The sequence below is a fragment of the uncultured Paraglaciecola sp. genome (assembly GCF_943787955.1).
In the GTDB taxonomy this organism is placed as follows: Bacteria; Pseudomonadota; Gammaproteobacteria; order Enterobacterales; family Alteromonadaceae; genus Paraglaciecola.
This window is the reverse complement of sequence record NZ_CALSOK010000015.1, coordinates 115,344-173,014: the sequence shown is the minus strand read 5'-3', so window position 1 is coordinate 173,014 and position 57,671 is coordinate 115,344. Positions and strand designations below refer to the sequence as shown.

Genomic DNA, 57,671 nt, shown 5'->3' with positions numbered 1-57,671 from the left:
ATCCATACCGGCAAGGCAAATATAGCGCTAATAAAGATATTAAATACACTATTTAAACCAAGATAATTTATGACAAAGTCAAACGTAACGACAAAAATAGCAAGACAAATGGTGATACTTACCCATTTGAAAAAAAGTCCTTTTAGCGACCGTAACGGTATATCAAAGTCATCGCGCGTTATCGGGGCAACAAATGCAATCCGAAAAAAGGGTACGATCATTAGCGCCCCAAAATTGAATACATTTCGTATTCCTTTCAAGCCAGGTAACCAGGGCGTTTCAGGTTGTCGAAAAACGTTGGACACGACAATGGTCGTAATACAACCCATCAAAGAACCAAAGGCCGGGCTAAGATAACTTGAACCGTAGTAGGCAAACACAACCACTGACATACTGCCTACTACTGCACTAAATACATCGATAATGGCAACTTGCTTAAACATCAACTTACGTTTCAACATCGACAGGTTTAGCGTACCAAACGGAATAAATACCAAGTTGAGTGCAAGTATTTTGAATACTCCTGCAACTTCTTCACGGCCATAAAAATCAGCTACAATATCGGAGAATACATAAGTGAGCGTCGCCAATAGCCAGCAAATTGTGATGGACATGGCAAATGCAGCACGAATGTATTCAGGCTTCAAATTTTTGTGTTGAATAATGTATTGGCCAATACCGAAGTCGCGAAAAATTTGCAGGAAGCCAAAGCCTGCAAGTGCAATTGAAAATAGCCCAATTTCTTCAGGTGTCAGCAGCCTCGCTACCCAAACCACAGAGACAAAACGCACGAACACCGTGAGATAATTCGATGCGAAAGACCAGCTCAGGGCTTTTTTCACAGACATCATTTACGCTGATCCAGTATGTTTGGTAATCGAAATATTCGCGACAGTTTGGTTGAAAATTAGTAAAGTGCCCGCAATCAATTTCGGTACTAGCGTTAATAGTGTTTGAAAATCATGAGTCATCACCAGGGCAAAGTCTCAAAATTAATGAGCGCTTTTAGCAGTTGAATCGGTTGTTTATTAAAACTTGATAACCACAGTTTATCGATTTCGAATATTGCTTCAGGTTTCTGTGTCATTTCATTCGTCGCTTTGTTTAACAATTATTTTTACTCCACCTTTTTCGCCCAGCATTATGTTTAGCTTATCCCACTTGCCTTTATCATAAGCGGGTAGAACAGGAGAGATGAAAAGTAATTTTTGTTTCATCGGACACCTATAGAATACAGAATCATGAAATTTACCTTAGTTAAAAACGATATCGCCAAATGCTATTTTAATCCTAGTATTTTTAATACTCGATAGATTTTACGTTTTAGCTTAAAAACTATACCGGTATTTTGTGTTGGCCAGAATTTGTGTCGTGCTTTCCACGCCACATCATATTGGTCAATGGCAAACCACAGATCACTGGTGGATTGTGGATCATAACGTAATGGAAATTGTGCTTTGGGATCAGCGATAACTTGCTGATAAATAACTACAAATTGCTGGGCTCTTTCTTTTGGTTGCCAATAGGTTTGCATCCAATCATAAGTGGCTTGTTTTATATGGGAAATCAATGCTCTGTTTTTAGCAAGGTGAAACAAAACATTTTGTAGCTCTTCCAACTTGGTATTAATGATTGGCGGGAACTGCCCCTGTGTTAGTTTCATTGTTTCAGCAATGACGCGGTTATCGGCAAAGGTCAGTACTATCGTTCCACTGGCGAGCCCTTCCAGCGCGCTCATGTGATAAGAGCCTGTGACCAGATCGTCGATGACAATATCACACGCAGCCTTACGTTTAAGGCATTCATCAAAGGCGACTCTTTCCATTATGTCCAATTCAACGTTAAGACCCTGGCGATTGGCTTTGTGCATAAAATTAATTAATAACCTTTTTGTTTCATGGTATCCCTTTGTATCCCAACGTTTCTCCCTGGCAGTTCTGAAGTTTGAGGGGGAGTAACCAATTCGAATAGTGTCAGAAGGTTCACTTGTGCTTCGGGTAAAGTTGGTAACCACATTCGGTATGGTTTTGGCCGTCGGGTAATACCGTTCTTGAAATTGGCAAAGTACAAGTTTTGGAATGGGGCAATCATCTAACTGCTGTCGTGTTATTTTAAGATAACTACAAATAGAGTCAGGATTAGAATGAAAATGCCTGACCATGGGCATGTCTTTATCCCACAGTGCCTGAAAATCTATCGGCGTAAATTTATCACAATCTAAACCTACAAAGTTGTGCAAATGTAGTAGGTCAGCTTTTTCTAATAAAGCCAATATTTCAGCTTTATGCTCAGACCAAATAAGATCTGAAGGAAAACTTAGTTTTGAATAGCCTTGTGCATCTAATACTATCGACCTTGCCGTCACTCCTTCTAGCATATTTAATGCCTCACATATCCGATAGGGGGCTGCAGCAAGAGGGGTTAAACAAAAATGTAGTATTAACATGTTCCAATTCTCATATTTTAAAACGAATGATGGGATTAACTAATATTTAACTTTGAGAGGTAAAATTCACTTACCTGCTTATGGGAATCTTCACAAAATACTGCTAGTTTGGCGGATAATTGCTTGTCTTTTGCACACTCAACGATATGTTCAAATAATAAAGTATCATTGTCTTCAAGACTAATAGCCCTTTCAAGTTGCAAATATTCACAATAACCAATCACTTTATGTCGGGTTTTTATGGGTAAAATATTAGCGCCATGCAGCATACCCACGAGTAGTGCATGTAAACGATCGGAAATCACCAAATCCAATGATCTACTTAATTCAATGAATTCGCTGCTGGTATTGGGGAAAGTAAAACTAAGCCTGGGCGTATTGCGGTATTTATCAACCAGATGTTTGAATAATTGGTAGTCTTCATAGGTGTGAGTAGGGTAGATAATCAATTCGCTTTCTAAGGCCTTACTGGCAGAAATGGCTTGATCGACAATACGACACGCATGGTCAAACTTACCCGCCCAACTGGTATGCAAACATAAACCTATACGTTTTCTATTCAGTCTGTTGGCAGACGGCCCTCGCCAGCTAAGAAAAGCACAATCGGGCACTAACTGGGTATTATTGAAGCCATTGCTGACCAAATATTGCTGAGTTTTTGGATCCCTAATGCCAATCTTCTCCATACCTGAAAAGAGCTTTTTAAGAAATGGCACATAGTTGATATCTGGTTTGAGTGAAATAGGACCGTAAGCAAAAGGTTTTTTACCATCTTTCGCCAGATTTTTGGTGTAATCATGAATATCGAAAAATGAATAAGGCGTATGCATTTCGCCGCCAACTGACACAATGGCATCGAAAAGTTTGGGATTTAACGGTTTTGACTTAGCTCTGAAAATTTTACCTAAAAAAGTGAAATAGGTTTGTGCAACAAATTTCTCCAGATACGGGTACTTACGACACCAATGATCCAGCAAAGCAAATAGGGCGAATCTGTGTGGCAAAATACTAACATTGGTTCCCAGGTTAATTTGTTCGGCACAAACCACACGTCGGTTGTAACGAATAGGGTAGGGAAATACATCTAGTTGAGCGGCAGGTAGCTGCTCGGTAATAAAGTCCGTAACTGCCCGCAATATGTAAAGGTCACCTATATTGCCTGAAAAATTTGATGCCAATACGGCAATTCTCATACTTAATCCTTACTAACAGTCCTGCGAAGTTGTTTAATTTATCAAGAGAAACTAATTTAAATATAATTATATAAGCCAAATAGTGACTAAAAAATACAATAGTCACTATTTAATGTGCTAAATAGTTTATCCCGGTGTTCGTGTTATTTATTAATCTTTTAAAAATTTTGCCAACCGCCAAATTACCGGTTGGGATTCTAACCATACCTTCAGCTTTTTGTCGGCTTTATGTATAACTTCGAATAAGGCATTGTCTTTAATAGCAAAAAGGTCGGCGGTAAAGTTAATATGCCGCCTTGCGACAGGCGTTGCGGTTCTGGGGGACACAGCATGGATCGATTTTTCACTGTTTATGAATAACACTAAGGTATTGGCTTCATAGACAGCCGTTTCGACTACCTCAACTTTATTTGCCTCTATTTCCATAGGTAAGTGATCAACTTTAATCTGCTTATTCTTTGGGTAGAGTGTACTGGGGTCTTTTGCCGTGCACACATCCAGATTACTGCCACTTGAGTCATCCTTTTCATCACGGAAGTATAATAATGCTGCGTATAATTCAGTGGGTCTGTCTATATGCGGTCCTCTTACTGTTCGGGCCTTTTCCGTATAGTTAACGTAAAACTGGCATTCAAGAGACACATCTGCCTGATGGTTTACTGGGTTTTTCGCTGCACCCATTTGCCTTACTGAAGTGGTAAATTTGTTCAGCGGTTTATTGTAGTGTTTGCTTAATTTAGGGTGGGTCTGTGCTATTACATCGCCAAATAAATTGACTATATCCTGATAAAACGCCTGCGAGGTGTGGTAAGCCATAAACTCCTTCCACAGAGGTGTAATAGCGTCGTTTTTTGTTGCTAAACAGGCTGGGTAATCATACCAAGTATCTTTTTTCTCACGACCATTAAGTACCAGAGCCGGGTTGGGATATTCATCAGCCAATTGTTTGAATATTTCCGGATCAAGGGCATTTTTGATGACCAGATGGGGGTAAGGCTCGGTTTTCACATCCAATGTACTGGTATTGGACAGGATACTTAGCTTGTTCTTGTTCATGAGATACTCCCTATCTTATGTTTTTAGTTTTTTTACTAGGTTAATACCCCTGCGCACAAGGGCATTCTTATACCAGGTGACATGTTGTAATTCACGGGTAGTGGAATCAAGGCGTGTGTGCCACTCCATTACTCTGCCATAAAATTCAATATTACTGATTTCACTGCAGCGCTGAGCATAATATTTAAGCATTTCTATTTTTAATTGCAAGGCAGGTGATTGCTTACTGAATGCTTCATTGTAGGTGGTTTTAAGAATGATGAGGTTTCCATTTTGACTGACACACAAATCAACTGCCACAATTTTCTCGTTGATTAGGTAGTACCAACAACAAGCCTGATTTTTTGCGGCCAATCGGCTTAGCATATTGGTGTAGTAACGCCCTTGGTCATTATCAGGAGCAACTGCTGTACCGTGTTGTGCTTTCCACCCTTGACTCTCAATTTCACCGTATATACGCACCGCCTCTGCTATGTCAGTAGGCTCTGACATGCACTTTATGCCTAAAGTATCACCTGCCTTGGCGGCACGATTAATCACTTTATTGTAATTTTGCCGTAGATTTTTGCCCAGGGATTTGAAATAGTCATCAAAGTCAGGGGGAACTGGGCGATTACCGGTGGTGATGTATGCACTGAGCTCGAAATCGCCTGCAGGCGATAAAAGCATATCCCGCGTGTCGACTTGCAGAAAATCAATGCTTATGACCAATCCGGGTAAGCAGCTGGCCAAAGCCTTTATAGCAGGGGGATTAAATTTGTGTTGCTCGCTTAGCCATAACGCAACCGGGGCTTGGGAAGGCATGACCGTCGCCCATTGAAATGCCCCCGTCTTACGAAAAAAACCCGCCATTTGCAATTTGCCGTCAGTCTCACCTAATGCCAGTAACTCATCACCGTCGAAGAATTCTTCTATTAAGGGCTCTACAAAATCTGCATTAAGGATGGCCAAATTTTGGCTTTGTCCATTGAGTTCATCCCATGCCTGTTTATGTTGAGCAAAAGTGTTAGCCGGATGTAATGTCCACTGCATAACTTTATATTTCCCCCAATTCTGTTATTGATTGAATGAGGCCATTCATTTCCGCCTTTGACATCTGGTGATGGCAAGGCAGCTGCACCAGCCGTTCTTTATAATCTGCGCTAACGCTGCAACTCGACTCTGCTATTTCTTCCCAGCGCAATACCTGTATCCCTTTCATTCTTAAAGCTTTGAAATACTCTACATCATCAAGTAAAAATGGCAGTACATATGGGACTTCATTCGTCTTTAATTCAGTATAAAGTGACTTACCTGCCTTGCAGTTTTTTAGTTCACTGATGAGGTATGCGAAATTATCTCTTCTACGCTGCTTAATTTTATTTAAACGGCTGTATTTTGCCAACCACTTTGTATGTCTGTAACTGGCTGCATGTTTTTCATCGGGCATAAAATAACGAAACTTTGTTGCATCGACGGAAGAGGCTTTAGAACGTGTTGAATTAGTATTAGGTTTCTTAAACTTTAACAGGCGCTGGCTAATGCCTAGAGTGTGTAGTATCCCTTTTATTTCACTAAGCCAACTGCGTGGATACAGCGTTGGCAAGCTATGTTTTGGTATGTATAAACCACCGCCATCAATACTGGGTAGCAATTTATTGATGCTGCATATCTGAGCGTCTGCTGCTGATCCTTCAGTGAGGATGTTGTTGTGAAAAGCAAAAAACGCATGAGCACAGTCTTCAATGATGCTTATATTATGCTGTTTGAGCATGAGCTCCACTTCGTTGATGTTTTGCTCAAAGCCAAAATAACGAATAACAACACAATGGGTAACACGTTCTTCGATTAAAAGTGCGTTTAAGACACCCAGATCAGTCGATAAATCGGGCAGTACCGGATAAAATATTACTGTGTAGTTTAGCCAGATGAAAGGCTCCACTAATGCAGGACAATGGTATGCGGGAATTAGAATGATATTTTCACCATCTCGCTTAAGCGCTTCACCCGCTATTGCGATGGCGCCTCGGCCATTTTTGGTAAATATACAATGCTCGGTGTATGCACTAAGCTGGTTTTTTAAGGTCAGGAAACGGAGTCGGGACTTAGGACTGGCAAGTATCGTTGGAGTAGGAAAACTTGTTGCGCTTTCAAGTGCTACTGGAAACTTGACTGACATTTCACATCCTTATGAAATTTCTGGGAATTCATTTACTCTCTACACCATATTAGCAACAATAATATTGATTACCAAGCATTTGTATGTAGATATAATTTTTGTCGCTTTTAGGTAAACAATTTATCGACTATATTGTGCTAAGCTAATAATTTTCGTGAATTTAAATGGATTAGATTATGCGCCCTTTCATCTTTCTATTGTTTATACTTATCAGCAATGGCCTGAGTGCCAGCAGTGCACCACCCCCTGGTGTAATATGGCTAGACGGTACAGCGGTAGAGTCATTGCAAGTTGCGTTTAACAAGGCGAAAGATAATAGTGTAGTTTGGCTAGGGGTCGGCGAATATGAACAAGCTGCAGTATTGAAAAAAAACAAGGTTACCATTTTTGGTCAAAATGGAAGTCGCATTCATACAAAAACAGTGCACGGAAAAGCAGCAATAGTGGTAAAAGGAAATGACACCATAATGAAAAATATTGAATGTTATAACATTAACGTTAAGCATAAAAACGGCGCATGTGTGCGGATGGAGGGACATAACTTGACCCTTGATAATGTATATTTTCATGACAGTCAGCAAGGTTTACTGACCAATAATAAACCCGGTGATGTTTATATTCTTAACAGCCGCTTTGAGCGTTTAGGAAAATCCGGCAGAGCACATGGTATCTATGTCGGTGGAGGCCGATTATTTATAAAAAACTCTAGTTTTCTCTCTTCTAAAGATCAAGGCCATGAAATAAAATCCAGGGCATCGGAAACACGTATTGAAAACAGTGTGGTTGCATCCCTAGAAGGCAATGATAGTCGCTTAGTAGACATTCCTAACGGTGGGGTGTTAATGATCACTGATAGTGTGCTTGAACAAGGGCCTAAAAGTCTAAATTGGAATTTAATTGGCTATGGTCATGAGAAATATAAGTACCCTAAAAACTCAATAACCTTAACAGGCAATATTTTTCTGTTAGAAAGGGAAAAGGGCAATAAGGTTTTGGATGTGAAAAAGAGTAAGGCCACTTTATCAGTCAGCCAAAACGCGTTTATAGGTAGAATGGGTAAAGATGATTTTGATGACAGTAATTTTTATTTTGAAGATAGAAAGAGTGCAGGCTTAGCTGCCTACCCGACATTACCTGAGATAACGAAGTAAGAACAATAAATGAATTCACTGGATAGAATTGCAGAGTTTAAACACTTTGAATCAGGCAGGTTGTTTTGCCTTCGAATTTCCCAAGAAAACAGCCTTCCCTCAAGAGTGCTGCTGATTGTTCCTCCATTTGCTGAAGAGATGAATAAGTCCCGTAAGATGATGTCACTTTTATTGGATGAGATTGCAGCTGAGAATACAGCCGGTTATTTGTTTGATCTCTTTGGAACTGGTGACAGTGCGGGAGATTTTCGTGAGGCAACCTGGGGTATTTGGCGTGCTAATTTAGTCTCAATGATAGATTTTATCGCGTCGCAAAATGGAGTAGAACAAATTTCCATCGTCGCCATTCGCACTGGTGCCCTGTTAGTTAATAGTGTGCTGGCAGAAGAAAGTGCGATTGCTGATAAAATTCAGTCAATACACTATTGGAATCCGGTATTTAATGCTTCGATATTTATTGGTCAATTTCTGCGCCTAAAATTGGCGGCGAATATGATGCGTAGTAACGGCCCTAAAGTGGGAGCCAAGGAACTGCGTCAGGAATTGCTGGAAAAAGGGCGGTTAGAGGTTGCTGGTTATACTCTGAATCATGCCCTTGTTGAAGGAATGGAGGCTACGACAATAACGCTTCATCCTTCTTTGTCTCACGTTCCTCTGCATTTTTATGAATTATCCTCCCTCGGTCAAATCACACCAGGTTTGAAGAAAAAAATCAATGAGGTACGAGAGTCAGCTGCGCTAAGCTTTACCCATGCTATTAAAGGTGCGCAATTTTGGGGTACACAGGAAATATCTCTATGTGATCCCTTATTAGCGCTGACTAAAGAAAAACTATTTACTGAATTAGAAACAGAATATGCAAGATAAAGGAACAGTCGAGCAAGCTCTGCATTTTTCTGTCGATACTAAGCAGCTTATAGGGATATTGCACCCCGGCGTTGATGCATCCAAAGATATGGCGATACTGATTGCTGTCGGTGGGCCCCAGACCAGAGTGGGTAGTCACCGCCAGTTCGTTCTACTGTCGAGGTTTTTAGCTGATAACGGTATCTCGAGCATGCGTTTTGATTATGCCGGGATGGGCGACAGTGAGGGGGTTGACGCCGATTTTATGAATGTGTCGGATGACATTGACGCCGCTGTTAAAATGTTAAAACAGCAAAGTGGTGCTAATAAAGTGGTTATTTGGGGCTTATGTGATGCCGCGTCTTCTGCACTTATTTATGCAAAGAAAAAAAATTGTGACGATTTGGCTGGCATGATCCTGTTAAACCCCTGGGTGCGTTCTGAGCAAGGTGAGGCTAAGGCCATTGTTAAGCATTATTATCTTAATCGCCTTAAAGAACGGGCTTTTTGGGCTAAGGTTTTTAGTTTTAAGTTTGATATTAAATCGTCCTTGCAGAGCCTTAGTGGCAATTTATTAAAAATGTCTGTAAAAAAAACTGACGCTCAAACGAAAAACGAGATGAAAACGACGGGTGAAAATTACATTGAGCATATGTTAGAAGGTTTGAAAACCTTCGATAAACCGATCATGCTGATCATCAGTGGGGATGACCTAACAGCGTCTGAGTTTATTGATTTAACTGAATCATCGAAGGACTGGAAAGGGGCAGTTGCCGCGAAAGTAAGCCAGCGTGTCACTATCACCGGTGCAAACCATACGTTTTCTTCTCAACAGTGGCGTAACGAAGTTGAAGTCGCGAGTTTAGAATGGGTCAGGGGGCTTAATCATCGGCAATAAAGCTTGTCTGCATATCATTTAAAGGGATGTTTTTATTGTTAATATTTCTTATCCATGCGCCGTCTCGGGCCTTAATTCTCCCTTGATATTGGTTGTTTTGTATTGTTGCGGTGGTAATGGAAAATCTGGCATCTATGCCCAAAGAGTTAAGTAATATATTGTCCTTAATCATACTGTCAGGGGCTTTGTTCAGGTAAATACTCACGTCATTTTGGCAGTTAAGGATGAGATTATTTTCAATAACACCATCTTTGTGTTCGTAATCACAAACTGCATCCTGACAAAAAGCTTTAGCGGTTCCCCCGCCGCCCAGGGAGAGTCCTATTCTTATGTCCAAAAATGATTGGTGGGGCACGTTCCAGGCACAATTGACTACATTACCTACTATTTTCCCCCGTTGGCTGGCCCCCTTTAGAAAAGCGCCATAACTTACGGTAAAATTATTTTGCTCTTTCAAGGCAAAATCTGCGATAAAATTATTTTCAATCAGCCAGTCATTACCACCTACAACATCAATTGGAGTAACAGGATTCTTAGTTTTACGTGGGCTTTGATTATAAAAGTCGTTGTGGCGGATTGTAATATTGTCAGGAAAATCGCCTCTCCTGCCGTTACTCTTAATATGGGCATTAAAGTTGATAAAGCGGTTATTGATGATCTCGGTATTATCGGCATTGCCGATAAGGTGAATGCCATGCTCGCAGTTGTTGTCGTATCGACAGACACCTTCAAATATTAAGTTATGGATTGACCAATGGGGTTGCGTCAAATACAAGCCTTCAACAGAGTCTAATTGCAATAACACGGAACCAAAGGTCTCAGCCATCAGGATGATTTTTTGTGTTGACGTTCCTGAATGTTTAACTGGGAATCGTTTACCAATGAGCTTATAAACGCCAGGTGCAATCCAGATAATATCTCCCGCTTTTGCCAAATTAAGCTGTCTTAAAAGTTGACTCACATTTTTTACTTTTATGATTTTGTAACTGTTTTTTCCAAATTCAGGTGTCAGGACTAGTGAAGGTGTAGCTCCTACGATGGCATCGTTTTTTTGATAGCTGATGTTATGAGTTCTTGGAGAGTATTGCAGTATATGTTCAGCATATTTTAGTAGGTGCTTTCTTACCCCGGAATTTTTATTCACATTTAACGCCACATACTTGTTTGCTTTAAGGCCTAGTTGGTATAAAACTACTGACGTTTTAGCGTAATAAAAGGTAAAAACTATAAGCGTTGGCACGATGAACGCCCCCAACCAATACCTTTGTTTTTTACTCATCATTTTAAAGCAATATTTCACTTACATGGGGATGCCCTAAAAAATCTTGAGGGCTGGCGGTTGGGCCGTAGGCGCCTGATTGAAACACCACTAACCAGTCTCCAAGTTCAGCTTCAGGCAGTGGCATTTTATCTGCTAAAGTGTCCAAAGGCGTACACAGTGGCCCAACAGCTGTCACTTTAATGCTGGCCGGAGCTACACCCATTTTATTGCCAATGGCAACGGGGTAATTCTTACGAATAACCTGACCGAAATTTCCTGAATTGGACAAATGGTGGTGTAAGCCTCCATTGGTCATTAAATAGGTGTGGCCACGAGAGGTTTTAATATCGGTGATACGTGAGGCGTATATGCCCGCTTCGGCCACTAAAAACCTGCCCAATTCGAAGATCAATTCAAGCTCGGCCAGTAAAGGATATTGCTTCAGCAATTGGATCAAGTTTTCTCCAATTGGTGCTAGGTCTAAACGCTTTTCACCTGGGAAATAAGGGATGCCGAGGCCACCACCTAGGTTAACCGTTTGGGTCGGCGCGGGGGTCATGTCCACAAGCTTTTGCGCCAGTGCGAAGGTATTGTTGTGAGCATCGATGATGGCTTCTTGCTTAAGATTCTGTGATCCCCAGTAGATATGAAAACCACGAAATTCAAATTGGCTGTAGTCTAGACCCGGCAAAATTTCAAAAAGTCGCTCTTCATCTATACCAAATTGTTTGGGGCCACCACCCATCTTCATCCCCGAGGCTTTTAACTCAAATGCGGGATTCACTCTAAAGGCAATAATAGCTTTGATATTTAACTCTAAGCCTATTGAAACGGCTCGTTCAAATTCACGTTCAGACTCAATATGTAAGGTAACACCTGACACGATAGCTGCACGGATTTCGGCTAATTGTTTGCTAGGTCCGGCAAAACTGATGTCACGGCTAGGCATACCAGATTGCAGCGCCAGTAACATCTCTTTTTGTGAGGCCACATCAAAACCTTCGACCCAGGGCCGCATGGCGTTTATTATAGGAAGGTAGGGGTTCGATTTGATGGCATAATGAAGTTTAATGGGATCAGGTATATGTTTGTGAAATAGGTCAATTTGTGCCTTTACCACTGATTTGTCATAAGCATAAAATACTTGTTTACCAAGTATGTCTGCAACGCCATCGAGGGTATAGCCGCCGATAAGGAGTTGTGCATGCTCAACTGAGAATTGGTTCATGTCTGCATGGACAGGTAATATTTTTTTCGTTGACATAATTTTCCTTAATTTTTCTTAATTTTCCTTAATTTCCTGCTTTAATCGACGTAAGCCAAATCGTTAGTTTGTATTATTTGACCGCTCTATTATGTCTAAAAAATAACTTGCTTACGTTTTAGTCGCGCTTACAAAAACTTATTTAGAACTCGTTATAGTTCGCAATCATATCGATGTAATACACCCACAACTGTGTTTTCTTCCAAAACAGGTAACACTGTAATATTGCTGAGGTTCATTTTTTCAATCGCAGGTTGAACTTTTTCACCAGGAGAAATGTGTTTAGGTTTCTTGGTCATCATATCAGCGGCACTGAGTAAATGAAATTTCTCGCCTTGCGTTTCCAAAAAGCGCCTTATATCACCATCGGTAATGATACCTAAAAAATTGTCCTTGTCGCCCACCATGGTCATGCCAAGTCGAGCAGAAGATATTTGCTTAATAATTTCATGAATTGTGGCGTCCTCAGGGACAAACGGTAAGTTGACGACGCGCATCACGTCCTTAACTTTAGTTAGCAGTTTTCTTCCCAAGCTGCCACCTGGATGAAACCGAGCAAAATTTTCTGGCTGAAATTTGCGACTTACCATAATGGCCAACGCAAATGCATCGCCCATAGCCAATGCAGCTGTTGTAGAGGAGGTCGGTGCCAACTGTAAAGGACACGCTTCCTTGTCTACACTTACATTCAGATGAAAATTAGAATTTTTTGCTAGTGTAGAATTTGGTTTGCCGGTGATCGCAATTATACAATTACCATTCTCGTGTAAAAAAGGTATCAGCCGAATTACTTCGTCGGTCTCACCAGAATTAGAAATGGCTACAAAAACATCATTAGTAGATACCATACCTAAATCGCCGTGTATTGCTTCAGCTGGATGCATGAAAAAGCTCGACGTACCTGTGCTGGCTAAAGTGGCCGCTATTTTTTGTCCTATCTGGCCAGATTTACCCATGCCACATATTATCACCTTCCCGGTGGAAGCCAGTACATGTTCTATGGCTTTTGAAAAATCATCTGTCAGTTGATTTTTTAATTGAAGGATCGCTTTCGCTTCAAGATCGAATACTCTCAATGCTTCACTTATGTGCTTGTTGGTCATATGTGTTATTCCGTTAAGTTAAATAATTACCAAAAACCTGTTTGTGTACATTGATTAAGAATGTATTGGTCAAGCCAATTGTGAAGATAGAAATAAAGTATGCTTTGTGGTGATAAATCCATAAATGTCTTAAGCAGAACATTTAAATATTAATAACTTAAAACAAATTCACCCAGTTCGAAAGAATATTATTATTTTAATCTACTCTTGTCACTTTATGTCCTATTACCTTATTAAATGATTGAGATTCTAGTTAATTTAGGTAAAAGTTAAGAAACGCTGAAGCGGTAATCTAATATGCTTCGAATATATTACCCATTGCTGTATTTTTCCTTCATTTCTTTGCTTAACTGACTGCGATCTACTTTGCCGTTTGGATTACGTGGCAGTGAGACTCGTATTTCCAGCCATTTTGGATGCATAAAATTGGGTAGGTTCTTTTTGCATTTATTCAATAGGTCCTTCTCAGATATTTGATGATTATCTTTGACTACGATTAACAGCACAATCGCTTGGCCTAATTCGAGATTACTGACCCCACAAGCAATGGCTTCTGCGACTTCTTCTGCCCCTTGGTAGCATGCTTCTTCTATTTCTACGGGGCTTACTCTGTAGCCTGATGTTTTAATCATTTCATCTTTGCGCCCAACAAAATAAAGGTAACCACAGTCATCTTTTTTTACAGTGTCTCCAGACCAAACCGCCATCTCGGTTAATACTAAACCGTTTCTTTTTACAGGCACGGGCTTGAAACGCTCGGCAGTTTTTTCAATGTCGTTCCAATAACCTAAGCTGACGAGTGGACCTCGATGCACCAATTCGCCAGGTTCGTTTGCTGCGCACTCTAATCCATCCTCACCCACGACCATGATCTCGGCATTGGGGATAGCTTTACCCATTGAGCCTGGGCGCTCGTCAACTTTGTCTGGAGGTAAATAGGTACTGCGAAATGCTTCTGTTAATCCGTACATCAAATAAGGAGAGGCATTTTTAAACGTTTCACGAATTTTCGCGAGAGTGACTTGTGGCATTGCCCCGCCAGTATTGGCGAAATAGCGCAGTGAGGATGTAGCTGATTCAGGCCAATTTACCTTCATCAATTGCTGCCAGAGGGGCGGAACGGCAGTCAGACCCGTTACTTGGTGTTTTTCAATGGTTTTGACCACATCTCCAGGTAAAAAATAATCCATTAACACGCAGCTCGCGCCGACAAAAAATGCCGTCGTTATTTGACTGAGACCGGCATCAAAACTAACAGGCAATAAGGCTAAAATAACGTCATTTTCATCGTTATTTAAATAACTCGAAACACTGTGGGCTCCGCATACCAAGTTTCTGTGGGATAACACCACACCTTTAGGTTTGCCCGTGCTTCCTGAGGTATACAGAATAGCCGCCATATCGTTCTCAACTCGGGACGCTTGCCTGAGCACTTCAGTTGATAACTCACTTAGCAGACTCAACCTAGCGTTTATGTCTGCTATCTCTGGTTCGGTGGGCAATTTGTCTATTAACACCACATGTTGTAAATCAGGACAATGATTAATTATGCTTGATAGGGCTTTTAAACGATCACTGCTGGTGATGAGAATTTTCACATTGCAATCATTCAGAATATGCTGAACTTGTAGCGCTTTTAAGACCGAATTTACCGGAACAAATGTGCCGTTTGCACGAGTGGCCGCAAACAGACTTATCACGGCGATCGGCAACTTAGGCAAAAAAACGGCTACTCTATCGCACCGCTGCAGGCCAAGCCCTGACAAACCGCAGGCTAATTCAGATATCTGCTCATCTAATTGCCTATAGCTGATATTCTGTTGTTTATAGATTATGGCTTGGTTGTTTGGCTTTACACTGGCTGTGTTAGAAACGAGTTCATCGAAAAAGGTTACCATCGTGGCGCTTATCTCTCTTAAGTGTTTTAAAGGTATTTCTTATTGCGATAAATAATGGAACAATAAGTATAATGACAATTGAGACAAACTCTGTCCACAACAAAAAGTAATAATACAGGGAGTAATAGAATGAATATAGTTGCTTTAGTGAAAGACATATTAATTGAAGCTCTGCAACTTTCCAGTGATAGTCATATGGATAAGGAAACCCCTTTATTGGGTTCTATTCCAGAATTTGATTCAATGGCTGTGGTAACCGTTTTAACTGCTATTGAAGAGAGTTTCGGTATTGAAGTGGATGATGACGAAATTAGTGCTGAGGTATTTGAAAGTTTTGGCACGCTTTGTAGTTTTGTTGAGCAAAAAATATAACCTTTGTGTTGTCGGTTTGGAAATTAAGGAAATGTTGTGAGTATTAACAAAGTATTATTGGTATTCGGTACCCGGCCTGAAGCAATTAAGATGGCACCTTTGGTGTTGGAATTGAAAAGTAGAAAAGGGCTCAATGTAGAAGTTTGTGTCACTGCCCAGCATCGAGAGATGCTAGATCAGGTTCTCGATTTATTTGAATTAAAGCCTGACTATGATCTTAACCTGATGCAACCAGGTCAAGACTTATACGACATTACCACTAAAGCCCTTATAGGCCTCAAAGGTGTATTGGAAACAAGCAAACCGGATCTGGTGTTAGTACATGGTGATACCACTACTACTTTTGCCTCTTCGCTGGCCGCATTTTATCAACGTATTCCAGTGGGGCATGTAGAAGCAGGCTTGCGTACTGGCAATATTTATAGTCCTTGGCCGGAAGAGATGAATCGCAAATTAACAGGCTCTCTCACCAAATTCCATTTCGCGCCGACCACAAAAGCTCAGAACAACCTTTCCCTTGAAAACGTCGATGCCGCTGATGTTTACGTCACGGGTAATACTGTCATCGATGCACTTGTTCAAGTGGAAAAGCGTATTGGGACAGATAAGGCTCTTAACAGCAAACTGTCAGCGCAATTCGATTTTCTCGATCCTAGTAAGAAACTCATTTTAGTCACGGGGCACCGACGAGAAAGCTTTGGTGATGGTTTTGAAAACATTTGTCAGGCCTTGCGGACACTTGCCCAGCAAGCGGATGTACAGGTACTTTATCCTATGCATCTTAATCCCAATGTAAGGGAGCCGGTTAATCGTATTTTGCATAATGTTGAAAATGTATTTCTTATTGAACCCCAAGAATACTTGCCTTTTGTATATTTGATGAGTCGGGCATATATCATCTTAACCGACAGTGGCGGTGTACAAGAAGAAGCCCCTTCACTGGGTAAACCCGTACTTGTTATGCGCGATACAACAGAACGACCAGAGGCAGTTGATGCAGGAACTGTTAAGTTAGTGGGCACGGATTACGATTGTATTGTTAATGAGTCTATGGCTCTGCTTACTGATAAACAGGCTTACGAAAAAATGTCCTTTGCCCACAACCCGTATGGGAATGGCAAAGCCTGTCAGCGGATCGCAGATATTATTTTGAAGGGCTAAAAAATAGATAGCCAATTAAGAATATAACCACAAAGGCACGGAAGTTTTGTTATTGTTGTTTTGAATATTGATAGTAGTATTTTATTGTGACCCTTGTGTTATCGGAGATGAATTTAATAAGGAATTAAAATGGCGTTTAAGAAAGTTTCAGTTATTGGATTGGGTTATATAGGATTACCAACAGCCGCCGTCATCGCTTCACGTGGTATCGAAGTCATTGGCATCGATGTTTCAGAAAAAGCGGTCGATATCATTAACCAAGGCAAAGTTCATATAGTCGAACCTGATTTGGATATGGTAGTGCAAGCTGCGGTAACTATGGGTAAGTTACGTGCTTCTTTGACACCAGAGCCAGCTGATGCCTTCATGATCGCTGTGCCTACGCCTTTTAAAGATGGTCATAAACCGGATTTGAGTTTTATTCAAAAAGCAGCTAAAGCCATTGTTCCTGTTTTGGAAAAAGGCAATTTGGTGATCCTCGAATCCACTTCTCCAGTGGGTACCACCGAGAAGCTTTCCAAATGGCTTCAGGAACTGCGCCCTGATCTATATTTTCCAGGGCAAACCAGCCAGGAACCTAATGTGTATGTGGCGCATTGCCCCGAACGGGTCTTGCCAGGTAGAGTGCTTGAAGAGTTGGTGTCAAACGATAGAATTATTGGAGGCATGTCTTTTAAATGTGCTGAAAAGGCCATAGAGCTTTACAAAGTATTTGTGCGCGGCGATTGTATTTCCACCAATGCACGAACAGCAGAAATGGCCAAGTTAACCGAAAACTCATTTCGCGATGTGAATATTGCCTTTGCTAACGAATTATCTATCATCTGTGACGAGCTGAAAATAAATGTCTGGGAGCTTATCGCTTTGTCCAATCGCCATCCTAGGGTTAATATACTCAGCCCTGGCCCCGGCGTGGGTGGACATTGTATTGCGGTTGACCCTTGGTTTATTGTGGACTCTGCGCCTGAGTCGGCTCGGATTATTCGTACCGCTCGAGAAATAAATGACAGTAAACCACAATACGTTGTTAATAAAGTTAAAGCGGCGGCCGACGAATTTAAACGCCCAGTGATTGCCTGTTTAGGACTCGCTTTTAAGCCTGATATTGATGATTTGCGTGAAAGCCCAGCATTGGATATAACCCATAATTTGGCATCAATGAATATTGGTGAAATTTTAGCGGTAGAACCCAATATTCAGCAATTGCCTGAAAAATTGGCAGAAAAAGATGTTGAGTTAGTGAGTCTTACAGCAGCACTTGAGAGAGCCAATGTATTATTGGTTTTAGTGGATCACAAGGCGTTTAAGGCGCTTAGCATAAATGACGTAAATACCAAAGTGGTTGTAGATACACGGGGCTTATTTGCCCATCTATAGTCTGTATATAACACTAGGCAGTGAATAACTTTTATAGAGAGAATAATATGTAATCTAATGTGATGATATCCTCCCACCTTACAGCATCAATGTGCCATGATTGAGTTTGACAAAACAATCAGAATGGGAGTAGGCCATCACATCAGGTTAGGTACAATACGACATTTTCTAAATTACTTATTTATCAGCATCAACGATAAGCCTTGTTGCTTTTGGGCAAAAAACCACTGAAGAGTCCATTACCAGTTCTAATCAATTAGATCAGGATGGCAATCCTGATCTAGCCATAATTCAATTAAAAAACGTCATAAAGCTTGCGCCAGAAAATGTTGCACTTCGGCTGTCACTTGGCAAAGTATATTTTAAACTGGGACGTTGCACTATGCTGACAAGGAGTTGTTAAAAGCTCTGGGACGTTGCACTATGCTGATAAGGAGATGTTAAAAGCTCTGAAAAGTGGTGCTCTGATGATGGCGTTGTCCCCATGCTGCAACAGGTCTATTACTTTGCTGAACAGTTTGATACTGGCATAAATATGCCAGATAAAGCTAATTTTACTGAATCGAACGTCCAGAGTACGTTGTTGTTGTTGTTGTTTCAGTACCTGTCATTACTATGCAGTAAAATCGAATTAAATTAAAAATGTTGAGTAATGGAGTTGAGAGCAAAAATTTGGCTGCCTTAGGGAAGACCTGAGTATCGTGATTAGCTATGAAACCATTTATCGGCACATTTGGTCTGACAAGCAATGTGGTGGCAACTTATTCCAACATTTGCGTAGAAAAAGTAAAGCTTATCCATCACGTAGTAAGGATAAACAACTTGGTAGAGGGGGTATTAAGAGCCGCATAAGTATTGATGAGCGCCCACATGTTGTTGACGATAAAAGTAGAACGGTGATTGGGAGATATTTAGTTATCGGCAAAGGGCACAATGACACAATGGCGCACCGGTCACGATTACAGAGCAGAAAAAGAGCTTTACCGTTTCGACACGTATTGATGACACAAATCAGTAAAAACAGTAAAAATAGCCACCATAGCCTTGTTAGCACCGTTTAAAGGAGCCATACTCGGTATCAAAACGGATAATGGTAAACAACTTGCGTACCATGAAAAGATGACTGAGAATTTGCATTGTGATGTTTATTTTGCCGACCATTATCGTTCGTGGAAACGAGCATTGAATGGAAACGCCAGTGGTCTATTACGACAATATTGACCGAAATCAACAGACTTTAAAAAGTTATTGCAATCAGCCGTTTGGGATGTTGTAGTCAATCTCAATGATAGGTCAAGAAAGAAACTAAATTATAAAACGCCAGCCAAATTAATGGCTGAACATATGGTGGCTATAGCTGCTTAGGGTTAAGCACTTCAAAGTTGAATTTGCCAAATAATACTAAGATTAGTCACGTTTATGTTTTTGGCGTTAGAGTTAAGAGCAAGATGCAACGGTGATTAGTGTAAAAATAACTGACTATGTTGCGCGCTTCTGTATATGGTTCAGATTATTGTAATTATATACCTTGGATTTAAAAATGGAGAGGGCATGGAAGTCACTAAAGTTTTTCTCAAATATGTAATTATTTATATGTTTTTTTCAATGACATGTCATGCACATGATATTTCTCAGGTAGTTAGCAAAATTAAGCCCTCGATTGTTGGGATCGGTATATATGATCCAATAGGACGGCCCAGCAATCAATTAAGAGGAACCGGGTTTGCCATTGCTGATGGAACGATTATCGCCACTAATTATCATGTCGTTGATTTGGATCTTGATCCAGACAGCAAGCAACAGCTTGTTGTTTTCATCGGTTCAGGTAAAAACAATTCAGTTAGCCCTGCAGAGATTATTGCCACTGACCCGGCTCATGATCTAGCACTTTTAAAGATAAAAACGAGAGTGCCTCCCCTAGAACTAAAGATGCCCCGAAAAGTCGAGGATGGAACGGACGTAGCGTTTACAGGTTTTCCAATTGGAGCAGTGTTAGGTCTTTACCCCGCGACGCATAGAGGTGTGATTGCCGCATACACACCCGTTGCTACCCCGAGTATTAATGCGAGTAAAATCAGTATAGCGATGATGAAAAGACTTAAAGAACCTTATTTTGTCTATCAGCTTGATGCAACTGCCTTCCCAGGAAATAGTGGTAGCCCTGTTTATGAGTTGAATAATGGCAGGGTGGTTGCCATAATTAACAAGGTATTCGTGCAACAAACAAAAGAAGCGGCGATCACTAATCCTAGTGGTATTACTTATGCGATACCTGTAAGGTATTTGAAAATGCTTGCGAAAAGTAAAGGGATTAGTTTGTAAAGTGTCAATTTTTTTTACAGTTTAGATAAGTATAAAAATTAATTTCCATACAAATCAGGTGTGTATATAAAGGCTTGATTATTGCTGGATGTTGTCAAATGGTTTGAACGTTTACTTAAAATTTAGCAGAATGAATTAGCCTCATTGTTTATAAGGGATGAAATACAATGACAAAGAAATCCAATTTTGATAAAAATGCAGAGTCTGTGCAAATAGAAGGCATAAATTCTATTACCCCTAAAAGACGTTTATTGGTCGGCTCAGCAGTTCCGACAGTCTTGTCTTCGAGTGATGATAAAAAAACGAGTGAAATAGAAAACACTTCGGTCGTGAAACGTCGTAGTTTTCTGAAAAAATCAGCTTCCGGAGCAGTCTTGGTCAGTCTTCCTGCCCAATCTGTTTGGGGCGCATGCTCCGTATCTGGCGCTATGTCAGGAAATCTATCACAAAATACAGGCCGCCATGATTGTCCGGTGCCTTCGTTGCCGCCGGGGAAAATTCGGGCTTGGTGGCAAAACGTGTACGAAAACATCAATAACAACAACCCAATCGACGGCTTTACAAGTATAAGTGGAGATACTCAAAGAGAATGCTACCGAGTCGAGATTCAGTATGTGATGGATAATAACAACATGGCGCTAGCGACAGAATTATTTCCTAGTCCACAAATCACCCTTTTCACAAGTTTAGCTGATGGTACTCAACTAGAGAGAAAATTGGCGGCAGTATTTTTGAATTCCTACTTTGGTTTTTACGGTGCTCAGGACGAGCGTGATCTAGTCAAAGCAAATGCACTTGTCAACGATATTTTGCTCTACGTAATTCTGCAGGAAAATCAAGGCAACCCAATTGCAACTGACCAGCTCAATGCACTTCTTAACCTCACTAATGAATCTGCAACTGACTATACATCAGCAAATTGCGTCTAATAAGATATCGGTGAATGATATTGCAAACATCTAAACATCTAAACATCTAAACATGCGAACTGTTGCTAGTGTCTGAGTATTATTTTTCTAATCATTGTTTATCTACTGCCATGGCCGATGGCAGTGGAGTGGCCCTTTATAACGATATTTCTGGCAATAGCGTGTTTATCGCTACAAAATCAGATTATAGTACAGTGCAAAATATCCTTAGTTCTAAACGATTTTCTGCCACGCTTTTCAACGAACTGTTTGAAATTAAGGAACATGGGGCCAGTATTCATTTAAAATGGCTGTTGACTAACCGGTTTATCGAATGTGTTCAGGAATGATCGGTGTTTGTTAATACAGGATTGTACCAATTTTCGCTAGATTCTTGCCCAAGCCGATTGTCGCAATAGTTTCAAATATCTACGGTGATGCTACGGATCAAGACCGGCCGGTAGATTTTACTATTTCACTGCGCAGGGATTCTTTGGTTAGACGGTTTCTCAAGCCACAAATTACTTTTTACAGCGACATTCACGCGCCTTTTAAGCCTTTGCCCTTGTCCCAAGCCTATGCGTTATTGGAATGGGGGATGAATTGGTGTATTGCCGCTCATGATTTCTCAAGACTCATCGTGCATGCTGCGGTTTTGGTTAAAAATAATCAGGCTATCATTTTCCCTGCTTCTCCGGGCTCAGGCAAGAGTACACTAACCGCCTATTTGAGTCTGAATGGATGGACTTTGTATTCTGATGAAATGGCAATTATCGACCTTGAAAACCAAAAGGTTTCTCCTCTTTATCGCCCCGTATGTCTAAAAAATGATTCCATTTCTATTATAAAAACACTTCATCCAGAAGCTCAAATGACCCCTGTGTGTAAAGATACTCAGAAAGGTGATGTGTCGCATTTAAAAGGCATCGATTGGCTAAGCTATACAAAACTGGAGCCAGCCGACATCGTAGGTATTGTGTTTCCTAAATATAAAAAAGAAACGGACTTAGCTATATACACTTGTAATCAGTTGCAGGCGTTTGAGGCAATGAGTACACATGCTTTTAATTACACTGTGCTTGGGCAAGACGCTTTTGGCGTGGTGGGTAAATTGACTCAAAAAGCCTCATTGTTTGAGGTCGAATACAATTCATTACCTGAATTGGCAGAATTTTTGGCGGAAGATGTTATTCGATGAAAAAATTGCAACATCATGCTATCTCCGCTGTTTTGCTTGAACCCAAAAGGGGGCTCCGATTCGATCTGGATACTTGGCAATCTGTTATTTTGGTGCTTAGAGAGGAAAAGTTACTCGCCACACTCTACCACTTGGCACTGGAAACAGCTGTGTTTGAGCATTACCCTGAGTTTGCGCAAAGGCATTTATACTCAGCGAGCATCTATGCAAGACGTCAATCTAAGCAAATATTTTACGAAGCATTATTACTGCAAGAATTGCTCGAAAAAAATGGCGTTACCCCAATCTTCTTAAAAGGGGCAAATTATACATTGCGAAGCAGCAGAAATAGCCAAGGTAGAATTTGTTCGGACATTGACGTGCTGGTCAAAGTTGAAGAATTAGACAGTTGTGAATCTTTATTGCTGTCACAAAATTGGCATTCTGAGAAACTAACCCAATACGATGAACAATATTACCGTCAATGGGCACACGAAATTCCGCCTCTGATCCATCCTTTTAGAGGTACAGTTCTTGATGTTCACCATAATCTGTATCTTCCAATAAGTGGCAGATCGCCGAAAATAGAGCTGTTTATAAATGAGCTAGAGGTTTACGGCAGACAATTTTGCGGTTTTAAAAATTCCTCAAACAGTGATGCATAGCATTATCCACCTCTTCATGAATGAAAATTTCAGCAGTGGTATGCGCGACTTATTTGATATTTATAGATTAATCGAAGAGCATAGTGACGAATCTTTTTGGAAAGATATTACTGTACTTGCTCGACAGTCACATTTTCTTGTGGAATTACAGTATTGTTTGGTAGCACTTGAAACTATATTCTCTTTTGACGCGCCTGAGTATGTGAGCATTGCTTTGCATGATAATCAGTTATCTTGGCCTCAAAAAATCTGGGCAAAACATATTTTCGTCAATGCTATTCTTCCTCAACATCCTTTGATTTCTTTGAATCGACAGCATTTTGCATCTTCCGTTGCCTATTTCCGTGGTCATTGGGTGAAAATGCCGAAGACGGTGCTAGTTAAACACTTTGTAGTGAAAATGTATCACCAATTGTTAGACCAAGTATTGGGCAAACATCAACTGGATTCTAAACAATTATAGCGAATTGCAATCTGCCTAAGTTTTGACTAAGACCTTGAATATTTAACATTAATTTCGACGGTATTTTTTGAAATACTACTATTTTGTAGTGAGAAAAAGCAAGATACATGCACTTTGAGTGTGAAATCTATTACACAATAAAATTGTAGCATTCACCGATTGTGCACTAGGTCATAAAAATGGGTATGAAAGTTACCAACTTGGCTACTTAAAGTAATAATAAACTCGCAATTATTGGCTTAGGATATGTAGGATGCAAAACAGCCTTAAAATCTCTACTCATTTGTTGTTAAAACAGGCAGTATATATTAGATAGTCTAAGGGAATAATTTGTTTGCAAACTTCTTGTTTCAAACAATGGAATAGTTATACATAGGAGGGATAACCTTGATAGCAATATCTGCAGAAAATAATCTAGCCATTATTGGTTTGGGGTACGTTGGTTTGCCATTGGCAGTGTCATTTGGTAAAAAAATTCAGACCTTGGGATTTGACATTAATACTGCTCGCATTGACGAGCTCAATCAGGGACAAGATCATACCCTTGAAGTGACTCCCGAAGAATTGAAGAGTGTGGTGAATTTGACTTTCAGTTGTGATCCAGCCGATATTGCTGGCTGCAACTATATCATTGTGACCGTTCCAACACCGATAGATAAAAATAAACAGCCAGATTTAACACCGCTGCGTAAAGCCAGTGAGATGATCGGCAAGGTGATTTCACCGGGCACCACGGTTATTTATGAGTCAACAGTCTATCCAGGCGCAACGGAAGAAGTCTGTATTCCTATTATCGAGCAGGTTTCTGGTTTGGTCTTTAATCAGGATTTTTATGCGGGCTATAGCCCAGAGCGGATCAATCCAGGTGATAAAAAGCACCGTTTGGAAACGATTGTTAAAGTGACGTCTGGCTCAACACCTGAAGTGGCTGAGAAAGTTGATCAACTTTATTTGAGTATTATTACCGCAGGTACACATAAAGCCTCATCTATTAGGGTGGCAGAAGCTGCCAAAGTGATTGAAAACACCCAGCGAGACCTAAATATTGCCCTTATCAATGAATTGGCAATGATTTTTGATCGTATAGGGATAGATACCGAAGAGGTGCTTGAGGCGGCTGGCAGTAAATGGAATTTTTTACCTTTTCGCCCGGGTTTGGTTGGAGGCCATTGCATAGGGGTTGATCCCTATTACCTTACCCACAAAGCAGAAGAGCTAGGCCATCACCCTCAAGTCATCTTGGCAGGTAGACGTCTAAACGACAATATGGGCGAATATGTGGTCGGCCGTTTAGTCAAGAAGATGCTTAACGAAAAAATCATGGTCAATGGCGCTAATGTTTTGTTGTTAGGTTTTACCTTTAAAGAAAACTGCCCAGATATTCGTAATACTAAGGTGGTGGATATTGCTACCGAACTTAATAACTATCATGTGAATTTGGACATTTATGATCCCTGGGCAAATAGTCCAGAAGTAGAAGCTGAATATGGTCTTAGTTTGGTGGACGCACCCAGAACCGGAGGTTACGACGCGATAATCGCCGCTGTTGCCCATGACGAGTTTAGGGGCTGGGGCACTGAAAAATTGTGCGAATTAGGCAAAGGAAACTGTGTGATTTTTGATTTGAAATACATCTTTGACAAAAAAATTGTCGATATTCGACTTTAAGCTGGGAAACTTAAAATGAAAGTATTAGTGACAGGCGCGGCAGGGTTTATAGGATCACATGTTAGCCTATATTTGCTAGAGCGCGGGGACGAAGTTGTTGGGCTGGATAATATTAATGATTATTACGACGTTAATCTTAAGCTATCTCGCTTAGAAAGAGTCAAGCAGCATAAGAATGCCGCTAATTTTTCTTTTATCAAGATGGATGTAGAAGATAGAGAAGGCATACCTACTCTTTTTGCCGAACATAAATTTGATAAAGTAGTGCATCTTGCCGCGCAAGCAGGAGTCAGGTATTCGATAGAAAACCCTCACGCTTATATCGATGCAAACATAATCGGATATGTGAATATTCTTGAAGGATGCCGACATAATAGGGTTCAACATTTGGTCTATGCCTCTTCAAGTTCAGTGTATGGGGCAAATGAAGATATGCCGTTTTCTGTGCACGACAATGTAGACCATCCCTTATCATTATATGCAGCAAGTAAAAAAGCCAATGAGTTAATGGCGCATACCTATAGCCATTTATATAATTTACCAACAACAGGCTTACGTTTCTTCACTGTCTATGGACCTTGGGGACGTCCCGATATGGCTTTGTTCTTGTTTACCCAAGCGATTTTGGATGAAAAGCCGATCCAAGTGTTTAATTACGGTAAACATAAACGTGATTTTACCTATATCGATGACATTGTCGAGGGCATTATTCGCACTTTGGACAACACGGCTCAAGGTAATCCAGACTGGGATGGTAAAACTCCCGATCCGGGTACGAGCAAAGCTCCATGGCGTGTATATAACATAGGCAATCAGTCGCCTGTTGAATTGCTGGATTATATTGAAACCTTAGAAAATGCTCTGGGTAAGAAAGCTGAAAAGGAATTGCTTCCACTGCAGCCAGGAGACGTACCAGATACTTATGCTGACGTAGAAGCTTTGGTCGCAGATGTTGGTTATCGACCTGAAACTACAATACAAGATGGTATTGGAAATTTTGTTAACTGGTATAAAGAGTACTACAAGGTTTAGGCTTATTTGCTAAATATAACTCATAAAAAAGCGCTTAGATAAGCGCTTTTTTATTGATATAAACTTAAGTCTGATTGTAGTATCAAAAATTTTCACTGGCAGTTTTTAGGTTTTATTATTGTATCGCTCTTTTTTTAAATTCTTGTCGTTTTACATGCAATAAAGGCTCAGTATAACCATTGGGCTGATTTTTACCTTTAAATATCAGTTCATGAGCGGCTTGAAAGGCAACAGATTCGGAGGTGTCAGGTGTCATGCTTATATATTCGTCATCCCCCTCATTTTGCCCATCCACTAATTTAGCCATGGTTAACATTGAGTTCTCAACTTGCTGTTTTGTTACCACTTTATGCAGCAACCAATTAGCAATATGTTGGCTCGATATCCTTAATGTGGCTCTGTCCTCCATTAGCCCAACATTGTTGATGTCAGGCACCTTAGAACAACCTACTCCCTGATTTATCCATTTCACTACATAACCTAAAATTCCTTGTACATTATTGTCTAATTCACGTTGTATCTGCTCAGAAGTTAATTTTTCATCTTTGAGCAGCGGTATATTTAACATTTTCTCTAGTAAACTATCGTCTTGGCCCGTCATATTCATTCTGATGTCGAACACGTTTTCTTGATGATAATGCAATGCATGTAATGTGGCAGCAGTAGGCGAGGGCACCCACGCGGTGTTGGCTCCAGAGCGTACATGGGCAATTTTTGCTCGCATCATATCTGCCATGTTATCGGGGATGGGCCACATGCCTTTGCCAATTTGTGCCTTGCCAGACAACCCTGAATTTATACCGTTAACCACATTGGATTGTTCATAAGCGTTTAACCAAGGCCGTGTTTTGATGGTGGCTTTGGTAGCAAAAGCGCCTAGGTGCATAGATGTGTGTATTTCGTCCCCGGTGCGGTCTAAGAAGCCCGTGTTGATAAATACCACTCTATCCTTAGCTGCTTGTATACACGCTTTTAAATTCAGGCTGGTGCGCCTTTCTTCATCCATTAGGCCTATTTTTAGGCTGTGGCTGGGTAAACTGAGCACCGATTCCATTTTAGAAAATAACAAATCAGCAAAGGCGACTTCTTCCGGCCCATGCATTTTGGGTTTGACGATATAAATATTGCCTGCCTGGCTATTTTTGAAAATACCATTACCCAGTAAGTCATGTTTGGATATTAAACTGGTGACTAGGGCATCCATGATCCCTTCGTAAATAGGTTTATCATCAAACAAGATGGCGTTTGTTGTCATCAAGTGCCCAACATTACGAATAAACATCACGCTTCTGCCTGAAAGACTCAATGTGTCTCCTGCTGCTGATAGATATTCTCTGTCTGGATTTAAACGACGTGTTATGAGCTTGCTGTTGCTGGTTATTGTGGCCGTTAAATCGCCCTTAATAAGGCCTAACCAGTTTTTGTACACTAAGGTTTTATCTGCTGCATCTACCGCCGCAACAGAATCTTCGCAGTCCATAATAGTGGTTAATGCGGACTCTAAAAATACATCTTTGATGTGCGCGGTATCTTGCTGGCCAATCACGCTATCTTGATCAAATTGAATTTCGGCATGAATATTATTATGTTTAATGAGAATACAGCTGGGTTTTCCTATCGCGCCTTGGAAGCCGACGAACTGTTCTGGTGTTTTTAAACCGACTAATGACTCGTCTGCCAAGGTGATGAATAGTTTGCCGTTATCAATTGTGTAACCTTTGCTTTGTATATGGCTACCCGTTTTGAGTGGCGCAATCACATCTAACCACTTTCTGGCATAGTCGATGACTTTTTGCCCTCTAATGGCGTCGTAACCTTTGGTTTTGCTGCTAGGGGTTTGCTCGATAATATCTGAGCCATAAAGTGCGTCATACAGACTGCCCCATCTAGCATTGGCTGCATTTAAGGCGAATCTAGCATTGTTGATGGGCACCACTAGCTGAGGGCCCGCCATGGTGGCAATTTCTGAGTCGACATTTGAGGTATTGATGTGAAAGTCATCTGGCTGAGCTTGCAAGTAACCAATCTCGGTAAGAAAGGTTTTGTACTCTTGAATATTAATAGATTGTCTTGGGCTGCAATATAAATCTATTTGTTGTTGCAGGCTGACTCTTTTTTCCAAAAGTTTTTGATTGATAGACAAAAGTTCAGGCAGAGTATCGGAAAACTTTGCCCAAAGATCATCAGCTGATAGCTCTGCACCGGGTAAAACATCTTGTGTGATAAACCGTTCTAGCTGTTTAGCAACTTTTAATCGGCCTTTTTGAATATATTGCACTTGTGTGGCTTGTGGGGTTTCTGGGGTGTGCGGGGGCTGCATGAGTTGTATATTTCACTTTTTGATAATTCACAATAGCCCCAGTTTACCTTGTCAATATCATACGTATTGATTTATGTAGGTTATTCTTTCCATTCACACAGAAAATTAACTTTGTGTACCACTCAGTTCTGCCCCCACCTCTGCAATCAATCTTCTAAGCCAGATATGTCCAGCGTCGTGTTGCAGCAAAGCACTCCATGCCATTTTTAATGCAATGGGAGGAATATCAAATGGAGGTGTGAGTATTTCGATTTCCGGATCGTCTTTATACATATTAGCCGCTTTACTGGGTAAAGTTGCGATCAAATTTTGTGCTTTGGCTAATTGCAAGGCAACGTGATAATGACGAGTAAAGACACATATATCCCGTTGTTTACCGATTTTTGTCAACTCAGCATCCACCCAACCCAATTTTTGTACTTCTTTGGGATCGATACCTACGCCCACCCCAAAGCCGGTTTTACTGACCCATATATGTTTGTTGTCTAAATACTGCTGCAGATTAAAGTTTTGCACAATGGGATTATGGCTATTCACCACACAAGAGAACGTGTCATACCACACCACCTTTTGGTGAAACGAAAGAGGTAGTTCTTCAAACCGGTTGATTGCCATATCAACCCTACCATGCTCTACATCATGAAATGTCACATCGCTAGGAGTTATTAAATCAAGGGTAACATTAGGGGCTTGTTTCATTAGCCTGCCGATGACTTCCATTAATAAGGTCGATTCAGCGTAATCACTGGCCATTATCCTAAATGTTCGTTCACTTTTAAGTGGGCTAAAATCAGTTTCAGGTTGGATTGTTGTTTCAAGTGTAGACAGTACTTCTCGGATAATAGGCTTTAATTCTAAAGCGCGTTTGGTTGGGGTCATGCCGTCACTGGTGCGCACCAGTAGTGGGTCTTTGAATAAGTCTCTTAGTCTTCTCAGGCCATTGCTCATTGCAGGCTGAGTAATACTTAATTGGTTTGCTGCTTTAGTCACACTGCCTTCCCTGAGCAATACATCTAAATAAACCAATAAGTTTAAATCTACCTTAGCAATATTCATGGTTATTATCTCGTTGTGAAAAGTAATATCGTATTAGAATGTTATCAGGATTGGCTATCTTTTCCAGATATTAAATTTTTTAATGAAAACAGTTGTTTATAGTTATTTTGAAAGGGTCTGTGAACTGATGGGGGGTAGTTGGCTATTATTGACATTGATTTGTTGAATGATGACGATAGCTTACAGTAGTTACTGCAAGCTATCGTAGGTCTTTTATAACGGCATTCATTTATAATGTCATTAAGTTGTAACGTTATTCGAATAGAGCCTTATTCGGCGTCGAACTGATTCATAGTATTATCTTCACCAGAGGCTTTAAGGGCTTGTTCGCCAGAGAAGTATTCTTTATGGTCATCACCCATATTAGAGCCAGCCATCGCTTGGTGTTTAACACAAGCTAGGCCTTGTCTAATTTCTTTGCGCTGCACACCTTTAACATAGGCCAACATACCTTGGTCACCAAAATAACCTTTGGCTAAATCATCGGTAGACAATGCCGCTGTATGATAAGTTGGTAAGGTAATGAGGTGATGGAAAATACCTGCTTCTCTCGCTGCATCTTCCTGGAAGGTTCTAATTTTTTCATCCGCTTCAAGGGCCAAATCAGTGTCGTCATATTTAACTGACATCAATTCGTCTCTATTATATTGGCTTAAGTCTTTACCCGCTTGTGACCAAATATCAAATATTTGCTGACGGAAATTTAAGGTCCAATTGAAAGAGGGGGAGTTGTTGTATACCAACTTCGCGTTAGGAATCTCGCTTCTAATAGCGCGGACCATATCACCAATTTGGCCTACATGGGGTTTTTCTGTTTCAATCCACAGTAAATCCGCTCCATTTTGTAATGAGGTGATGCAGTCAAGTACAACACGATCAAAGCCGGTGTTTTCCTGGAATTTGTATAATCCATTAGGTAAGCGTACTGGTTTTACCAATTTGCCGTTTTGTTTAAGAACAGAATCACCCTCTACCAGATCATCGATTGACATGACTTCGCTGGCATCAAGAAAGGCATTGTACTGTGACGCTAAATCACCTGGTTTTTGTGATACAGGTATTTTTTGAGTCAGTCCTGCCCCTAAAGAGTCAGTGCGCGCAACTATCACTCCATCATCAACGCCGAGCTCTAAAAACGCATAACGTACCGCGTTGATTTTGGCCAAGAAGTCTTCATGTGGCACAGTCACTTTACCATCCTGATGACCACATTGTTTAGCGTCAGATACTTGGTTTTCTATCTGTATACAGCAAGCGCCAGCTTCAATTAGTTTTTTAGCCAGTAAGTAGGTCGCTTCTTCATTACCGAATCCTGCATCGATGTCAGCAATAATTGGCACGACATGGGTTTCATAATTATCAATAGACTGTTGTATGTCAGCAGTTTCGTTACCACTTTGTTTGGCGTCATCTAATTGTCTAAATAAGTCACCTAATTCACGGGCATCAGCTTGGCGTAAAAAGGTATACAGTTCTTCTATTAATGCTGCGACTATGGTTTTTTCGTGCATGGATTGGTCGGGAAGGGGACCAAACTCTGAACGCAATGCCGCAACCATCCATCCGGACAAGTACAAATAACTTTTATCCGTAGTGCCTTGATGCTTTTTTACAGACAACATTTTTTGTTGTCCAATAAAACCATGCCAGCAACCCAATGATTGCGTATATTGGCTTGAGTCAGCATCATATTCTTGCATGTCTTTACGCATGATAGCTGCGGTATATTTTGCAATATCCAATCCAGTCTTAAAACGATTTTGTGCTTTCATACGAGCAGCGAAAACTGGGTTAATTGCGTTCCAAGTATCTGCTTTGGTTGTTCTGAGTGCTGCAATCTGTTTAACATCATTTTGATATTGTGACATGTGAATATTCCTATAACAGTATGGTAAATAATAAAACAACCGATAACGTGTTGTGGGTTGCTGTTGTTAATCATCCTATATAGGTAAAGTGCATATCTATAATCTATATAATGTATTCTTACCATAGTCTGTGTGAATGTTGATGCTAGGACGCCAACATGTATTTTAGGTTGTTGAATTTTGGAGTATTTACTATTGATGATGTTTACTGATAAAGGGTTACCCTCAATGGACGGCTACCAACTGACCGCAAAAGTGAAACAAGCCCTGTTTCTGAATGACTTCTTATCTCACTGAACACATCATTATGTGCTAGTTTTAATGATGCATTGATAGATAAGTCGGTTGTCAGCACTTTTTTCTGAGTTCCAACCCGACTTGTTAGTCGAGGTTGTACAGCAGAGAATACGCAAGATTCTGGAATCTGACCGTTGATGTAAATAAAATATTACCCTTCATTTTTGTTCATTTATGTCATGTATACTGCATTAAAGCTGAATATCCTCTTATGACCTAGCGTATAGTTCAGTTATATTTTTTAATTACTATTTATCATTGGAGACCAAATGAAACCAATTGCCACGCTTTTACTAGCCGTATTATGTCAATCTGCATTAGCGAATACCGCCCCCCAAAATATTATCATGGTTGTAGGTGACGGTATGGGCCCATCTTTTACTACGGCATATCGTATGTACGCAGATGATCCTAGTACTGCTGAGGTTGAAGAAACAGTGTTTGATAGATTGTTAGTTGGCATGGCCAGTACGCATCCTGATATGGAAACGGGTTATATTACTGATTCAGCCGCAAGTGCCACAGCATTGTCAACGGGAGTTAAGACCTATAACGGTGCAATTGGCGTAGATGCCAACAAGCAGCCTGTTCAAACAGTATTAGAGCTGGCTAAGATGCAAGGTCGTAAAACAGGTATTGCGGTGACGTCACAAATTAATCACGCCACCCCTGCAAGCTTTGGTGCTCATAATGAGAGCCGTCAAAATTATGATAAAATAGCTGACGGTTATTTCGATGTAAAAATCAATGGTCAGTTTGTTCTTGATGTGATGTTAGGTGGTGGATGGCAGTATTTTATTCGAGATGACCGCAATTTAGTTGAACAGTTTAAAGCGGCTGGTTATGAATATGTCGATGATATTACTCAGTTGGACACTGTGAAAGCGGGCACGCCGCTGCTGGGCTTATTTGCAGATAAAGGTATGCCTTGGGCCCTAGATAGCGCTAATCATATGCGACTTCCTGCATTAACAAAGGCTGCCATCCGGCAGTTAGAGAATGACCAGGGATACTTCTTACTTATCGAAGCAAGCCAAGTCGATTGGGCAGGGCACGGTAATGATATTGGTTCTTCGATGGCTGAAATGCATGATCTTGCGGTAGCTCTTGAATGGCTGGAGCAGTATCTTGTAAAAAATCCTGACACCTTGTTAGTGGTGACTGCCGATCACAGTACAGGTGGTTTAAGTATCGGCGCCAATGACAATTATAGTTGGAGCCCTAAGTGGCTGAAAAACCTAAAGGCTTCACCGGTTGAGATAGCCACACAGTTAATGACAATTAAAAATAGAGGGGCACTGGCAAGTGATCTAATGGGATTTGAGCTAACAACAGAAGAAGTATCGAGCTTAAATGTGATTGAGTCTGATGAACCTAGACCTTTGCACAACGCTATTTCTAAGATTTTAGATAACCGCTCAAATACAGGTTGGACAACCACTGGACATACTGGGGTGGATGTACCAATATTTGCTAAGGGGGTGGGCAGTGAGCGTTTTCGAGGACATATGGACAACACCCGTATAGCACAAACTATGTTTGAGTTATTAAGAAACAAAAAGTAAGCTTTTACTGGGGTTTTTTAACCTTTTCTCATTTTTTTTTAGCTGGCACTTAGCTAGAGGTGCCAGTTAATATCCGGTCAACTCAATAAACCCTGCCCCTGAATGGGAGCCTGAAATCACAGTACCTCCCTCGTAGTATGAAAACATCCCTGGATTCCACTGCTCAGTTTGCATAGGCGCAATTTGGATGTCGATTTGATGCTTGGGCAATTGAATCGACCAGTGCAAGGGTAATAAACGTTGTGCTACTTTTATGCGTTTGGTTATTTTCGCTTGGATATCTTGTTCAGATAGATGTATCACTTCTCCATTTTTTGTTATTAACGTACCTGACCAGAAGTCATGCGCTTTCTCGTGACGCATATTAAACAGCATTAACTTAGCACCGTTGTCAAAGTGAATAGAAAACCAATCCCAGCCTTGTGCAAGGGGACTGAGATATTGTGAAGTCCACTCGTGATCAAACCAAGCATTGCCTGATACTTCTATTTTTCTGGTTGGCAGTTCAATCTCCCCAGAGACTTGAATATGGGGCTGGCTATAATAGTATGAGGCTTGTTCTGAATCTCTGAGCTTACGACTAAAACCTTGCTCCCCATGTTTTACAAAAGGTTTGTCTGCTGTAAAGTCCAAGTTAACCCTAATCTGTGTATCAATCGTGAACTCAAGGGAAGAGGGGAACATCATTGATGACTTTGCAAGCCACTGCCAATCATCAATAAAGGCATTGAATGGGCTAGAGGATATACCCGCATTACCCACGCCACCGCGAGCAAAACGTTCTTCAAACCAAGCTTCTTTACCGTCTCTTAAACCCACATGCCCCATATATTGCTGAGCATTAGCCCATGGCGTGCTTTGGGTGTCAGTGGCAAAGCGAAACAAGGTCCATTGTAATGCATAGGGCTTGTGTTGTTTGTCAGTTAGATTGGCTGTGATATACCACCATTCCACAGCAAACTTTGGGTGACTGCTATGATCTGATGGAAAAGTAATATTGTACCCCGGGACAACATTAGCAAAGGCTTTGTTGGAGGCGTTCGCTTCATTACTATTTTGTGGTGTTTGTTGTTCTACCGAATAACGGCTTAATCCAGAAAACATCGGGTCTTTTTTTTGTACTTTATGGGTATCAGCACTTATAGCTGCGTTTTTACCATCACTCTCATCACTCTCATCACTATCATCACTCTCATCAGAATATTTAGAACAAGCCACAACACCTGTTGCCAATGTCAATAACAGTAGATATTTGACTAGAAACTCAAACACTTTATATCCTCAACTAATCTGCGACGACTTAATCTGTATAAAGGTAGCGCCACCACTATCACAATCAACAAAATACTCATGACCCCAGCAGATAAAAGTGTCGAGGGCGTCATCATTATGGGATAACTCCAACTAAATGCCTGTACGTTAATCAAGTTGATCAATAACCAAGTTAAGCCGATGCCAAAGGGCAAGGCCACCAAAAAAGCCAGCAAACTGAGCAAGGTATATTGTATAAGTGATAAGCCAGTTATTTGATAATTACCTACCCCCATACTCCTTAACAATGCCCTTTGAGGGCGATTGTCCATGTCAATCATCAGCACTGAAGTGGCCAAAGACAGCGCTGCTACTAATAAAGTGACTATGTTTAATCCATCTGTGATCACAAAGGTACGTTCAAACGTTTGCATCGACAATGCCAATAACTCATCGGTTGCTATCGATCTGACCGGAACAGATAGTGAGGCTGATGCCAGCTTTTCAGCAAATAGACTTTGTTGCTGCTTAGAGGCAAAGTGCAAAGCAAATAGTGTGGTATCGGCGTTATATTTGGCAAAATAGTCTGCAGTCAGCAGGGCCTGAGCACTTTGATTACCGTAATCATAATAGATACCCACTATTTGCTTAGTTTTAGGCTGGCCTGACTCAACATAAAATTTCAGGTCATCTAAGAGTGTTAATCCATGACGTAAAGCCAATTGCTGGTTAATTAGCACCCCTTGCCCTGCTGTGAATACTTGCCAAACATCCGCTTGCTGCTCAGCAAATACCATCGCTTCTTGGTAAATGTTACTGCTGGGATATGATCTAAGCTCTAGGTTTGTTCGACTTTGGGATTGACTCACAGTGTTGTTAAGTAAAACAGCATCAAGGCTTTTACGTTCTATTACATCAACGTCAATATTTTGAGTAGCTAACCATTGAGTAAACACTTTGGGGGATTGCGTTGAAATATATTGATCAGCCACCAAGCGCTGACTTAGCCATTGCTGTGTGGCTTGGCGAAAGCTATCTACCATTAAATTCATACCAATATTACTGGTGAGTGCAATGAAAAAAGCACAGCAGGCAATTTTACTCTTTTGGGATAAACGCACACCATCTGCAGCTAACCAGCGAAATAATACCCATCGCTGTGGTAAACATTGGAACAGTATATTTAGGCTCTTTGGCACGGCATAAATAAGCAAACTGCAACCGGCAAAAATGCTCAATGCGATGGCGCTAAAACTCATCAACATATTAATAGAGTAAAAGCCTAATCCTATGGCAAAACAGCCCAGCACTATGCTGGCATGCAACCATGGTCTATGACTTGTCTTAATAGTGACGCTTAAGTTGCGTAAAGCCAACTGAGTATTCAATTGCCACATAGGTAAAATAGCGGCAGCAAATGCTCCCAACATACAGGCAGCAAAACACTGTGTCATTAATGTCACATAGGCTACCTGTGAGTAACCTACTCGTACATCAAATAGGTTTTGTAATGTGAGCGATACTAGCGGTGAGGCCAATTGAGCTAAAAATATCCCACCGAAAGCGCCAAGTGGCGCGCATAGTAAGCTGATGAAAACTAATTCGGCACCTTGTGCCCAATATATTTGTTGTCGTGATACGCCTAACTGCCGAGCGATCCGTAAATTTTGCCAGCGTTTCATTATCAATAAATGTAAGGCGTTCATAACGACAAACATACACACTACAAACATCAAACATGCCATAGCCAACAGGTTAAGGTGAAAACTGCCGGTGAGCTGCTGCGCTTGCTCGCTAGTATTGATGTTTTCAAGACGAAGGTGGTCTGGCAATGCGTCTCTTAACGCATTATTGCTGACATCATTTTTTTTACCTACTACCAACAATTCGCTAATATTTTGAGTACCTAATACTTGCTGTAATTGTCCGATGTCCATGACGATTTCTCGTCCTAAACCTTCGATAGTACTCACCGCTAGTGTGGGTAATGACGTGCCGTTTTCAAGCGTTAACATTTTCCCGTTAATAAGATTTAACTCGGTTGCAAAATCGGTGTGGATCACACTAGCAAAGGGAGGTCGCCATAATTGCCCCAGTACATCTGATACAGTTTCTGAACTATTTTTCTCAAGCTCAAATGCATCGCTGACGGGATAACTGATAATTGAAAATGTATCTATGCCTAGTAACGATATTCGTAGGGTTTGACCTGTTGTAGGATGCACAATATTCTGTGAACTCCTTAACACAGGGATAAGTTGCGAGAAGCCCAAACGACGCAGAGAAGCAAAATCCTCTTTGCTCAAGGCGTGTCCACTTCTAGCAATAATACGCTGTTCGACTTGTTGTAAAAATGGTTGACTAGCAGAAGCATAACTGTCTTTTGCGGCGCTATTGATCACCAAAACGGCACTGAGGCCAGCACAAGCGGTGACTAAAGCAATGAACACCAGTGCTAAACGTAAAGTATTGTATTGGTAGCTTGCCCAAATAAGTTTTAATAAAGGTGTCATTATAGGGTCGATGCATGGTGTGGAGACTGATTTTTGATCTGAGTTGGAACGCCATGTAGTCGTCCTTGTTGTAACAATAATCGGGTATCTGCGAAGGCGGCTACCTTTGGGCTATGTGTCACAACCACTAACGTTAGGCCTAGTTTTTTACATAATCCAAACAATAACTCACTCACACCTTGGCTATTGTTGTCATCTAAATTTCCAGTAGGTTCATCGGCTAATACTAAGCTGGGTTGATGGGATAAGGCACGAGCAATGGCCACCCTTTGTTGCTCACCGCCTGACAAATTAACCGGTAGTTTGTCTTTGTGTGCGCTTAATCCCAGCTGTGCTAATAAATCATGGTGGTATTTGCCGATGGGTAAACCATTCAGTCTGGCTGGGAAGGTAATGTTGTCCCACACAGATAAACAGTCAATTAAATTAAATTGTTGGAAAACGATACCTAGGTGTTTTTTTCGAAACTGATCGGCTTGCCCTTCACTCATGGTATTGAGTGCCAAACCCGCCACTTTGACCTCACCCTTATCGGCGTTATCTAATGCAGCGAGAATATTGAGGAAGGTTGATTTACCTGAGCCAGAATCCCCACTAATAGCGACGGATTGTTTAGCTTCAAGATGAAAATCGAGTTTGTCTAAGATACTTTTGTTCGAATGACCATCAGTAATCTGTTTGACTAAGCCGTTAACTTCAATCATCTGTGTCTTATTGTGTTGCTTGAACGTTACTAACAATACGCTAAAACACAGTATTAGTTCTACACGTCGGCAAAAAAGTGCTCTAGATCTTCACCCGTCAATTTTTTAATCTGTGAAAAAATGTACCACAGAGCTGTTATCAGCATCAGCATGCTTGGGATCACAATCACCGGATAACTCAAGGCTGTCATTCTGCCTAACTCCTCGGTGTATTCAGAAGTACCAGGAGGGCTGACTAAAATCACTTTAGCCAAAATGTAATTGAGTGCTGCAGACAAGAAAAAAGAACCTGCAACAATATAGGAGCTAATTGCCATCTTTTTCTCAAAGAGGTCACTGGTACCTGAATTTGCTAAAGACTGATTCAGATTTTGCCAATTAATGATTTGGTCACTTAGCACAAACACCTTTAATAATGGCTTACTGGTTCTTTGAGTGAATAGCACTGCAAGGCCAATAATAGCTGGGATAGTCGCTTCTTTAATCGCAATGTATTCAGCAGGTAGTTCTAACAAACTTATACCGCCAGTTAAGAACACACTGACAATACCCAGTACTGAAAAGGGGTTTATTTTAGCGGTTTGTTTCAGATCCCAAATGCCAAAGCCAATAGGGAATATTAGTGCAGCTACAATACTCCAAGCAGGCCCCAAATATTCGTCACTGCTAAGATTGGTTAAAATCACCACTGGGATAATGATATTAAAGGCTAAATTACCTAGTAGACCTGATTTTTTTTGCGGTTGAGTGTCAGACATTGATTACCTATTGATATGCATATTATTGCTTGTGGGTATTATATTCGCATTCACTGCTTAGAGCGAAGGTTTTGCCCATAATTTTGCCGCTGCTAATCCGGCAATAAAACCAAATAAGTGGGACTCCCATGAAACAAATGGGCTTGAAGGTAAAATGCCAAAAATGAGCCCACCATAAAAAAAGGCGACTAACATTGAAATAATAATCAGTTTAAATTTACCACTTAAAAAACCGGCTAAAACCAAATAACCAAAATAGCCATAAATCACCCCACTCACGCCTATATGTGTGGCAGGCCTAGCAAATAACCAAACCAATAAACCAGTAATAAGCATGATCCATATCGTTACTTGCAGATAGCGCTTTAAGCCATATTGCAGCAGTAAATAACTGAATATACACAGCGGTATGATATTCGAAAAATAATGCTGCAAACTGCCATGCACAAAAGGCCCTAAAATAATGCCTTTTAGGCCGGGTACGTAACGGGGGATCGTGCCTAATTGACTAAGCATACGCCCAGTGAATAAGTTGATTACTTCAATTGCACTAAACAACATAAAAATGGCGAATACTAAACGAATATGTTGATTATTATTCAAGGGTTTGATGGTGGAATTCATATTTAAAATAATACTATGTAGATACCAATGGTTACAGTGTGACTGATAAAAGTCGTGATAGTCATGTTAAAAGTTATATTAAATTGTCACAAAATAATATGTGGTAAATAACGTGACCCGTCTTGGGTGATAGCCGATGAGTCCTCTCTGACTGAGATGCCTGCCGCTTTATCGTTTACTAACCATGAACCTATCAATGTATGATTATTGCCAAATTGCGGCAATGGATAGTAAGCCTGATAAATAAAACCTTCTTCACCGTATGGGCCATCAGCATGTAATACAGTTTTGCCATCTTCAATGACACTAATATTGGCACCCTCTCGGGAAAATATTGGTTTTTTGACTAGCTTAGTTTCAGTCGCTTTGCTTAACTCATCTTCAAAATAAGCGGGAAGAAGATTGGGGTGATGGGGGAATAATTTCCACAACATCGGCATTAACGCTTTATTCGATAAAATAGATTTCCAGATAGGCTCTAGCCAATTCACTTGTGCGCTTTCAATAGACTGACCAAACTCTTCCCGTTGCATAAACTCCCATGGATAGAGCTTAAACAGGGTTTGGATTTTATTGTCATGTAAATCACTAAAACTGCCACATTTAGAGAGGCCAATGTCTTCAATAAATACAAAGTCATTGCTTAAACCTGACTCTTTGGCGCAATCTTGAAGATACTGCACTGTGCCACGGTCTTCATCCGTATCTTGGCAACAGGCAAAATGCATTTGACTGATATTGTAATGTTTGGCGATGGAGGCTAAGCGATTGACCAGTTTCTCCTGTAATGAGTTAAACTGATCAGCTTGTTTAGGGATCTTTCCCCCATTGACTTGTTCTTCTAACCATAACCATTGCCAAAACCCTGATTCATACAAAGATGTGGGTGTATCGGCATTATTTTCATATAGCTTGGCAGGGCCTTTACCGTGATAAGCAAAGTCTAAGCGAGAATAGAGGCTAGGATCTTGCTTTTTCCAAGAATCATTAATCTGCTGCCAAAATAATTGTGGAATTTGAAATTTTTCTAACAACTCTTGGGAGTTAACAACCTTGTCTACTACCGCCAAACACATTTGATGAATGTCTTCAGTGGGCGCTTCTAAGTCTTGTTCAATTTGTGCGAGAGAAAACTGATAATAAGCCGACTCATCCCAATAAGCTTCACCGTGCATAGTATGAAATTTAAAGCCAAACTCTTCGGCTTTTCTTTTCCAGTTGGCACGTTCAGGGATGGCGACTCTTAACATGGTCTTAGCATACTTTTAATATTGTTCACCCAGTATCAAGCCTACACAACAGGGGTTAACCACCCCAACCACCTTTTTTAGTGCTGCTGCCCCAACTAGACTTGGCCCGCACACTGCTACCAAATCCACCACGGCTCATGGTTTTAGAGACAGTAGGTTTTGGTTTTAGTGATTTTTCACTAACACGCATGCTTCTGCGTCTATTATCGCCAAAATCATAACCATCTGCACCTACCCACCTATTCCTGTAGGATGAATTTCTAGCGTTAGAGGTAAACATGGGTTGAGAATAATAACCTCTAGGCGACATTAAATTACTTAACATGTAGCCAGCCATAAAGGGCATAAAGAACGAACCTGATTCATTTCGAACAACATTACATCGGTTGTTACCAAATTCAGATTCACAATCCCTTTGGGAATTGTATTTAGGTCCTGTACGTTGTGCTTCTTTTAATGCATCGTCATAAGCCGTTTTACATTTCTCAGCAAACTCAGGGTTGGCATCAGTACAGTCATTAACGCTGGTAAATACTGCCGCTTCTTGTTTGTCACCACATGCTGAAAGGAAAATTGCCGCAACACCTAATGCCAAAGGTTTAACACTAAAACTTTTGCGCATGCCGGTTAGATTGATTGACTTTGAACGTTTGGTTTTATTGGATTGCATAGGGCCCTCCTAGTAACTCATACAAGCCGCGTTAAGCAGCCCAACAGAAATAGAAACCGCAGCTAAAATAGTGCCTGCGGATATTTCATTTTTATCAATTCTGTCTGCAATTTTAGGCATAAAAGTAAAACGTAATAAAGCAAAGGCGAACGATTGAGCAATAATGGCCACTACGCCCCAGACTACAAAATCAATTAAAAACTCCGAGTTGGCTACCGCACCTGCTAAGGCGATACTAAAACCTATCATTGCTCCACCAAAACCTATGGCTGCAGCTTGGTTTTTGTGTACCTTCACTAATTCCCACTCATTATGAGGAGTGACAAAGGCATACACCACTTTAAACACAAATAACAACAAAATCGAAACTGCAAAATACAGTGCAAAATTGCCTAAGCCTGATATTGAATTTATTATTGCGTCCATCATTTATCCTTTATTTACTGGGTGATATGGTGTTGAGCGTACCATAAGTGTTGCTTGCAGTTCTTTGTCGGTTAAAATTAGCCGTTAATCGTAATATCTGCTTGGCCAATATTAAAGCCAGTACTGATGACTAAGCAACGATCAAAATTATTATTCACTAATTTTTCTTCAGCTGTGACCAATAAGGTTTCTGTTTCGTCACCTTCGAGCTGACGTTCGTACAGCATCACAAACTGATCGGTCTCACTGGTATCGCCATCTTGTTCATAGGTTTTCTCCGTCATAGCAACAGGTGGAGACTCTTCTCCTACTGCATCCCAGACTCGCTGGTATTCCTCGTCTTCAAGCTGATAAGTGGGTTGAGATACGCCTGAAGTAATCATTTGTTTCCACTGAGCTTGCGAGCCTATGGTTTTTGTTTCGTAAAAATACCATAGCTTTACATCTGTAATGTGATTTTCTGTGTCCCCACCATCTAGGATAACTTGCAAAAAGGCATCATCATCTGTGTAAAAGCGCAAAATTTTGCCACCAGTATCTAAATTCACTTCACCTACTGCTTGGATAAGGTGTTGGCTTGCCGCTTTTTCAATCATCAATTCTGGCTCAATCAAGCGCAGTTTAAGAGGATCGAGTTCAAACGAACCTCCTAAATACAGCCCCATGATTTCAGGTGCTTTAGGTTTGGTTACTATTTCTTTTTTACCAAATAATTTGCTGAACATATACGAGCCTATTTATTTTCTGCAAAGTCATTCCACTGAAATTTAATTATCCTCTCGTCAGCGATGTAGAATATTTTGTCACCGGGTGAGAGCATCAAATCTAAGTCGGGATTAACTTGAATATTTAACTTTTCATCTGCTTTGACCATGCCTATCAAAGTAGCGTGATATTTGCGTTTTAGTGTTTCAAAGATATTTTCAATTTTTAAAGGTGGGATATGAGCTGGAATACTGACCGAATATTGTGCTTGTCCGTGATTAATATCTAACAGATCGTGATGTAGCAAACTTGAGCCTGGATCAAACGCCGATTTAGCCAACATTTCTACTGCGACACTAGGCGTGCATTCAACGTTAGGACAATGTTTTTGCAATAAACCCACTAAGCTTTCATCGTTAAAGTAAGCCACCATTTGTGCGTTGGGGTTACGCTGACTGCAATATAACGCGGTGGTCATAGTCAAATCATCTTCGGGATTGTCCATTAATACCACCCGGGCTTTGGCAACGCAAGCTCTGTCCATATCTGCGTCATTACTAAAGGTAGTGACTTTGACAAACTCAATTTGTCCAGGTAAAGGATTAGTGATATCTACTCTAACACATAGCACTATTACGGGATCGTCTTCGATAGAGGCTCGTTCTCGGATTAATAGTTCTAATAAACGTATAGTTCGGTGTCCATTCCAACCCAGTACAAGAATATGATCTTCAACATCTACACTTTTCAAACCTCTTGCTCCTTTTTGCCATTGATTCGATACCCAACTAGCAACACGTCCCAAGACAAGGGCAAAAATACTCAGACCTAATGGAATAATGTAAAAGGAGACTAAATATTTGCCTGCAGTGGTGCTGGGGGATAAATCACCATAACCTACTGTTGAGCCCGTGACGACCAACCAATAAACAAAATCTACAGATTGGGTTAATGATTCTTCACCTGCAAGATATAGCAGTAACCAACTGGTAAAACCATAAAAAATAAGCGCCAGCACAATACTGTACCAGCGCATCTCGGCAAACACTCGAACCAACATTTTACGTAATCTTGGAAACATCTGTCGCCTTATTTTACTTCAAAAGCCAATTAACTACTTGCCTAAGATACGACTAAGTTCGTCATCTGCTGATGCAGTTCCGCCTGCTATACCAGCTTCGGCTAAACGTTTACTTAAATCATCACTAGAATCTTCGGTTGCCAGTTCTTCTGCTGCTTGTAATTCAGCATTACGTAAGTTCTGCTTGTCTTGAATACGTGATAGTGATTCAGTCGCCGTTTTCATTTTGCTGTTCGCACCTAAATGCCGAGATGACACCGCAACCTGAGCTTTTTGAACTGACTCAGTAGCCTTTACCATATCAACCTGTTGCTCTAAACGTTTTAAGTTTGATTTAGCTTGCTTAATATTCAATGCTAATTGCTTTTCAGATTGCTTAAACTGGTCAAGGTATTTCTGTTCAACGTCTTGCTCAGCGCGTAAATCACCCACTTTTTGTGCACAATCTAAAGCTAATTGGCGGTCTGTATCTATTGCCTTGCGCGCATGTGCTTCGTATTGCTCAACAGATGCTTGTAAACTGTCAACCTTTTGTTGAGACAATTTACACTTGGCTAATATTTGCGTTCTGGCATGATCTGATTTACGCAGCTCATCTTTGGCCTCGCGAATTTCTTGTTCTAGAATACGAATGGCCTGACTATCGGCTACAGATTGCGCTGCTTCGGTTGCTCCGCCTTTTATAGCAGTGACTAATTTTCTCCAAACTGACATATTCTTTCTCTCCTAGTATCTACAAAAAAACAAAATAAATGCTATTGCAAATGATCTTCGTAAGCATCTAAAAAGGCTTCGACATTTTGAAACAGGGTGGTCAACTCAATCATTACGCTCTCAGCTTTTGACTGTGAACTTAATGACCCAAATGCGGTGTAATACTCATCACCAGCGACCTGAGATATACCTACTGTAGTTAGTGGGAATATCATGTGCGTTTTTAAAATTTCTTCATTGAGTAGGGCACAGTCTTTGACTTCGGCCTTGGAAAACAATAATGATTCAACCAATATTTGTTCACCACTAATGGCTAACCAAGCGTCTATTCCATCGCTGTTTGCTATTAACAAACAGTTTTCTTCTTTAGTGACAACCAAATCTTGGTTCTCTGCTAAAAGGGTCTCAAGTTGGTTAAGATCCCAAGTCATGGCTACTCTCCTGTAAGGCTAATGACTAAACTGTAATTCAAACATGTAATCCATAGATGGCTTCCCATCAATGATATTACGAGTCACATTTTAGTCAGTTTAAAGTTATTATGTCAAATTATAATTTCAACATTTGATATTTATATGTTTTAAATGTAAATTATAATTCACGTTTGGTTTTTTAGTGAAGATTGGTATTATGTCCATAAATAAAGATGAAACAACAAACGATACTGTACCATCGCTTGCTGCCGATTGGCGACAACTGGTTCAGCGCCTAATTAAGGCTGAAATGTCAAAGCGTGGTACCAAGTATCAAGATCTCAGCGACAGACTGTCTAATATAGGGATACATCAAAGCGCAGACAACCTTAGAAATAAAATTAACAAAGGTATTATGGGAGCAGATTTGTTGTTACAAATCATGTATGTCTTGAATATGCGCAAGATTGAGCGTGATGATATCATCGAAATTTTTAGCGACTTAGGCAGTCCATTAGAATAAAACGAGGGTAGGTGGCCTTTAAATAATGAACCTAATCGAACTTCTCTTTAAAGTATCCGTTCCAAAGCAATAATAAACACTGAGCGTATTCCCTTAACACCAAGGATGCAAAGTAGCAGTTTAAGTACCAGTTAAGAGTGTATTATAACACCAACCTACAAAATACGATTGATGCTTAGCTTGCCTTTAATCATGAAATAAAAGCTGCTCTAAAAATAGTGAACACTGTTGGCTGTGTATACTTGATAATAGGCAAAAAAAAGCCCGGAACCATTGAGTCAATGAGCCGGACAAATAACAGCTTTGGGAAACGTCAATATTTAACTGTTATATAATCCTAATTGAACAGAATTTATGTGCAATACCAATAGGTTATGCATACTTGATTGCAGGTATTAGTGAATATACGTAAAATATTAAGCAAATAATGTTGAGACCACTATGAAACTATCTGATTTTCATTTCGATTTACCTGAAAACCTTATCGCCCATTATCCTACTGAAAAACGCAGCAGTAGTCGCCTGATGCATCTTAACGGTAATAGCGGTGAGGTGCTTCACAAGCAATTTTCGCATATTGTCGAGTTGATTGACGAAGGTGATTTACTGATTTTTAATAATACCCGGGTCATTCCCGCAAGACTATTAGGTCAAAAGGAATCGGGAGGAAAAGTTGAAGTGCTGATTGAGCGGGTGTTAGACGAGCATCGAGTATTGGCTCATGTTAGAGCCAGTAAATCACCTAAAGTGGGTAGCAAACTTATGCTCGAAGGCATAGTGCAAGCTGAAATGGTCGCCAGACATGACGCCTTGTTTGAGTTAAGGTTTTTGAATGATGAGCCTGTTTTACGTTTACTCGAGCAATGTGGGCATATGCCATTACCCCCTTACATCGACCGCCCTGACGAAGACTCAGATAAAGAACGTTATCAAACTGTGTACAACAAAGTGCCTGGTGCAGTGGCTGCACCTACTGCTGGTTTACATTTTGATGAAGAAATTCTTGAGTTGCTTAAAGACAAAGGTGTGAAATCGGAATTTGTGACTTTACATGTGGGCGCAGGGACTTTTCAACCTGTAAGGGTAGATAATATCCTAGAGCACCAAATGCATTCTGAATACGCAGAAGTATCACAACAAGTAGTCGATGCTATTTTAGCCACTAAGGCTGCAGGTAAGCGTGTTATAGCAGTAGGCACTACTTCGGTGCGTTCGATAGAGTCAGCAGCACAAGCCGCACTTAAAAAAGGCACTGAACTGGCACTATTTTTTTCAGATACGGATATTTTTATCTACCCGGGCTATGAGTTTCAACTGGTAGACGCCATGTTAACTAACTTTCATTTATCCGAATCTACCTTGCTGATGTTAGTTAGCGCTTTTTGTGGCAAGCACAATATCGAAAGTGCTTATCAACAAGCCATTGAGCAAGAGTATCGATTTTTTAGCTATGGAGACGCAATGTTTTTGGAGAAAAAGTTAGCTTGAAGTTAACTTTTAGTGTGTAGTTATGCCCTAGCGGGCACTGCCGTACTGCGTTTTTCGGTTGGCATTCCTGCCAAATGACTTACTTTTTGCTGCGCAAGGTAATCGCTTTGCTCATAAGGTATGCGCTGCGCTTACGTCATCCATGACGTTTTTGTCTCGAATCCCTTCGAATCACTCACTTTTTTGCTGCAGCCAATAAACTAAGTTGAACGACATGGATGTCGTTTGAAAATACTTCATGAACGAAAGTGTCTGCAAAACATGATTTTGAGTAAGTAAAAAGTGCCGCTGAAGGCAGTGCTCTTCATCCAACTATTACCTCAATTTAGCAGATCGTGCTGAGCCGTTCCAGACGACGCACCGCTCAATCGCCTGTCCATGGCGATTGGCCCAATTGAAATAATAGTTACCCTTAATAGCGATTATTATTGAGGAGGATTCTCAACATCAGAGTAATTACCGACACAAGGTCCAACGCTAAACTGATAGCCTAAAGCAGAATTGTCTTCGACGACTAATAAAATCAAATTTTCGTCTATGGGTAAGCTACGTTGTAAAGAAGATTTCTTACAAGCGGATTTTGGATACGTTTCAAAGTGATAAATAAAGCCCGCAATCAGTTTGTCTAGCCATTTTATCTGGCCTTCTTCATCTACTGGTGTTAAAAACGGACGGTTATTAAATGTGAAGGTAAGATCATTTGTATCATTTGTATCATTTGTATCATTTGTATTAATTACATCAATTGCATCCATTACATCAATTTGAGCTTTATCGTTGAGCTCTTCTACTTCAACGTTGTTCTCGGCGGTTGCTTTTTTAAGTAATGCAATGGGTTGTGCAAACAATTCGATTTGTTTGGCATAAGGGACCGCCATAAAAAAAATCGACATGATAACGTAAGGTATCAATACCAGTCTCAATAACATAGTCATAAAAACAAATGTGTTGTCTTCCCAGTGTATTTTGACCTTGACGCCCAATGGGCGAAGCAATACACCGACTATTGACCATAAACCACCTGCAATTAAGGCCATCGAAAAAAATATGATGGAACTCATTAACAACCAAAATGGCAGCATGATTAAAGTAGCAAATCCTAATGTAAAAACAAAAGGCCCAGGCTCGATACCGGTAATAACATTAATTTTAAGGGCGGATATAGCCAAAGCAAAGTTAGCCGTGGCGGCATATAAAACCAGTATAAAGGCTTTACCCAGCATATGTTCCCAAATGCGGTTAAACACATGCCAAAGCTCTCTCACAAGGCCCACTCCAGCAATCGCACCTACCCAAAATAACTCATGATCTTGCTCGCCACCTTGCTCACTGGGTATCAATACTAACAAAAACGCGATTAGGTACATCCATTGTGAGAGAGTCAGTTGTGAAAACTTTTTACGTAATAAAGGGATAATATGTGTTGGCAACCGTGGCCAGTCTCTTCTGAAAATCGCTTTAGGTTTAATGAATGGTGTTTCTTCAGAGCTTTCCATAAGTGGTAAATGACTTTTTGACACGCGTTTTCACCGAGTTAGAAGTTTAACTTTGTATCTCAGGCAACCAATATTAGATTTCTGTAGACTATGTCAGTGTAGATGTTATTTGACGCAAAGCACCCTCATCACTTGGTGAGACTAAAAAAGTCATTACGAGTGGCGATACTCTTAAACACAATTTAGCTGGTAACCACACAATGTAAGTAGGGTAACAAAACCAAGCTATCACTATGTATTTCATAAACTTCTTTGTTTAAGAGTTCTTAGTTGACCATTTTAAGGCCTTTTTAATGCAGAATACGGACAAAGATTGTGCGTAATATTTATCAAGCTCAAATTTACCCAGTATAAATTTCAAACCTTTGACTGATTCGTATATAATCCCGCATCGTTTTTAAGCATGGCTTGTTAAAAAATACAGTGTATTCAGATATGTCTGTATTAATTGTAACAGCCCAGTTTCGTCATCGGACTGATTTCGGTAAGCTGAGATAAATCAATGAAATTTGAATTAGATAATACAGACGGTAAAGCTCGCCGTGGCCGTTTGATTTTTGACCGCGGGGTAGTAGAAACACCGGCTTTCATGCCAGTGGGTACTTACGGTACGGTAAAAGGTATGACGCCTGAAGAGTTGGATGAGACAGGCGCACATATTTGCTTGGGCAATACTTTCCATCTAATGTTGAGGCCGGGTACAGACATCATCAAACAACACGGTGATTTACATGATTTTATGCACTGGGACAAACCTATACTGACTGACTCAGGTGGTTTTCAGGTGTTTAGCTTAGGGGACCTGCGCAAGATAACCGAAAACGGTGTTACGTTCCGTTCACCCATTAATGGTGAAAAGATCCTGCTTACGCCAGAAAAGTCTATGCAGGTGCAGCGAGATTTAGGTTCAGATATAGTAATGATATTTGACGAGTGCACGCCTTATCCAGCCACTGAAAGTGAAGCTAGGGTTTCAATGGAGTTATCGCTACGCTGGGCTAAACGCAGTAAAGACGAACATGGCGATAATCCATCTGCACTATTTGGCATCATCCAAGGTGGTATGTACGAAGGCCTGCGTGATATATCCTTGGCGGGTTTAGAGGATATTGGTTTTGATGGTTATGCCATAGGTGGATTATCGGTAGGTGAGCCAAAAGACGAAATGATCAAGGTGCTTGATCATACTACAAACCAAATTCCTGCAAATAAACCACGGTATTTGATGGGGGTAGGTAAGCCTGAAGATATCGTCGAGGCTGTTCGCCGTGGAATTGATATGTTCGATTGTGTCATGCCTACGCGTAATGCGCGTAATGGCCATATGTTTATTACCAGCGGTGTGGTTAAAATTCGTAATGCGGTACATAAAACCGATATTGGTCCATTAGATGAAAAATGTGATTGTTACACTTGTAAAAACTATTCTCGGTCATATCTACACCACTTGGACAAATGTAATGAGATACTTGGCGCACGTTTAAATACTATCCATAACTTGCGTTATTACCAACGTATAATGCAAGGCTTGCGTGATGCCATTGCCGCTAACAAACTCGATGCATTTGTTACCGAATTTTACGCACAAAAAGAGATGCCAGTGCCTCAGTTAAAAGACTAGCTGGCAATAACATAATTAAAATTTACAGAAATTAGGGGAAATTATGAGTTTATTTATATCCAATGCTTACGCACAAGATGCCGGTGGAGCTGCTGGTGGCGGTTTTGAAATGTTGATCATGCTGGGTGTGTTTGGTTTAATTTTTTACTTTATGCTGTATCGTCCACAAGCCAAACGTGTCAAAGAGCATAAAAACTTAGTCACCTCCCTAAGTAAGGGGGATGAAGTTCTGACTCAAGGTGGAATGGTCGGTAAAATTGTAAAAGTTTCTGATGAAAAAGACTTTATCGAAATAGGTTTGAATGACACGACTAACATTGTTATTCAAAAATCTGCTGTTTCAGCGGTCTTGCCTAAAGGCACTATGAAAACCATCTAAATATAGATATCGAATAGGGGCGTTTAAGCCCCTTTTTTATTGGAAGAACGGAAGGAATTTCTTGTGTTAAATCAAACTCCGCTATGGAAGTACTTTTTGGTGATCTTTGTGGTCGGCCTATGTGCTTTGTATGCCACTCCAAATTTGTATGGCGAAGATCATGCAGTGCAAATATCTGCGGGTAAGAACGCAGTTGTCAATGCTGATGTAGTTGAAAAAGTGACTGCCGAGCTTGCAGCTGCAAATATATCTAGCAAAAGTATTGTGCTTGAAAACGAACTGATACTCGTTCGATTAAATGATCCTGACACTCAGTTAATTGCTCGTGAAAAAATCCAAAAAGCCTTAGGCGATGATTATTTTGTGGCAATGAACTTAGCGCCTGACACGCCAGCTTGGCTAGAAAGCTTGGGTGGTACGCCAATGAAACTTGGCCTAGATTTACGTGGTGGTGTGCATTTTCTTATGGAAGTGGATATGAAATCGGCCCTGTCTAAAAATTTAGAAGATATGGTGGGAGATTTTCGCACTGCGTTGCGCGAAGAAGGCATCCGTTACCGTACCGTAAAACAATTGGATGATGGTGTAGAAATTTATTTCCGTGACCAAGAAACCTTAGATTCGGCAGAGTTCTTCCTAAAAAATCGTAATCGAGATTTGGTTTTTGTTGAAAGAAGCGGCTTAGTTATTTTCGCCAGCATGTCTGAGCAAAAACTGGCTGAGTCTCGCGATTACGCGGTAAAACAAAACATCACGATTATCCGTAATCGTGTAAACCAGTTGGGTGTTGCTGAGCCTACGGTACAAAAACAAGGACCAGACCGGATAGTCGTGCAATTGCCTGGTATCCAAGATACAGCTAAAGCAAAAGAAATTCTTAATGCGACTGCGACCTTAGAATACCGTGAAGTTGATATTGAAAATGACGTGCGTGATGCAATCAATGGTCGTGTACCTGCCGGTTCTGAATTGTTACCTTATGACAAAGGTGGCCCACAATTACTCAAGAAAAAAGTCATAGTAGCCGGTAGTTCAATTATCGATGCCAATAGCGGTGTGGATCAATATGGTATGCCAAAGGTGTCAATTTCGCTTGACTCCAAAGGTGGCGCTAAGATGCTCAACTTCACTAAACGAGCTGTGGGTAAACCTATGGCGGTGGTCTTTATCGAATTTAAAGCCACGGGTGAGCGAGACGAAGACGAAAAGCTGATTTTTGAAGAGGAAAGGCGAGTCATCAGTGTGGCAACGATAAACGGTGTGTTTGGAAATCAATTTGAAACGACCGGATTAGACTCTCCACAAGAAGCTTATGATTTGGCCCTATTATTAAGAGCGGGAGCTTTGATTGCACCGATTCAAATTATTGAAGAACGCACCGTTGGACCCAGTTTAGGTCAAGAGAATATCGACTTAGGAACAAAGGCTATTATTTATGGCTTTATTGCAGTGCTCATATTTATGCTGATTTATTACAAAAAATTTGGCTTTGTTGCCAACATTGCATTAACGCTTAACTTAGTCATGATCATCGGTATTATGTCGATGGTTCCTGGCGCCACACTGTCATTGCCTGGTATGGCTGGAATAGTGTTAACCGTAGGCATGGCAGTTGATGCTAATGTACTGATATTCGAGCGAATACGGGAAGAGGTGAAAGATGGGCGAAGTCCTCAGCAGGCTATTCATCATGGCTATGATAGTGCGTTTTCAACCATATTAGATGCCAATATTACGACCTTCCTTGTTGGTTTGATTTTGTTTTCTGTAGGCACAGGTCCGATTAAAGGCTTTTCCATCACATTGATGATTGGAATAATCACTTCAATGTTCACTGCGATCATTGTGACTCGTGTCATCGTTAATGCATGGTGGGGCGGTAAACGTCTGACCAAGTTGTCAATCTAGGAGCGCCAACATGCAATTATTAAATATGAAAGAAACTATCCGCTTTATGTCTCTGAAGAAACCTGCGGCTATTTTGTCGGTGTGTTTGATTATAGGTTCGATTACATCATTGGCCATCAATCAACTGAATTGGGGATTAGATTTTACCGGTGGTACACAAATTGAAGTGGGTTATGGACAAACCGCAGATTTATCACAAATTCGTGGACAATTAGAAGCGTCGGATTTTAAAGATGCAGTGGTACAAAATTTTGGCAGTAGCCAAGACGTACTTATTCGTTTAGCGTCACGGGACGGTGTTAAACCTTCTGAATTAGGTGATGCTGCGTTAAAGATACTCAAAGAAGCAGATAGCACAGCAGAGATGCGTGGCAGTTCTTATGTTAGTTCAAGCGTGGGTGAAGAGCTCACAGAACAAGGCGGACTGGCCATGCTGGTGGCTTTAATTTGTATTCTTATATACGTTGCATTACGTTTTGAATGGCGTTTTGCTTTAGGTTCAGTCGCAGCGTTAATGCATGATGTGTTAATAACTTTGGGGTTATTTTCAATATTAGGCTTAGAGTTTGACTTAACTGTACTGGCAGCTGTATTGGCTGTCATTGGTTATTCACTCAACGATACAATAGTTGTGTGTGATCGTATCCGTGAAAACTTTCGCAAGATACGTAAAGGAGAGTCAGAAGAAATTATCAATATTTCTCTCACTCAAACTTTAAATCGAACCATTATCACTTCTTTAACTACCATTTTAGTCTTACTTGCTTTGTTTTTTGTAGGCGGCGCGACTATCCATGGTTTTGCTACTGCTCTGTTATTCGGTGTGCTTATCGGTACCTATTCCTCTATTTATGTTTCCAGCTTAGTTGCCTTGACATTAGGCATCAGTAAGGAAGACTTGATGCCTACTGAAATTGAAAAAGAAGGCGCGGATCAAGACCCTATTGCATAAGTATTAGACTGCTTTCTGATTTGAAAAACCAGCCTTTTGAGCTGGTTTTTTATTTTTAATAAACCCACCTTCTAACAGACTTTAATACCCACTCATTGCCGATTGTAGGTTATATTCGCCGATGTAAATTATTGAAACTAATAACATCAGGAAATATTATGACTGTATTGACCGGACGCAATATAACTCTCGTTCTATTGATTGGCGCTACCATAGTGCTTAATGCTTGTGGTTCAACCGACAAATCTAAATCGGTGACTATATCAACTCAGCCCGAACCCCAGGGGAAAATAGTAAAAAGCCCAATCGATAGCCGTGAATATAAATCCATTGTGCTAGATAATCAACTTGAGGTTATGTTGGTATCTGATCCTAGTATAGAAAAATCAGCAGCAGCTTTGAGTGTTGCGGTTGGGTCTTTTCAAGAGCCTAAAGAATTTGGGGGCTTAGCGCATTATCTTGAACATATGTTATTTTTGGGTACCAAAAGTTTCCCCACAGTAGGTGATTACAGTGAGTTTGTGAGCCGCAATGGCGGCAGTCAAAATGCTTACACTCAGCTCGACCACACTAATTATATGGTAGCGGTAAAAAATGATGCTTATGATGAAGCATTGTCACGATTTAGTGGCTTTTTCTACGAAGCTATATTAGAAGAAAGTTATGCTGATAAAGAGCGTAATGCGGTGCACTCGGAATGGACTATGAAAAGTCCTAACGATTGGGTTATTTTGGAACAACTGAACGGCTCAACTTTAAATCCAGAACACCCTATCTCGCAATTTAACTGGGGTAATTTAGACTCGTTAGTAGATAAAGAAAACAACAAGTTACAAGCTGCTTTAGAGGATATGTATAACACTTATTATTCTGCCAACTTGATGAAAGGCGCGATGGTCAGCAATTTGCCGATTGCAGAAATGAAAAAACTGGCTCAAGAAAACTTTGGTAAAATTCCCAATAAAAATACACCACGTCCACAAATTTCAGCTTCGGTAGCTAAATCTGAACATTTGAAAAAAGTGGTTCATTATATTCCGCAAACTGACATGAAACAGTTACGCATAAATTTTGTAATTGAAAATAATGCGCAGCAGTTTGTCGTTAAACCTAATGGTTATGTGAATTATTTACTTGCCAACGAAATGTCTGGTACCTTAGCTTCTGCGCTGCGTGATGCTGGATTAAGCGACGCGGTATATTCAAACTATGATGCGGATGAATATGGTAATGCTGGCAGTTTCACTTTATATATCGATTTAACCGAAAGTGGTGTACAAAATCGCAACAAGGCCATGGGCGCAGTACTTAAGTATTTAGCATTATTAAGAGAAGAAGGCGTTAACCCTCGATACTTCAAAGAAATCAAACAGTCACTGAGTAATAGTTTTCGTTTTAAAGAAAAAACCAACGATTATAATTATGCGATGAAAATTGCCGCAGATTTACAACATGTGCCCGCTGAATATGTATTAAGTAGTGCTTACGAATATCAACGTTTTAATCCACAAGTGATTCAAGCTGTTCTTGACCAATTGACCCTGGACAACGCGCGCATTTTTTATATAGATAAACAGCAAACTGGTGAGCAGGACATGGAGTATTTTGCGGGTCAATACAGCGTGAATGATATTAATTCTGAGTTAGAGCAAACGTGGCAACTGATGTCAGAGCAGTTCGATTTAAGCTTGCCAAGAGAAAATAGCCTGATGCCAGAAAGTTTTGATTTAGTGGCTGCAAAGTATACCGATAAACCTAAACAGTTAGTGGCAGATAAAGGTCACACAGTTCACCTAGGCCATTCAGCTTTATTTAAACAACCTAAGGGAAGGGTGACACTTGATTTGAACAGTGGGTTGACCAAATCTTCTGCGAAAAATCATGTTTTAGCTGATCTGCTAAACCGAGGATTAGGCCAAAAGTTAACTGAACTTCAATCTGAAGCAAGCGCAGCAGGAATGGGGTTAAATGCCAGCTTATCAAACGGCTTGTCACTCACCGCAACTGGATTTACTGATAAACAAGGTACGTTGTTGGCTAGCGCTTTAAAGTACATATTAGATTTTGACATTAGCGATAGTGAGTTGGCCAATTTTAAAGCGAGTTTTAAGTCAGATATTGAAAGCAGCAAACGACAAATTTTACTTAATCAGTTATTTCCTAAATTTAGTCGAGTATCGAATCTTGATGCATTTAGTGACGAAACTTTACTTACAGAAGTCGATGGGATCTTATCGACTGACCTTAATTTATTTAAAGATCAATTGTTAAAACAAGCAAACTTGAGAGTTTTTGCTTTTGGTAATTATTCAGATAAACAAGTGATAGCGTTATCTAATATGGTTTTGAACCAGCTGCCTGAAGACCGCGAAGTAGCCGATGTTTATCAAACCCCATTGCTGAAAGTAGAAGCAGGCACAACCTATAACTGGCAAGAAAATGTAGAAATGACTGACATAGGTTTAATTGATGCCTATTTAGCGCCGCGAAATGATGCTGATTTAGCTGCGGCAAGGTTGTTGTCACAAATTATTCGCCCTGCTTTGTTTAAACAAATTAGAACAGAGGAACAACTTGCTTATGCGGTTGGTTTTTTTGGTCAAACATTTAGGCAACAAATGTTAGTTGCCTATTACATTCAATCACCTGCTAAGGGATTGGCTGAAGTTGATGAACGCATTGCTTTATTTCGTAAAGGTTTTACCGAGCAACTTGCAGCCATTACCGAAGAAGAGTTTGCGACTACTAAAAACAGTGTGTTAATCACCTTAACGCAACCTGCGAAAAATTTGTCAGAAGAAATGGGCGAGTTTACTGGTGATTGGCGTGAACAACTATGGAGTTTTGATAGCAAGGAAAGACTGATTGCAGCAATAGAAACGATCACCTTAAACGATGTTAAAAATCTTTATCAACGTATTGAAGGTGGTAAAGATTTCGGTAGAGTGATTATTCAAATGCGCGGTACGAAATTTGCGGATAAAGCCTTTATTGAACCCAAAGGCGCTATCAAGGTCACAGATATTGATGGCTTCCATAAGCAGCTAACCCAATAGTCAGTTTGTACATTTCTCCCCTAAATTTTGGGGAGAAGACTTTAATCAACAAAACAGTATCAAGGATAAAAATGGCATTGCGCAAGCACCTTTGTTTAGTGATTTGTGTATTAGCACTCAATGGTTGCAGTGTTTTAGGGTTTGCCACTGATCTCACATTGATCTCTGCCTCTGACAGAAATACGAAGCCAGGAGACCCAAGTCATATGAATAACTATGAACTTTACTTCACTCAAGAAGGCATAAAACATCATGTAGAGGCAGTGAAAAACTTTATGGAAGGGGTATCTGATCCGCAGAGTGATTTTTCGCCTTGGTACCAAGAAAAAACACAGACACAACCGCTAGCCTGCAAAAATGTAGCAGATGGCAAATAACAATGTTATCCAGCAGAATATTGTACAGGTATGTATATTAAAAATAGCGGTAGCCAAGCACAACAAACTCAGTCATCCAAAAAACTCACTGCAAAATAGACAGTTTTCGATATTCTGTTATTATCTTATACACTTATACACTTATACACTTATACACTTATACACTTATACACTTATACACTTATACACTTATACACTTATACACTTATACACTTATACACTTATACACTTATACACTTATACACGGGATTGATTCAGTTGAACAAAAATAAGGTTATTGCATGGGTTTTTATTATGACGCTGTTGATCAGCCAGTCATATGCCTATGCGTCAGTGCCTTGTGAATCAAATGGGGATAGTAATAGTCAGCAGCATGATGATATGCGCACTATGCGCACTATGCAAAACAGCATGGCTAAACATGTTATGACCAGCGATATGCAACACAGCATGCAGCAACAAATCGTTCAGCAAAAAAATTTGGCAATGGACTGTTGCGATCAGGAATGTAGTTGTCCCACAGGTGTTTTTTCATCCGCAATGCTCACTTATTTTTTTACCACCTCCGCGTTAAACCTAGTATCAAAACCTTCAAATTTCTACCTGTTTTCAATACAAGAGACATTCCTACCGTCTTTACGTAAGCCCCCTATTATCGGCTAACACAGGACAGATCCGTCTTTAAATAGACCGATGCTGCTCCTCTTGTTGAGCTGGCGTTTTCGCACCTTTTTATCATTGATTTTAATACCCTAGTATTTTATTTTTTATAAAGCTAGGTAACATGGATTACCCATGCAACAAACTAATAAGTTCCACTATTCATGGTCATCGTTACGCATGTTTGTCGTGCTGATGAGTACTTTACCCCTTAGCGTATTGGCAGGTATCACCATGCAAGACGCTGTAAAAATTGCTATTCAGCAAGATCCTTGGTTAGCGGGTAACCAACTTCAAGAACAAGCGCTTAGAGCCGCCAGTGAAGGGGTGAATAACCTACCCGATCCTAAGCTATCCATGGGACTACTTAATTTACCTTCAGATGGTTTTGCGTTTGACCAAGAGCCCATGACGCAATTTAAGGTAGGGGTTGCTCAACTCTTTCCCCGCGGCGATAGTTTAGCTATCAAACAACAGCTACTGAATTATCAGGCTGACCAACATCCGTATCAGCGAGAAGATCGCAAAGCAAAAATACAAGTGACTGTTTCACAACTATGGTTAAACGCAATTAAAG

Annotated in this window: 54 protein-coding genes (2 of these 54 cut by a window edge); 27 read left to right on the top strand and 27 right to left on the bottom strand. The window is 40.5% G+C overall.

What is annotated here, in order from left to right:
• The 7 genes from Q0Y52_RS15120 to Q0Y52_RS15090 all read right to left on the bottom strand — a co-directional run.
• On the bottom strand, window positions 1–851 hold the 5' portion of the coding sequence (locus Q0Y52_RS15120; protein WP_297823017.1) for an oligosaccharide flippase family protein. 82 nt of this gene lie to the left of the window's left edge; the window shows 851 of its 933 coding nt (coding positions 1–851); its start codon is at window positions 849–851; its stop codon lies beyond the left edge, outside the window.
• 237 nt (window positions 852–1,088) lie between these two features.
• Window positions 1,089–1,217, bottom strand: a complete 129-nt coding sequence (locus tag Q0Y52_RS15115) for a hypothetical protein (RefSeq protein ID WP_297823015.1) — start codon at window positions 1,215–1,217, stop codon at window positions 1,089–1,091.
• A gap of 62 nt (window positions 1,218–1,279) precedes the next feature.
• Window positions 1,280–2,446, bottom strand: a complete 1,167-nt coding sequence (locus tag Q0Y52_RS15110) for a hypothetical protein (protein ID WP_297823013.1) — start codon at window positions 2,444–2,446, stop codon at window positions 1,280–1,282.
• Window positions 2,447–2,481: 35 nt separating this feature from the next.
• Window positions 2,482–3,639, bottom strand: coding sequence for a polysaccharide pyruvyl transferase family protein (locus Q0Y52_RS15105; RefSeq protein WP_297823011.1), 1,158 nt, complete (start codon window positions 3,637–3,639; stop codon window positions 2,482–2,484).
• 150 nt (window positions 3,640–3,789) lie between these two features.
• Window positions 3,790–4,695 carry a hypothetical protein gene (locus Q0Y52_RS15100; RefSeq protein ID WP_297823010.1) on the bottom strand — a complete coding sequence of 302 codons (906 nt, stop codon included), beginning with the start codon at window positions 4,693–4,695 and terminating at the stop codon, window positions 3,790–3,792.
• Window positions 4,696–4,710: 15 nt separating this feature from the next.
• Window positions 4,711–5,727 carry a GNAT family N-acetyltransferase gene (locus tag Q0Y52_RS15095; RefSeq protein WP_297823008.1) on the bottom strand — a complete coding sequence of 339 codons (1,017 nt, stop codon included), beginning with the start codon at window positions 5,725–5,727 and terminating at the stop codon, window positions 4,711–4,713.
• Between the two features lie 4 nt (window positions 5,728–5,731).
• On the bottom strand, window positions 5,732–6,853 hold the full coding sequence (locus Q0Y52_RS15090; RefSeq protein WP_297823006.1) for a DegT/DnrJ/EryC1/StrS family aminotransferase: 1,122 nt from the start codon (window positions 6,851–6,853) through the stop codon (window positions 5,732–5,734).
• Window positions 6,854–7,029: 176 nt separating this feature from the next.
• On the opposite strand from Q0Y52_RS15090, the gene Q0Y52_RS15085 reads away from it, so the two are divergent.
• The 3 genes from Q0Y52_RS15085 to Q0Y52_RS15075 are packed head-to-tail and all read left to right on the top strand — an operon-like array spanning window position 7,030 to window position 9,748.
• Entirely contained in the window at window positions 7,030–8,004 is a 975-nt protein-coding gene (locus Q0Y52_RS15085; protein ID WP_297823004.1) for a hypothetical protein, read from the top strand.
• 9 nt (window positions 8,005–8,013) lie between these two features.
• Complete coding sequence (locus tag Q0Y52_RS15080) at window positions 8,014–8,871, top strand: hypothetical protein (RefSeq protein ID WP_297823002.1); 858 nt, start codon at window positions 8,014–8,016, stop codon at window positions 8,869–8,871.
• Window positions 8,861–9,748: a hydrolase 1, exosortase A system-associated gene (locus Q0Y52_RS15075; protein WP_297822999.1), complete on the top strand. Its 888-nt coding sequence runs from the start codon at window positions 8,861–8,863 to the stop codon at window positions 9,746–9,748. Before Q0Y52_RS15080 ends, Q0Y52_RS15075 begins: the two co-directional genes overlap by 11 nt.
• Here the strand turns inward: Q0Y52_RS15075 and Q0Y52_RS15070 are convergent.
• The 4 genes from Q0Y52_RS15070 to Q0Y52_RS15055 form a co-directional block, all read right to left on the bottom strand.
• Window positions 9,732–11,030 carry a chondroitinase-B domain-containing protein gene (locus Q0Y52_RS15070; protein WP_297822997.1) on the bottom strand — a complete coding sequence of 433 codons (1,299 nt, stop codon included), beginning with the start codon at window positions 11,028–11,030 and terminating at the stop codon, window positions 9,732–9,734. The genes Q0Y52_RS15075 and Q0Y52_RS15070 overlap by 17 nt on opposite strands.
• 1 nt (window position 11,031) lies before the next feature.
• Window positions 11,032–12,273: a pyridoxal-dependent decarboxylase, exosortase A system-associated gene (locus tag Q0Y52_RS15065; protein WP_297822995.1), complete on the bottom strand. Its 1,242-nt coding sequence runs from the start codon at window positions 12,271–12,273 to the stop codon at window positions 11,032–11,034.
• A gap of 152 nt (window positions 12,274–12,425) precedes the next feature.
• On the bottom strand, window positions 12,426–13,376 hold the full coding sequence (locus Q0Y52_RS15060) for a KpsF/GutQ family sugar-phosphate isomerase (RefSeq protein ID WP_297822993.1): 951 nt from the start codon (window positions 13,374–13,376) through the stop codon (window positions 12,426–12,428).
• Between the two features lie 311 nt (window positions 13,377–13,687).
• Window positions 13,688–15,274: an acyl-CoA ligase (AMP-forming), exosortase A system-associated gene (locus Q0Y52_RS15055; protein ID WP_297822990.1), complete on the bottom strand. Its 1,587-nt coding sequence runs from the start codon at window positions 15,272–15,274 to the stop codon at window positions 13,688–13,690.
• A gap of 129 nt (window positions 15,275–15,403) precedes the next feature.
• Between Q0Y52_RS15055 and Q0Y52_RS15050 the strand changes: the two genes are divergently transcribed.
• From Q0Y52_RS15050 to Q0Y52_RS14990, 13 genes are all read left to right on the top strand, one after another.
• Entirely contained in the window at window positions 15,404–15,646 is a 243-nt protein-coding gene (locus Q0Y52_RS15050; RefSeq protein WP_297822989.1) for an acyl carrier protein, read from the top strand.
• Between the two features lie 36 nt (window positions 15,647–15,682).
• Window positions 15,683–16,807, top strand: a complete 1,125-nt coding sequence (gene wecB / locus Q0Y52_RS15045) for a non-hydrolyzing UDP-N-acetylglucosamine 2-epimerase (RefSeq protein WP_297822987.1) — start codon at window positions 15,683–15,685, stop codon at window positions 16,805–16,807.
• A gap of 129 nt (window positions 16,808–16,936) precedes the next feature.
• Complete coding sequence (wecC, locus tag Q0Y52_RS15040; protein WP_297822985.1) at window positions 16,937–18,184, top strand: UDP-N-acetyl-D-mannosamine dehydrogenase; 1,248 nt, start codon at window positions 16,937–16,939, stop codon at window positions 18,182–18,184.
• 484 nt (window positions 18,185–18,668) lie between these two features.
• On the top strand, window positions 18,669–18,824 hold the full coding sequence (locus Q0Y52_RS15035; RefSeq protein ID WP_297822983.1) for a hypothetical protein: 156 nt from the start codon (window positions 18,669–18,671) through the stop codon (window positions 18,822–18,824).
• Between the two features lie 61 nt (window positions 18,825–18,885).
• Window positions 18,886–19,245 carry a hypothetical protein gene (locus Q0Y52_RS15030; RefSeq protein WP_297822981.1) on the top strand — a complete coding sequence of 120 codons (360 nt, stop codon included), beginning with the start codon at window positions 18,886–18,888 and terminating at the stop codon, window positions 19,243–19,245.
• A gap of 490 nt (window positions 19,246–19,735) precedes the next feature.
• Window positions 19,736–20,506 carry a serine protease gene (locus Q0Y52_RS15025; RefSeq protein ID WP_297822979.1) on the top strand — a complete coding sequence of 257 codons (771 nt, stop codon included), beginning with the start codon at window positions 19,736–19,738 and terminating at the stop codon, window positions 20,504–20,506.
• A gap of 167 nt (window positions 20,507–20,673) precedes the next feature.
• The gene (locus Q0Y52_RS15020) at window positions 20,674–21,435 is read left to right on the top strand and encodes a hypothetical protein (RefSeq protein ID WP_297822977.1); all 762 of its coding nucleotides are present in this window, start codon (window positions 20,674–20,676) and stop codon (window positions 21,433–21,435) included.
• Between the two features lie 68 nt (window positions 21,436–21,503).
• The gene (locus Q0Y52_RS15015) at window positions 21,504–21,764 is read left to right on the top strand and encodes a hypothetical protein (RefSeq protein WP_297822975.1); all 261 of its coding nucleotides are present in this window, start codon (window positions 21,504–21,506) and stop codon (window positions 21,762–21,764) included.
• Window positions 21,765–21,808: 44 nt separating this feature from the next.
• Window positions 21,809–22,612 (top strand): HprK-related kinase A, encoded by an 804-nt coding sequence (locus Q0Y52_RS15010; protein ID WP_297822973.1) that lies wholly within the window; start codon window positions 21,809–21,811, stop codon window positions 22,610–22,612.
• Entirely contained in the window at window positions 22,609–23,256 is a 648-nt protein-coding gene (locus tag Q0Y52_RS15005) for a nucleotidyltransferase family protein (protein WP_297822971.1), read from the top strand. The genes Q0Y52_RS15010 and Q0Y52_RS15005 overlap by 4 nt, the downstream gene beginning before the upstream one ends.
• Before the next feature lie 40 nt (window positions 23,257–23,296).
• On the top strand, window positions 23,297–23,719 hold the full coding sequence (locus Q0Y52_RS15000) for a hypothetical protein (protein WP_297822969.1): 423 nt from the start codon (window positions 23,297–23,299) through the stop codon (window positions 23,717–23,719).
• Window positions 23,720–24,109: 390 nt separating this feature from the next.
• On the top strand, window positions 24,110–25,387 hold the full coding sequence (tviB, locus tag Q0Y52_RS14995; protein ID WP_297823052.1) for a Vi polysaccharide biosynthesis UDP-N-acetylglucosamine C-6 dehydrogenase TviB: 1,278 nt from the start codon (window positions 24,110–24,112) through the stop codon (window positions 25,385–25,387).
• A 15-nt stretch (window positions 25,388–25,402) separates the two neighbouring features.
• Window positions 25,403–26,419, top strand: a complete 1,017-nt coding sequence (locus tag Q0Y52_RS14990; RefSeq protein WP_297822968.1) for an NAD-dependent epimerase — start codon at window positions 25,403–25,405, stop codon at window positions 26,417–26,419.
• Between the two features lie 115 nt (window positions 26,420–26,534).
• Here the strand turns inward: Q0Y52_RS14990 and Q0Y52_RS14985 are convergent, their stop codons facing one another.
• The 3 genes from Q0Y52_RS14985 to Q0Y52_RS14975 form a co-directional block, all read right to left on the bottom strand.
• A complete protein-coding gene (locus Q0Y52_RS14985; protein ID WP_297822966.1) occupies window positions 26,535–28,739 on the bottom strand; it encodes a malate synthase G in 2,205 nt (734 codons plus the stop codon).
• A gap of 105 nt (window positions 28,740–28,844) precedes the next feature.
• The gene (locus Q0Y52_RS14980; RefSeq protein ID WP_297822964.1) at window positions 28,845–29,795 is read right to left on the bottom strand and encodes a LysR family transcriptional regulator; all 951 of its coding nucleotides are present in this window, start codon (window positions 29,793–29,795) and stop codon (window positions 28,845–28,847) included.
• Between the two features lie 269 nt (window positions 29,796–30,064).
• Window positions 30,065–31,663: an isocitrate lyase gene (locus tag Q0Y52_RS14975; RefSeq protein ID WP_297822962.1), complete on the bottom strand. Its 1,599-nt coding sequence runs from the start codon at window positions 31,661–31,663 to the stop codon at window positions 30,065–30,067.
• 566 nt (window positions 31,664–32,229) lie between these two features.
• Here Q0Y52_RS14975 and Q0Y52_RS14970 point away from each other — a divergent pair.
• Entirely contained in the window at window positions 32,230–33,525 is a 1,296-nt protein-coding gene (locus tag Q0Y52_RS14970; RefSeq protein WP_297822960.1) for an alkaline phosphatase, read from the top strand.
• 66 nt (window positions 33,526–33,591) lie between these two features.
• Here the strand turns inward: Q0Y52_RS14970 and Q0Y52_RS14965 are convergent, their stop codons facing one another.
• The 12 genes from Q0Y52_RS14965 to Q0Y52_RS14910 all read right to left on the bottom strand — a co-directional run bounded on the left by Q0Y52_RS14965 (window position 33,592) and on the right by Q0Y52_RS14910 (window position 44,652).
• Window positions 33,592–34,797 (bottom strand): lipocalin-like domain-containing protein, encoded by a 1,206-nt coding sequence (locus Q0Y52_RS14965; protein ID WP_297822958.1) that lies wholly within the window; start codon window positions 34,795–34,797, stop codon window positions 33,592–33,594.
• The gene (locus Q0Y52_RS14960; protein WP_297822956.1) at window positions 34,782–37,289 is read right to left on the bottom strand and encodes an ABC transporter permease; all 2,508 of its coding nucleotides are present in this window, start codon (window positions 37,287–37,289) and stop codon (window positions 34,782–34,784) included. Before Q0Y52_RS14960 ends, Q0Y52_RS14965 begins: the two co-directional genes overlap by 16 nt.
• A complete protein-coding gene (locus tag Q0Y52_RS14955; RefSeq protein WP_297822954.1) occupies window positions 37,289–37,993 on the bottom strand; it encodes an ABC transporter ATP-binding protein in 705 nt (234 codons plus the stop codon). Before Q0Y52_RS14955 ends, Q0Y52_RS14960 begins: the two co-directional genes overlap by 1 nt.
• Window positions 37,994–38,052: 59 nt before the next feature.
• The gene (locus Q0Y52_RS14950) at window positions 38,053–38,751 is read right to left on the bottom strand and encodes a VC0807 family protein (RefSeq protein ID WP_297822952.1); all 699 of its coding nucleotides are present in this window, start codon (window positions 38,749–38,751) and stop codon (window positions 38,053–38,055) included.
• A gap of 57 nt (window positions 38,752–38,808) precedes the next feature.
• A complete protein-coding gene (locus tag Q0Y52_RS14945) occupies window positions 38,809–39,375 on the bottom strand; it encodes a rhomboid family intramembrane serine protease (protein ID WP_297822950.1) in 567 nt (188 codons plus the stop codon).
• A gap of 86 nt (window positions 39,376–39,461) precedes the next feature.
• Window positions 39,462–40,625: a glutathionylspermidine synthase family protein gene (locus Q0Y52_RS14940; protein ID WP_297822947.1), complete on the bottom strand. Its 1,164-nt coding sequence runs from the start codon at window positions 40,623–40,625 to the stop codon at window positions 39,462–39,464.
• Between the two features lie 55 nt (window positions 40,626–40,680).
• Entirely contained in the window at window positions 40,681–41,295 is a 615-nt protein-coding gene (locus Q0Y52_RS14935) for a DUF1190 family protein (RefSeq protein ID WP_297822945.1), read from the bottom strand.
• A 9-nt stretch (window positions 41,296–41,304) separates the two neighbouring features.
• Window positions 41,305–41,721, bottom strand: coding sequence for a DUF350 domain-containing protein (locus Q0Y52_RS14930; protein WP_297822943.1), 417 nt, complete (start codon window positions 41,719–41,721; stop codon window positions 41,305–41,307).
• A gap of 77 nt (window positions 41,722–41,798) precedes the next feature.
• Entirely contained in the window at window positions 41,799–42,446 is a 648-nt protein-coding gene (locus Q0Y52_RS14925) for a YjfK family protein (RefSeq protein WP_297822941.1), read from the bottom strand.
• Between the two features lie 8 nt (window positions 42,447–42,454).
• The gene (locus Q0Y52_RS14920; protein WP_297822939.1) at window positions 42,455–43,507 is read right to left on the bottom strand and encodes a potassium channel family protein; all 1,053 of its coding nucleotides are present in this window, start codon (window positions 43,505–43,507) and stop codon (window positions 42,455–42,457) included.
• A 33-nt stretch (window positions 43,508–43,540) separates the two neighbouring features.
• The gene (locus tag Q0Y52_RS14915) at window positions 43,541–44,221 is read right to left on the bottom strand and encodes a PspA/IM30 family protein (RefSeq protein WP_297822937.1); all 681 of its coding nucleotides are present in this window, start codon (window positions 44,219–44,221) and stop codon (window positions 43,541–43,543) included.
• 41 nt (window positions 44,222–44,262) lie between these two features.
• The gene (locus tag Q0Y52_RS14910; RefSeq protein WP_297822935.1) at window positions 44,263–44,652 is read right to left on the bottom strand and encodes a YjfI family protein; all 390 of its coding nucleotides are present in this window, start codon (window positions 44,650–44,652) and stop codon (window positions 44,263–44,265) included.
• 199 nt (window positions 44,653–44,851) lie between these two features.
• On the opposite strand from Q0Y52_RS14910, the gene Q0Y52_RS14905 reads away from it, so the two are divergent.
• On the top strand, window positions 44,852–45,157 hold the full coding sequence (locus Q0Y52_RS14905; RefSeq protein ID WP_297822933.1) for a DUF6471 domain-containing protein: 306 nt from the start codon (window positions 44,852–44,854) through the stop codon (window positions 45,155–45,157).
• Between the two features lie 441 nt (window positions 45,158–45,598).
• Window positions 45,599–46,645: a tRNA preQ1(34) S-adenosylmethionine ribosyltransferase-isomerase QueA gene (queA, locus tag Q0Y52_RS14900; RefSeq protein ID WP_297822931.1), complete on the top strand. Its 1,047-nt coding sequence runs from the start codon at window positions 45,599–45,601 to the stop codon at window positions 46,643–46,645.
• 425 nt (window positions 46,646–47,070) lie between these two features.
• Here queA and Q0Y52_RS14895 read toward each other — a convergent pair whose 3' ends face one another.
• Entirely contained in the window at window positions 47,071–48,165 is a 1,095-nt protein-coding gene (locus Q0Y52_RS14895; RefSeq protein WP_297822929.1) for a hypothetical protein, read from the bottom strand.
• Between the two features lie 478 nt (window positions 48,166–48,643).
• Here Q0Y52_RS14895 and tgt point away from each other — a divergent pair, with 478 nt between their 5' ends.
• The 8 genes from tgt to Q0Y52_RS14855 all read left to right on the top strand — a co-directional run.
• Window positions 48,644–49,762: a tRNA guanosine(34) transglycosylase Tgt gene (gene tgt / locus Q0Y52_RS14890; protein WP_297822927.1), complete on the top strand. Its 1,119-nt coding sequence runs from the start codon at window positions 48,644–48,646 to the stop codon at window positions 49,760–49,762.
• A gap of 43 nt (window positions 49,763–49,805) precedes the next feature.
• Window positions 49,806–50,141: a preprotein translocase subunit YajC gene (yajC, locus tag Q0Y52_RS14885; protein ID WP_297822925.1), complete on the top strand. Its 336-nt coding sequence runs from the start codon at window positions 49,806–49,808 to the stop codon at window positions 50,139–50,141.
• Window positions 50,142–50,204: 63 nt separating this feature from the next.
• Entirely contained in the window at window positions 50,205–52,049 is a 1,845-nt protein-coding gene (gene secD, locus Q0Y52_RS14880; RefSeq protein WP_297822923.1) for a protein translocase subunit SecD, read from the top strand.
• 10 nt (window positions 52,050–52,059) lie between these two features.
• Complete coding sequence (gene secF / locus Q0Y52_RS14875) at window positions 52,060–53,001, top strand: protein translocase subunit SecF (RefSeq protein ID WP_297822920.1); 942 nt, start codon at window positions 52,060–52,062, stop codon at window positions 52,999–53,001.
• A gap of 158 nt (window positions 53,002–53,159) precedes the next feature.
• Window positions 53,160–56,057, top strand: a complete 2,898-nt coding sequence (locus tag Q0Y52_RS14870; RefSeq protein WP_297822918.1) for an insulinase family protein — start codon at window positions 53,160–53,162, stop codon at window positions 56,055–56,057.
• Window positions 56,058–56,128: 71 nt separating this feature from the next.
• Entirely contained in the window at window positions 56,129–56,434 is a 306-nt protein-coding gene (locus Q0Y52_RS14865; RefSeq protein WP_297822916.1) for a hypothetical protein, read from the top strand.
• A 258-nt stretch (window positions 56,435–56,692) separates the two neighbouring features.
• Window positions 56,693–57,097 (top strand): hypothetical protein, encoded by a 405-nt coding sequence (locus Q0Y52_RS14860; RefSeq protein WP_297822914.1) that lies wholly within the window; start codon window positions 56,693–56,695, stop codon window positions 57,095–57,097.
• A gap of 132 nt (window positions 57,098–57,229) precedes the next feature.
• Window positions 57,230–57,671: the 5' end (the start) of a TolC family protein gene (locus tag Q0Y52_RS14855; RefSeq protein WP_297822912.1), read on the top strand. It continues 911 nt past the right edge of the window; only the first 442 of its 1,353 coding nucleotides appear in the window; the start codon lies at window positions 57,230–57,232; the stop codon falls past the right edge of the window.

What these genes read in the sequence shown, in the direction of transcription:
- Q0Y52_RS15115 (WP_297823015.1), bottom strand. Translation starts at nt 1,217, where the DNA reads ATGAAACAAAAATTACTTTTCATCTCTCCTGTTCTACCCGCTTATGAT.
- Q0Y52_RS15110 (WP_297823013.1), bottom strand. Translation starts at nt 2,446, where the DNA reads ATGTTAATACTACATTTTTGTTTAACCCCTCTTGCTGCAGCCCCCTAT.
- Q0Y52_RS15105 (WP_297823011.1), bottom strand. Translation starts at nt 3,639, where the DNA reads ATGAGAATTGCCGTATTGGCATCAAATTTTTCAGGCAATATAGGTGAC.
- Q0Y52_RS15100 (WP_297823010.1), bottom strand. Translation starts at nt 4,695, where the DNA reads ATGAACAAGAACAAGCTAAGTATCCTGTCCAATACCAGTACATTGGAT.
- Q0Y52_RS15095 (WP_297823008.1), bottom strand. Translation starts at nt 5,727, where the DNA reads ATGCAGTGGACATTACATCCGGCTAACACTTTTGCTCAACATAAACAG.
- Q0Y52_RS15090 (WP_297823006.1), bottom strand. Translation starts at nt 6,853, where the DNA reads ATGTCAGTCAAGTTTCCAGTAGCACTTGAAAGCGCAACAAGTTTTCCT.
- Q0Y52_RS15085 (WP_297823004.1), top strand. Translation starts at nt 7,030, where the DNA reads ATGCGCCCTTTCATCTTTCTATTGTTTATACTTATCAGCAATGGCCTG.
- Q0Y52_RS15080 (WP_297823002.1), top strand. Translation starts at nt 8,014, where the DNA reads ATGAATTCACTGGATAGAATTGCAGAGTTTAAACACTTTGAATCAGGC.
- Q0Y52_RS15075 (WP_297822999.1), top strand. Translation starts at nt 8,861, where the DNA reads ATGCAAGATAAAGGAACAGTCGAGCAAGCTCTGCATTTTTCTGTCGAT.
- Q0Y52_RS15070 (WP_297822997.1), bottom strand. Translation starts at nt 11,030, where the DNA reads ATGATGAGTAAAAAACAAAGGTATTGGTTGGGGGCGTTCATCGTGCCA.
- Q0Y52_RS15065 (WP_297822995.1), bottom strand. Translation starts at nt 12,273, where the DNA reads ATGTCAACGAAAAAAATATTACCTGTCCATGCAGACATGAACCAATTC.
- Q0Y52_RS15060 (WP_297822993.1), bottom strand. Translation starts at nt 13,376, where the DNA reads ATGACCAACAAGCACATAAGTGAAGCATTGAGAGTATTCGATCTTGAA.
- Q0Y52_RS15055 (WP_297822990.1), bottom strand. Translation starts at nt 15,274, where the DNA reads ATGGTAACCTTTTTCGATGAACTCGTTTCTAACACAGCCAGTGTAAAG.
- Q0Y52_RS15050 (WP_297822989.1), top strand. Translation starts at nt 15,404, where the DNA reads ATGAATATAGTTGCTTTAGTGAAAGACATATTAATTGAAGCTCTGCAA.
- wecC (WP_297822985.1), top strand. Translation starts at nt 16,937, where the DNA reads ATGGCGTTTAAGAAAGTTTCAGTTATTGGATTGGGTTATATAGGATTA.
- Q0Y52_RS15035 (WP_297822983.1), top strand. Translation starts at nt 18,669, where the DNA reads ATGCTGCAACAGGTCTATTACTTTGCTGAACAGTTTGATACTGGCATA.
- Q0Y52_RS15025 (WP_297822979.1), top strand. Translation starts at nt 19,736, where the DNA reads ATGGAAGTCACTAAAGTTTTTCTCAAATATGTAATTATTTATATGTTT.
- Q0Y52_RS15020 (WP_297822977.1), top strand. Translation starts at nt 20,674, where the DNA reads ATGACAAAGAAATCCAATTTTGATAAAAATGCAGAGTCTGTGCAAATA.
- Q0Y52_RS15005 (WP_297822971.1), top strand. Translation starts at nt 22,609, where the DNA reads ATGAAAAAATTGCAACATCATGCTATCTCCGCTGTTTTGCTTGAACCC.
- Q0Y52_RS15000 (WP_297822969.1), top strand. Translation starts at nt 23,297, where the DNA reads ATGCGCGACTTATTTGATATTTATAGATTAATCGAAGAGCATAGTGAC.
- Q0Y52_RS14990 (WP_297822968.1), top strand. Translation starts at nt 25,403, where the DNA reads ATGAAAGTATTAGTGACAGGCGCGGCAGGGTTTATAGGATCACATGTT.
- Q0Y52_RS14985 (WP_297822966.1), bottom strand. Translation starts at nt 28,739, where the DNA reads ATGCAGCCCCCGCACACCCCAGAAACCCCACAAGCCACACAAGTGCAA.
- Q0Y52_RS14980 (WP_297822964.1), bottom strand. Translation starts at nt 29,795, where the DNA reads ATGAATATTGCTAAGGTAGATTTAAACTTATTGGTTTATTTAGATGTA.
- Q0Y52_RS14975 (WP_297822962.1), bottom strand. Translation starts at nt 31,663, where the DNA reads ATGTCACAATATCAAAATGATGTTAAACAGATTGCAGCACTCAGAACA.
- Q0Y52_RS14970 (WP_297822960.1), top strand. Translation starts at nt 32,230, where the DNA reads ATGAAACCAATTGCCACGCTTTTACTAGCCGTATTATGTCAATCTGCA.
- Q0Y52_RS14960 (WP_297822956.1), bottom strand. Translation starts at nt 37,289, where the DNA reads ATGACACCTTTATTAAAACTTATTTGGGCAAGCTACCAATACAATACT.
- Q0Y52_RS14955 (WP_297822954.1), bottom strand. Translation starts at nt 37,993, where the DNA reads ATGATTGAAGTTAACGGCTTAGTCAAACAGATTACTGATGGTCATTCG.
- Q0Y52_RS14950 (WP_297822952.1), bottom strand. Translation starts at nt 38,751, where the DNA reads ATGTCTGACACTCAACCGCAAAAAAAATCAGGTCTACTAGGTAATTTA.
- Q0Y52_RS14945 (WP_297822950.1), bottom strand. Translation starts at nt 39,375, where the DNA reads ATGAATTCCACCATCAAACCCTTGAATAATAATCAACATATTCGTTTA.
- Q0Y52_RS14940 (WP_297822947.1), bottom strand. Translation starts at nt 40,625, where the DNA reads ATGTTAAGAGTCGCCATCCCTGAACGTGCCAACTGGAAAAGAAAAGCC.
- Q0Y52_RS14935 (WP_297822945.1), bottom strand. Translation starts at nt 41,295, where the DNA reads ATGCAATCCAATAAAACCAAACGTTCAAAGTCAATCAATCTAACCGGC.
- Q0Y52_RS14930 (WP_297822943.1), bottom strand. Translation starts at nt 41,721, where the DNA reads ATGGACGCAATAATAAATTCAATATCAGGCTTAGGCAATTTTGCACTG.
- Q0Y52_RS14925 (WP_297822941.1), bottom strand. Translation starts at nt 42,446, where the DNA reads ATGTTCAGCAAATTATTTGGTAAAAAAGAAATAGTAACCAAACCTAAA.
- Q0Y52_RS14920 (WP_297822939.1), bottom strand. Translation starts at nt 43,507, where the DNA reads ATGTTTCCAAGATTACGTAAAATGTTGGTTCGAGTGTTTGCCGAGATG.
- Q0Y52_RS14915 (WP_297822937.1), bottom strand. Translation starts at nt 44,221, where the DNA reads ATGTCAGTTTGGAGAAAATTAGTCACTGCTATAAAAGGCGGAGCAACC.
- Q0Y52_RS14910 (WP_297822935.1), bottom strand. Translation starts at nt 44,652, where the DNA reads ATGACTTGGGATCTTAACCAACTTGAGACCCTTTTAGCAGAGAACCAA.
- Q0Y52_RS14905 (WP_297822933.1), top strand. Translation starts at nt 44,852, where the DNA reads ATGTCCATAAATAAAGATGAAACAACAAACGATACTGTACCATCGCTT.
- queA (WP_297822931.1), top strand. Translation starts at nt 45,599, where the DNA reads ATGAAACTATCTGATTTTCATTTCGATTTACCTGAAAACCTTATCGCC.
- tgt (WP_297822927.1), top strand. Translation starts at nt 48,644, where the DNA reads ATGAAATTTGAATTAGATAATACAGACGGTAAAGCTCGCCGTGGCCGT.
- yajC (WP_297822925.1), top strand. Translation starts at nt 49,806, where the DNA reads ATGAGTTTATTTATATCCAATGCTTACGCACAAGATGCCGGTGGAGCT.
- secF (WP_297822920.1), top strand. Translation starts at nt 52,060, where the DNA reads ATGCAATTATTAAATATGAAAGAAACTATCCGCTTTATGTCTCTGAAG.
- Q0Y52_RS14870 (WP_297822918.1), top strand. Translation starts at nt 53,160, where the DNA reads ATGACTGTATTGACCGGACGCAATATAACTCTCGTTCTATTGATTGGC.
- Q0Y52_RS14865 (WP_297822916.1), top strand. Translation starts at nt 56,129, where the DNA reads ATGGCATTGCGCAAGCACCTTTGTTTAGTGATTTGTGTATTAGCACTC.